General features: G+C 64.3%; 51 protein-coding genes. 24 read left to right on the top strand and 27 right to left on the bottom strand.

What is annotated here, in order from left to right:
• Positions 1-116: 116 nt before the first annotated feature.
• The 9 genes from dctP (at position 117) to K9L28_01925 (ending at position 6,655) form a co-directional block, all read left to right on the top strand.
• Positions 117-1,148, top strand: coding sequence for a TRAP transporter substrate-binding protein DctP (gene dctP, locus K9L28_01965; protein ID MCF7935101.1), 1,032 nt, complete (start codon positions 117-119; stop codon positions 1,146-1,148).
• 92 nt (positions 1,149-1,240) lie between these two features.
• Complete coding sequence (locus K9L28_01960; protein ID MCF7935100.1) at positions 1,241-2,326, top strand: NAD/NADP octopine/nopaline dehydrogenase family protein; 1,086 nt, start codon at positions 1,241-1,243, stop codon at positions 2,324-2,326.
• A 248-nt stretch (positions 2,327-2,574) separates the two neighbouring features.
• Complete coding sequence (locus K9L28_01955; GenBank protein MCF7935099.1) at positions 2,575-2,928, top strand: cation:proton antiporter subunit C; 354 nt, start codon at positions 2,575-2,577, stop codon at positions 2,926-2,928.
• 13 nt (positions 2,929-2,941) lie between these two features.
• Positions 2,942-4,375, top strand: a complete 1,434-nt coding sequence (locus K9L28_01950; GenBank protein MCF7935098.1) for a hypothetical protein — start codon at positions 2,942-2,944, stop codon at positions 4,373-4,375.
• Positions 4,372-4,761, top strand: a complete 390-nt coding sequence (locus K9L28_01945; GenBank protein MCF7935097.1) for a Na+/H+ antiporter subunit E — start codon at positions 4,372-4,374, stop codon at positions 4,759-4,761. The genes K9L28_01950 and K9L28_01945 overlap by 4 nt, the downstream gene beginning before the upstream one ends.
• Positions 4,758-5,012, top strand: coding sequence for a hypothetical protein (locus tag K9L28_01940; GenBank protein MCF7935096.1), 255 nt, complete (start codon positions 4,758-4,760; stop codon positions 5,010-5,012). Before K9L28_01945 ends, K9L28_01940 begins: the two co-directional genes overlap by 4 nt.
• Positions 5,009-5,296, top strand: a complete 288-nt coding sequence (locus K9L28_01935) for a monovalent cation/H(+) antiporter subunit G (protein MCF7935095.1) — start codon at positions 5,009-5,011, stop codon at positions 5,294-5,296. Before K9L28_01940 ends, K9L28_01935 begins: the two co-directional genes overlap by 4 nt.
• Positions 5,293-6,009, top strand: coding sequence for a DUF4040 domain-containing protein (locus tag K9L28_01930; GenBank protein MCF7935094.1), 717 nt, complete (start codon positions 5,293-5,295; stop codon positions 6,007-6,009). Before K9L28_01935 ends, K9L28_01930 begins: the two co-directional genes overlap by 4 nt.
• Positions 5,993-6,655 (top strand): hypothetical protein, encoded by a 663-nt coding sequence (locus K9L28_01925; GenBank protein MCF7935093.1) that lies wholly within the window; start codon positions 5,993-5,995, stop codon positions 6,653-6,655. The genes K9L28_01930 and K9L28_01925 overlap by 17 nt, the downstream gene beginning before the upstream one ends.
• Positions 6,656-6,665: 10 nt before the next feature.
• Here K9L28_01925 and K9L28_01920 read toward each other — a convergent pair whose 3' ends face one another.
• The 5 genes from K9L28_01920 to K9L28_01900 all read right to left on the bottom strand — a co-directional run bounded on the left by K9L28_01920 (position 6,666) and on the right by K9L28_01900 (position 11,099).
• The gene (locus tag K9L28_01920; protein MCF7935092.1) at positions 6,666-7,478 is read right to left on the bottom strand and encodes a ZIP family metal transporter; all 813 of its coding nucleotides are present in this window, start codon (positions 7,476-7,478) and stop codon (positions 6,666-6,668) included.
• A gap of 139 nt (positions 7,479-7,617) precedes the next feature.
• Positions 7,618-8,055 carry an arsenate reductase ArsC gene (locus tag K9L28_01915; protein MCF7935091.1) on the bottom strand — a complete coding sequence of 146 codons (438 nt, stop codon included), beginning with the start codon at positions 8,053-8,055 and terminating at the stop codon, positions 7,618-7,620.
• Between the two features lie 111 nt (positions 8,056-8,166).
• Positions 8,167-8,697: a hypothetical protein gene (locus K9L28_01910; GenBank protein ID MCF7935090.1), complete on the bottom strand. Its 531-nt coding sequence runs from the start codon at positions 8,695-8,697 to the stop codon at positions 8,167-8,169.
• Positions 8,698-8,716: 19 nt separating this feature from the next.
• A complete protein-coding gene (locus K9L28_01905; GenBank protein ID MCF7935089.1) occupies positions 8,717-10,060 on the bottom strand; it encodes a 4Fe-4S binding protein in 1,344 nt (447 codons plus the stop codon).
• A gap of 88 nt (positions 10,061-10,148) precedes the next feature.
• Positions 10,149-11,099, bottom strand: a complete 951-nt coding sequence (locus K9L28_01900; GenBank protein ID MCF7935088.1) for a radical SAM protein — start codon at positions 11,097-11,099, stop codon at positions 10,149-10,151.
• Positions 11,100-11,374: 275 nt separating this feature from the next.
• Between K9L28_01900 and K9L28_01895 the strand changes: the two genes are divergently transcribed.
• Genes K9L28_01895 through K9L28_01885 form a run of 3 tightly spaced genes read left to right on the top strand, consistent with a single transcriptional unit; the run spans position 11,375 to position 15,724 of the window.
• Complete coding sequence (locus tag K9L28_01895) at positions 11,375-13,216, top strand: PAS domain-containing protein (GenBank protein ID MCF7935087.1); 1,842 nt, start codon at positions 11,375-11,377, stop codon at positions 13,214-13,216.
• Positions 13,217-13,594 carry a response regulator gene (locus tag K9L28_01890; GenBank protein ID MCF7935086.1) on the top strand — a complete coding sequence of 126 codons (378 nt, stop codon included), beginning with the start codon at positions 13,217-13,219 and terminating at the stop codon, positions 13,592-13,594. It begins immediately after the preceding gene.
• Positions 13,595-13,600: 6 nt separating this feature from the next.
• Positions 13,601-15,724, top strand: coding sequence for a hypothetical protein (locus K9L28_01885; GenBank protein ID MCF7935085.1), 2,124 nt, complete (start codon positions 13,601-13,603; stop codon positions 15,722-15,724).
• Here the strand turns inward: K9L28_01885 and K9L28_01880 are convergent.
• Positions 15,694-16,236 carry an Lrp/AsnC family transcriptional regulator gene (locus K9L28_01880; protein ID MCF7935084.1) on the bottom strand — a complete coding sequence of 181 codons (543 nt, stop codon included), beginning with the start codon at positions 16,234-16,236 and terminating at the stop codon, positions 15,694-15,696. The genes K9L28_01885 and K9L28_01880 overlap by 31 nt on opposite strands.
• A gap of 260 nt (positions 16,237-16,496) precedes the next feature.
• Here K9L28_01880 and K9L28_01875 point away from each other — a divergent pair, with 260 nt between their 5' ends.
• Both K9L28_01875 and K9L28_01870 read left to right on the top strand, forming a co-directional pair.
• Positions 16,497-18,428, top strand: coding sequence for a S9 family peptidase (locus tag K9L28_01875; protein MCF7935083.1), 1,932 nt, complete (start codon positions 16,497-16,499; stop codon positions 18,426-18,428).
• Positions 18,425-19,021 (top strand): DUF4276 family protein, encoded by a 597-nt coding sequence (locus K9L28_01870; GenBank protein ID MCF7935082.1) that lies wholly within the window; start codon positions 18,425-18,427, stop codon positions 19,019-19,021. The genes K9L28_01875 and K9L28_01870 overlap by 4 nt, the downstream gene beginning before the upstream one ends.
• Here K9L28_01870 and K9L28_01865 read toward each other — a convergent pair.
• The 4 genes from K9L28_01865 to K9L28_01850 are packed head-to-tail and all read right to left on the bottom strand — an operon-like array spanning position 19,018 to position 21,890.
• The gene (locus K9L28_01865) at positions 19,018-19,323 is read right to left on the bottom strand and encodes an envelope stress response protein PspG (GenBank protein ID MCF7935081.1); all 306 of its coding nucleotides are present in this window, start codon (positions 19,321-19,323) and stop codon (positions 19,018-19,020) included. The two genes, K9L28_01870 and K9L28_01865, sit on opposite strands and share 4 nt — an antisense overlap.
• A gap of 37 nt (positions 19,324-19,360) precedes the next feature.
• On the bottom strand, positions 19,361-20,398 hold the full coding sequence (pgsW, locus tag K9L28_01860) for a poly-gamma-glutamate system protein (protein MCF7935080.1): 1,038 nt from the start codon (positions 20,396-20,398) through the stop codon (positions 19,361-19,363).
• Positions 20,389-20,823, bottom strand: a complete 435-nt coding sequence (locus tag K9L28_01855) for a poly-gamma-glutamate biosynthesis protein PgsC/CapC (GenBank protein ID MCF7935079.1) — start codon at positions 20,821-20,823, stop codon at positions 20,389-20,391. Before K9L28_01855 ends, pgsW begins: the two co-directional genes overlap by 10 nt.
• Positions 20,820-21,890, bottom strand: coding sequence for a hypothetical protein (locus K9L28_01850; protein MCF7935078.1), 1,071 nt, complete (start codon positions 21,888-21,890; stop codon positions 20,820-20,822). Before K9L28_01850 ends, K9L28_01855 begins: the two co-directional genes overlap by 4 nt.
• 250 nt (positions 21,891-22,140) lie before the next feature.
• Between K9L28_01850 and K9L28_01845 the strand changes: the two genes are divergently transcribed.
• From K9L28_01845 to K9L28_01810, 8 genes are all read left to right on the top strand, one after another.
• Entirely contained in the window at positions 22,141-22,482 is a 342-nt protein-coding gene (locus tag K9L28_01845; GenBank protein ID MCF7935077.1) for a hypothetical protein, read from the top strand.
• Between the two features lie 143 nt (positions 22,483-22,625).
• Positions 22,626-23,612: a hypothetical protein gene (locus tag K9L28_01840; GenBank protein ID MCF7935076.1), complete on the top strand. Its 987-nt coding sequence runs from the start codon at positions 22,626-22,628 to the stop codon at positions 23,610-23,612.
• Between the two features lie 333 nt (positions 23,613-23,945).
• A complete protein-coding gene (locus K9L28_01835) occupies positions 23,946-24,896 on the top strand; it encodes an ATP-binding cassette domain-containing protein (protein MCF7935075.1) in 951 nt (316 codons plus the stop codon).
• A gap of 45 nt (positions 24,897-24,941) precedes the next feature.
• Positions 24,942-26,051, top strand: a complete 1,110-nt coding sequence (locus K9L28_01830; protein MCF7935074.1) for a dipeptide epimerase — start codon at positions 24,942-24,944, stop codon at positions 26,049-26,051.
• Between the two features lie 157 nt (positions 26,052-26,208).
• A complete protein-coding gene (locus tag K9L28_01825; protein MCF7935073.1) occupies positions 26,209-27,768 on the top strand; it encodes an ABC transporter substrate-binding protein in 1,560 nt (519 codons plus the stop codon).
• A 141-nt stretch (positions 27,769-27,909) separates the two neighbouring features.
• Positions 27,910-28,920 (top strand): ABC transporter permease, encoded by a 1,011-nt coding sequence (locus K9L28_01820; protein ID MCF7935072.1) that lies wholly within the window; start codon positions 27,910-27,912, stop codon positions 28,918-28,920.
• A 9-nt stretch (positions 28,921-28,929) separates the two neighbouring features.
• Entirely contained in the window at positions 28,930-29,829 is a 900-nt protein-coding gene (locus tag K9L28_01815) for an ABC transporter permease (protein ID MCF7935071.1), read from the top strand.
• Positions 29,829-30,782: an ABC transporter ATP-binding protein gene (locus tag K9L28_01810; protein ID MCF7935070.1), complete on the top strand. Its 954-nt coding sequence runs from the start codon at positions 29,829-29,831 to the stop codon at positions 30,780-30,782. Before K9L28_01815 ends, K9L28_01810 begins: the two co-directional genes overlap by 1 nt.
• A gap of 112 nt (positions 30,783-30,894) precedes the next feature.
• Here the strand turns inward: K9L28_01810 and hydA are convergent, their stop codons facing one another.
• The 12 genes from hydA to K9L28_01750 all read right to left on the bottom strand — a co-directional run bounded on the left by hydA (position 30,895) and on the right by K9L28_01750 (position 46,628).
• Positions 30,895-32,247, bottom strand: coding sequence for a dihydropyrimidinase (hydA, locus tag K9L28_01805; GenBank protein MCF7935069.1), 1,353 nt, complete (start codon positions 32,245-32,247; stop codon positions 30,895-30,897).
• A gap of 18 nt (positions 32,248-32,265) precedes the next feature.
• The gene (locus tag K9L28_01800; protein MCF7935068.1) at positions 32,266-33,183 is read right to left on the bottom strand and encodes an ABC transporter permease; all 918 of its coding nucleotides are present in this window, start codon (positions 33,181-33,183) and stop codon (positions 32,266-32,268) included.
• A complete protein-coding gene (locus K9L28_01795) occupies positions 33,183-34,232 on the bottom strand; it encodes an ABC transporter permease (protein MCF7935067.1) in 1,050 nt (349 codons plus the stop codon). The genes K9L28_01800 and K9L28_01795 overlap by 1 nt, the downstream gene beginning before the upstream one ends.
• Before the next feature lie 64 nt (positions 34,233-34,296).
• Positions 34,297-35,859, bottom strand: coding sequence for an ABC transporter ATP-binding protein (locus tag K9L28_01790; GenBank protein MCF7935066.1), 1,563 nt, complete (start codon positions 35,857-35,859; stop codon positions 34,297-34,299).
• Between the two features lie 80 nt (positions 35,860-35,939).
• Positions 35,940-36,929, bottom strand: a complete 990-nt coding sequence (locus K9L28_01785) for a BMP family protein (protein MCF7935065.1) — start codon at positions 36,927-36,929, stop codon at positions 35,940-35,942.
• Positions 36,930-37,157: 228 nt separating this feature from the next.
• Positions 37,158-38,519, bottom strand: coding sequence for an FAD binding domain-containing protein (locus K9L28_01780; protein ID MCF7935064.1), 1,362 nt, complete (start codon positions 38,517-38,519; stop codon positions 37,158-37,160).
• Positions 38,509-40,785 (bottom strand): xanthine dehydrogenase family protein molybdopterin-binding subunit, encoded by a 2,277-nt coding sequence (locus tag K9L28_01775; GenBank protein MCF7935063.1) that lies wholly within the window; start codon positions 40,783-40,785, stop codon positions 38,509-38,511. Before K9L28_01775 ends, K9L28_01780 begins: the two co-directional genes overlap by 11 nt.
• The gene (locus K9L28_01770) at positions 40,782-41,693 is read right to left on the bottom strand and encodes a diguanylate cyclase (GenBank protein ID MCF7935062.1); all 912 of its coding nucleotides are present in this window, start codon (positions 41,691-41,693) and stop codon (positions 40,782-40,784) included. Before K9L28_01770 ends, K9L28_01775 begins: the two co-directional genes overlap by 4 nt.
• A 4-nt stretch (positions 41,694-41,697) precedes the next feature.
• The gene (locus tag K9L28_01765; protein ID MCF7935061.1) at positions 41,698-43,014 is read right to left on the bottom strand and encodes an amidohydrolase family protein; all 1,317 of its coding nucleotides are present in this window, start codon (positions 43,012-43,014) and stop codon (positions 41,698-41,700) included.
• Positions 43,011-45,356 carry a molybdopterin-dependent oxidoreductase gene (locus tag K9L28_01760; GenBank protein MCF7935060.1) on the bottom strand — a complete coding sequence of 782 codons (2,346 nt, stop codon included), beginning with the start codon at positions 45,354-45,356 and terminating at the stop codon, positions 43,011-43,013. The genes K9L28_01765 and K9L28_01760 overlap by 4 nt, the downstream gene beginning before the upstream one ends.
• Entirely contained in the window at positions 45,349-45,816 is a 468-nt protein-coding gene (locus K9L28_01755) for a (2Fe-2S)-binding protein (protein MCF7935059.1), read from the bottom strand. Before K9L28_01755 ends, K9L28_01760 begins: the two co-directional genes overlap by 8 nt.
• Complete coding sequence (locus K9L28_01750) at positions 45,816-46,628, bottom strand: FAD binding domain-containing protein (GenBank protein MCF7935058.1); 813 nt, start codon at positions 46,626-46,628, stop codon at positions 45,816-45,818. Before K9L28_01750 ends, K9L28_01755 begins: the two co-directional genes overlap by 1 nt.
• Before the next feature lie 194 nt (positions 46,629-46,822).
• Between K9L28_01750 and K9L28_01745 the strand changes: the two genes are divergently transcribed.
• Positions 46,823-47,485 (top strand): S1C family serine protease, encoded by a 663-nt coding sequence (locus K9L28_01745; GenBank protein ID MCF7935057.1) that lies wholly within the window; start codon positions 46,823-46,825, stop codon positions 47,483-47,485.
• A 65-nt stretch (positions 47,486-47,550) separates the two neighbouring features.
• On the opposite strand, the gene K9L28_01740 is transcribed toward K9L28_01745, so the two are convergent.
• The 5 genes from K9L28_01740 to K9L28_01720 form a co-directional block, all read right to left on the bottom strand.
• A complete protein-coding gene (locus K9L28_01740) occupies positions 47,551-48,936 on the bottom strand; it encodes an MATE family efflux transporter (protein ID MCF7935056.1) in 1,386 nt (461 codons plus the stop codon).
• Positions 48,937-49,019: 83 nt separating this feature from the next.
• A complete protein-coding gene (locus K9L28_01735; protein ID MCF7935055.1) occupies positions 49,020-50,192 on the bottom strand; it encodes an efflux RND transporter periplasmic adaptor subunit in 1,173 nt (390 codons plus the stop codon).
• Positions 50,167-51,465: a TolC family protein gene (locus K9L28_01730; protein MCF7935054.1), complete on the bottom strand. Its 1,299-nt coding sequence runs from the start codon at positions 51,463-51,465 to the stop codon at positions 50,167-50,169. Before K9L28_01730 ends, K9L28_01735 begins: the two co-directional genes overlap by 26 nt.
• 154 nt (positions 51,466-51,619) lie before the next feature.
• Entirely contained in the window at positions 51,620-54,739 is a 3,120-nt protein-coding gene (locus K9L28_01725) for an efflux RND transporter permease subunit (GenBank protein ID MCF7935053.1), read from the bottom strand.
• Positions 54,736-55,368: a TetR/AcrR family transcriptional regulator gene (locus K9L28_01720; GenBank protein ID MCF7935052.1), complete on the bottom strand. Its 633-nt coding sequence runs from the start codon at positions 55,366-55,368 to the stop codon at positions 54,736-54,738. The genes K9L28_01725 and K9L28_01720 overlap by 4 nt, the downstream gene beginning before the upstream one ends.
• Positions 55,369-55,739: 371 nt before the next feature.
• Between K9L28_01720 and K9L28_01715 the strand changes: the two genes are divergently transcribed.
• Positions 55,740-56,162: a hypothetical protein gene (locus K9L28_01715; protein MCF7935051.1), complete on the top strand. Its 423-nt coding sequence runs from the start codon at positions 55,740-55,742 to the stop codon at positions 56,160-56,162.
• The last annotated feature ends 55 nt before the right edge of the window (positions 56,163-56,217 follow it).

Here is a 56,217-nt window from a genome sequence, read left to right as displayed (position 1 = left end):
GGTGGGGTGTGACACGGCGGCGAGAGGGGAGTGCCATGATACGGCGGAATCCCTGTGTCCCTCAGGGCCTTTGTTTTGAGGGTTGGATGCTGCAAGAGAGAAGGAGGATGTTGTAAATGAAACGGAGTTTTCTCGTTCTGTTTGTTGTCGTGATGGCCTTTGTGCTGGCTGTCGGCGGTGTCGCTGAAGCCAGGGCGGAGCAGGTATGGAAGCTGTCCCACGTGCGTCCCCAGGGCGCGCCCATCGACAAGGACCTGCACTGGTTCGCCGACAAGGTGGCGGAGAACACCGACGGCCGGATCAAGATCGAGGTCTACCCGGCCAGCCAGCTCGGCGACTACACAGTGGTCCACGAGCGGATCAGCGTCGGCGCCGTGGAGATGGCCTGCCAGCCTCCCGGTGTGGCTGCCGACAAACGGGTTCAGATAGTGTACCTTCCCTACTTTGTCACCAACTGGGAGGAGGCCCGGGAGCATTTCTTCACGGGCAGCGAGCTGATGAAGGTGGCCGCCGACCTCTTTGCCAGGCAGAACATCCAGTACCTCTCCAGCTATCCCGTCTACTTCGGCGGTGTGGCGCTCAGCAAGGCGCCCGGCGACGCCCCCTACGACCCTGAAGTGAAAAAGAACACCAAGGTCCGCGTTCCGCCGATGAAGACCTTCCAGCTCACCGCCCAGGCGATGGGCTACCAGGCGACGCCGATTCCCTTCTCCGAGGCCTTCACCTCGCTCCAGACCGGTGTGGTCAACGGGATCGTCGGTTCCGGCGCCGAGGGCTACTACAACCAGTTCCGCGATGTCATCGACTACTACCTGCCGGCGAACACCCACTTCGAGCAGTGGTACCTCTACATGAACAAGCAGACCTTCGAGGGCCTTTCCGATGAAGACCGTCAGGGTGTCCTCGATGCGGCCGCCGCCTTCGAGGAGCGCCGCTGGGAGAACGCCCAGCCCCAGCAGGCGAAGAACGAGCAGAAGCTTGCCGACTACGGTGTCGAGATTGTCCGCCCCGAGGAGGGCCAGCTCGCCGAGATCGCCGACAAGGTCCGCACCCAGGTCTGGCCGGTGATCATGAAGGATATCGGTCTGGAGTGGGCCAACGGTGTCATGGAGCGGTGCGGCATGGAGGAATACGTCATCGAGAAGTAACCGCTGCAACGGCAAAGGCAGCATCGTCCGGGGGCGGAGGGATTCCGCCCCTTTTTTCAATAGCGAGCCCTTGAGAGGAAGGGGGAGGTTCCATGAAATTTGCCGTGTTGGGGAGTGGAAACGGCGCCAGGGCCTGGGCGGCTCAGATCGCCGCGACAGGCCGGCCGGTGTCCATGTGGGAACCGCTGGAGGCCACCGAGGACTACAGGAAGCTCCGTGAAGAGCGGAAGCTGTATATGGAAGGCGACATCACAGCCGGCGGGGAGCTCGCCGCGGTGACCATGGATATCGCCGAGGCTATGGAGAACGCCGCCTATCTGCTGGTGGTGGTGCCCTCCTTCGCCCACGAGCCGATCTTCCGGGCCATGATTCCCCACCTGAAGGACGGCCAGCATGTGCTGCTCGTTCCGGGGAACTACGGCGGCCTGCTGCTGAAGCAGATGATGAAACAGAGGAGCTCGACGGCCCGTATCTCCATCTCCGAGACCTCCACCATGCCCTACGCCTGCCGGATCCACACCCACGACAAGGTGATGGTCTTCAAACGCAAGCTCGCCATGAAGGTGGCCACATCACCATCTGCGGACAACCAGGCGATCCTCGACGAGCTGAACGCTATCTTCAAGGGGTACATCGAATACTCCGGAGCGGGCAACCTCCTGGAGATGGACCTGGAGAACATCAACTACACCCTCCACCCGCTGCCGGTGCTGCTCAGCTACGGAGCCATCGAACGGGAGAGCGACACCTTCCGGCACTATATGGACGGCATCACCCCTTCGGTCTCCGAGCTGATGATGCGGATGGACGAAGAGCGCCTGCAGATCGGGGAGCGTCTGGGGCTGACGCTGGAGCCCTGCCTCTCCTATCTGAAGACCTACTACGGGCAGAACGACGCCGCCACGATCTACGAGTATGTCCAGAGCCCGGAGTCGCCCTACAAGGATCTTGTCGGCCAGAGTATCTGGAGCCGCTATCTCACCGAGGATGTCCCGGGGCTCGTCGCTCCCTCCGTAGAGCTGGCGGAGAAGGCCGGGTACAGGCCTGATGTCAGCAGGATGGCCGTCTCCCTCGCCTCGATGCTGCACAAAAAGGACTACTTTACGGAAGGAACGACGCTGGAGAAGCTCGGGATCGCCGGTCTCGACGTAGAGGAGATCCTGCGGCTCGGCGACTGACCCGGCTGTCCCCCAGCCGGATCGGTCCGTCGTGCCGTCTCCCGTCAAAGGCCCCCGCCGCATGGGGGTCTTTTTTTCTACTTCGAGGATTCCGCCGGGTGGTGCGCCGCCCTTCCCGGGGAGAGGCGGCGCGCTTCTCCGGTACTGCGGTGCCGCCGGGAGGGTCTTTCGCAAAGGGCGCACCTTTGCGGGGGACCCCAAAAGAGGATACACTCAACAGGCAATCCGGCAAAGGGGGCGTGGAGAACATGACGGGTGTCTGTACCGCAGTCCGTATCGCTCTTCTGGCGGTGATCGCTATCGGCCTGGGTGGAATACTGATCAAACGGAATCTCCTGATGAAGGTGATCGCCATGGATATCATGAGTACCGGTATCATCAGCCTCTACGTGCTCTCAGCCTGGCACGGCGGCCGGGCGCCTATCCTGGCCGCCCCGGCCGCCCCGGGTACGATGGCCGATCCCGTGCCCCAGGCGGTGATCGTTACGGCCATCGTGATCGGCTTTTCCATCCTGGCGCTGCTCATTGTCTCGGTGATGCAGCTTTCCCGGCGCCACTACACCCTGGACAGCAGACGGGTCGAACGGCGATGGCGCCGTTAGGGAGGTGGCTGGCGTGAACAGCGGGTTTGCGTGTGTCGTCGCCTTTGTCTTCCTCCCCTTTGTTTTCGGCATTGTTCTTCTCGTTATCCGGGCTCGGTGGAGATGGCCTCTCCCCCTGCTTTTCGGCGGCAACGCGCTGCTCGCTCTCGCCGGGCTGCAGCGGCACATGGTGTGTTCCCTTTCCTTCTCGGGTTCCTTCGGCGTGGAGCTGCTCCTCGACAGGGTCGCCTTTCTTGCGGTGCTGATGAGCGCACTGGTGATGCTGACCGTGGTTCTCTCCCGCCGCATGTCCTCATTGTCCGACCTCGGCATACCGCTGGTTGCCTTCCTCCACGGTGCGGTCAATGCCGTTTTTATCAGCCACGATCTCTTCAATATCTTTGTCTCGGTGGAACTCGCCACGATCATCGCCTTTCTGCTGATCCGCCTGGGCAACAAAGAGCGGCAGACCTGGTCGGCCATCAAGTACCTGATTATCGGCAACGCGGGGATGATGCTCTCTCTGCTCGGCGTGCTCTACGCCTACGGCCACAGCAACAGCTTTTCCCTGGATTCCGTGGCCACGCTTCCCGTAGTGCCGATCGCTCTGCTGGTGGTGGGGCTCTCCGTCAAGGGCGGGGTGTGGGTGATGGGGCTCTGGTTGCCCGAGGTCCACGGCGAGGCGGAGAGCGCTGTTTCGGCGCTGCTCTCCGGCGTGATTGTCAAGGTGGGGGTCATCCCGCTGCTGCGTATCGCCATGCTTTCCCCCATTGCCGCCGGGATGCTTTCGGTGGTGGCTCCTCTGGGCGCGCTCTACGGTGTGCTCTACGCCGTTTTCGCCAAAGATATCAAGAGGATGCTGGCCTACCACACCATGTCCCAGGTGGGGTTCATCCTCGCCGTGCCCGCCGCAGGGGCGCTGTACGCACTGGCCCACGGGCTCTTCAAGTCCTGGCTCTTCCTTTCGGCCGGCGCACTGGAGGAACGGGACCTGGGGCGACTCAAGGAGTCGGGCATTCCGCTGGAGCGATGGCTGCCTCTGGCTCTGGGCGCCCTGGCGATCTCGGGACTGCCCGGGCTGGGAGCCTTTGGCGCGAAAGCGGCCATTCTCAACGGGCTGGAAGGGTGGCGGCTTGCGGTGATGACCCTGGCTGCGCTGGGCACGGCGCTCTCCTTCGCCAAGCTGCTGTTCATCCCTGTTCGTCTCCACAGGGCGGAATGGCGTCTCCCGTCGCCCCATCATCTCCTCGTCTTCGGCGCCCTGGTCTCGCTGGAGGCGGTTGTGGGGTACTGGAGCTGGGGTTCTCTGTTCAAATCCCTTCTCTTGATCGCCCTGGGGTGGTCGCTCTATCTCGTTCTCCTGAGGCGGAGCCGCCTTGCGCTTCCCCAGTGGCCGGAGGAGCTGGAGCACTGTCTCGGGCTGACGCTGCTGGTACTGGCGGGGACATTGGGGGTGATGCTGCCGTGACGCCCGTGGGAGCGGCTGGGATCCTGCTGTGGATCGCCCTCGCGGGGACGTCGGATCGGGCCTTCCTGCTCTGCGGCGTGGGATTCGGCTTTCTCCTGGACCGGCTCCTGGGATGCCGGCTTCCCTGGGGCGGGACGCTGGTCTTTCTGGCGCGCCTGTGTCCGGCGGTGGTGCGTGCGCTCGGCGAGTCCCTTGTCCTGGTCTGCTTCCGGAAACACCAGTGGTGGTTCCGCACGGAGCGGCTCTCCGACGATTCGCTGTGGGCCATTGTCTCCCGGGTCTACCTGGTGACGCTGACACCGAAAACGGTGGTGATCCGTGTGAACCGACTGCACCGCGAACTGCTGGTGCATGTCCTCTGGAGAGGGAGGAGGGGCAAACAATGACAACGGCTGTTCTGGGTGCGCTCTTTGCCCTGATGGTGCTGCTCGTCGGGTTTTTTGGAAGGGCCGGTGAAACCTGGCTGAAGGTGGTCGTCTTCGGCTCGCTTTCCATCAAGGGGTCGCTGTTGCTGCTCGTGTGGGGACAGCTCGCGGGGCGGCCTGGGGTGACGTTGCCCGCGCTGGCCATCCTGCTCTTTGGGGACCTGGGCGTCGCCGTGCTGGCGCTTTTCCTCGAACGGGGGCACACCGGATGATATCTGTTGCGAGCGCTGCGTTCCTCGCGCTGGGGACGTTCTGTATGATCTGGGGAACGGTGCGTTTCTGTCTGCCCGGCCCCCTGGTGGTCCGGATCCAGTACCTCGGCGTTTCCGATACCATTGGAGCGGTGCTGGTTGTCGGTGGGCTGATGCTTCGCTTCCCCGGCGAGCGGCTTGCGCTGGGCATCGCCCTGGGGGCGCTCCTCCTGTGGGGGCCGTTCATCACCTTTGTGCTGGCCCGGGGCCTTTCCGGCGGTCTGGACCGGGGGGACCGACGGTGACTGCCGATTTGGCCGTCCTCGGCGTCGCTCTGCTGCTTCCCCTCCTGGCTGTGCTGACCCTGCGGCAGCGGCATCTCCTCCACGCCATCATCGGCAGGGGGATGCTTGGGATTCTGGCGGCCCTTGTCTACGCCCTTATGGGAGCCCCCGATGTGGCCGTGACGGAGGCGTTGATGGGTGTGCTGCTGGTGACGCTGCTTTATGTGATTGTCTTCACCTCTTCGGGGGAGTTCCGGGTGGGGTATGTGGAGCTGCCGCCGCTGGTTTCCGAGGGCAAAAGGGCGCTTACGGGCTACGAGGTGGAGCTTCTCCGTGCTTTCGGTGATTCCTGCGGGGTGCGTCCGCGTTTCGTTGCCTTTACGGAACGGGGGCTGCTGCTCGATGCACTCCGGAGCGGCGTTGTGGAGGCCGCCGTCGGTCCCTTTGTGTCGCCTTTCGATGAAGGCGAAGATGTGGCCGCCTTCCCGGTTGTGGAGACCAAGGTGATGGTCATGCAGGATGGCCGGTGGTTCGACATCCTCAGCGCCCGGCGTGAGAAGGCCGGACTTGAGAAGGGTGCGGAACCGGGAACCGTGCAGACCGGTTCCTACGTGCTGCTGGTCTCCCGGAACGCCCGCGACCTCCGGGAGACCTTCGCTCGGTTCCTGGAGGGCGGGGGGAGGGAGACGGTGGTGGAACTGCGACAGAGGTATCTTGGTGGGCGTCGTGCGTAGGGGCTATCTTGTGGCGCTGGTCCTTATCTTTATTGTGGTCGCGCTGCATCCCTGTGGGGAGACGGGGAAAGACAATGCCGTTCTCGTCAGCACCGAGCGGGGTGTGCCCAACGGTGTTGCCGCTATCTATCTCCACAACCGGCTCTACGATACCGCCTTCGAGGTGGTCGTTTTTGCCGTTGCCGTGCTCGGCTCCCTCCATTTTCTTGGGGGCGGCAGGCCGCCGCAGAGCTATGTGGTGTCATCCGATCCGGTGGTCGGGGTGGTCTTCAAGGGGGCTGCCTATTTTGCGCTGCTCTTCGGCTGCATTCTGGCCCTGGGCGGACACCTGGAGCCCGGGGGAGGCTTTGCCGCCGGCGTGGCGGTGGGGACCTCTTTGGTGGCTCAGTCGCTCATAGGGATGCAAAACCGCCTTACCGTCCGATTGCAAACACCTGCAGCGGATTCCGCCGAACGTCTCTCCTGGGCGGCGATCCTTCTGATCGCTCTGGCGACCTGTGGGGGGATCGCCCCTCCGGCAGGCGCCTACGGCACGCTCCTCAGCGGCGGATGGATCCCCCTGCTCAATATCCTGATCGCCCTCAAGGTGGGCCTGGGGACATGGGGGTTGACCATGGCGTTCCTCGAGCACCGGTGGATCTTCTGATCCCTGCCGGTTATCCCAGGGCCACGTCCAGGGACATCATGACGGCGAAGCCGATCATGAAGCACATGGTCGCCATGTCGGTATTGCCGCCCCGTTCCGCTTCGGGGACCACCTCTTCGACGACCACGAAGATCATCGCCCCGGCGGCGAAGGCCAGAGCGTAGGGCAGCAGCGGCCTGATCAGCAGGACCGCGGCGGCGCCGATGACCCCGGCGAAAAGCTCTACGATCCCGGAAAGCTGGCCGTACCAGAGGCTTTTCATCCTGGAAAGCCCTTCTCTGCGCAGCGGCATGGAGACGGCGAATCCCTCGGGGAAGTTCTGGATGCCGATGCCCAGGGCCAGGGCGACGGCTCCCGCCATAGTCGCCGAGGGGAGTCCCGAGGCGACGGCGCCGAAGGCGACGCCGATGGCGAGCCCCTCGGGGATGTTGTGCAGGGTCACGGCGAGCACCAGCAGGACGCTCCGGTGCCAGGAGGTGCTTGGTCCCTCGGCCTCCGAGGCGGGCGAGGTGAGGTGGACGTGGGGCAGCACCACGTCGATGAGGCGCATGAAGGCGCCGCCCAGGAGAAAGCCCACCACCGGCGGCAGCCAGGTGATCATCCCCTGGTGCCCCGCCATCTCGATGGACGGGGCCAGGAGCGACCAGTAGCTTGCCGCGGTCATCACGCCGCCGGCGAAGGCGAGCATGCCGTCCATGACGCGCTGGCTGAACTCGCGCCCGAAGAGGGCGACGGCGGCCCCCAGGGCGGTGACCAGCCAGGTGAAGAGCGTGGCGTAGAAGGCCTGGAGTACAGGGTGCATCCCGGAAAACAGATCGGCCATCATAATCCCTCCTCGGATCGGTTTCTTGGCGTAGTCTGCCGATTAGGGCGAGTATACCAGAGAGGGATGCGCTGCGTAGGCTACCTGCGGCCGAGAAGGAGCACTGTCGGGGAATGCCGGAAGACACGCCCCGCTCGATTCAGTCGGCGGTGGCTTCCCCGATAAGGGCGTGGACCTTCTCCTTGATTTCGTCACGGATCCGTCGTGTTTCGGCGAGCCGTTCCTCCCAGCTTCCTTCCAGTTTGGCGGGGTCGGCGAGGGGCCAGTGGCGCCGTTCGGTGATCCCCGGAAAGACGGGGCAGCGTTCCGCCTGGGCCTCGCTGCACACCGTCACCACGTAGTCGTAGAGATTGCCGGCGGCGTAGAGGTCGAAGGCCCTGGTCATCTCGTTGCCGGCGATCTCTATTCCCAGTTCCCGCATTACTGCGATCGCCAGGGGGTTGATCGCTTCGCCGGCCTCGAGCCCCGCGCTTTCGGCGGCGAATTCCCGGCCGCCCAACTCCCGGAGAAAGGCCTCGGCCATCTGGCTCCGCGCGGTGTTGTGGCCGCAAACAAAGAGCACCTTGATCGGTTGCATCGCTATTCCTCCCTGTGGTGAGATCTGCCTATGCCGGGGCCACTGTACCATCGGGAGTCTCTGTAAACGTTACGGTTTTGTAACGATGCAGCATTGTCGCTGCGGGCCGGTTTACCGCGCCCGCACCATAAGCAGCGGAACCAACAGCAGCGCCGCCGGGAGAAGGGGAGTGCCGCCGAGGCGGCAGCCGCCGGGGATGAAGAGATCATCCACCCAGATCGATTTGCGCTCCACCAGGTAGACCCGGTCCGGATCCTCGATCCGGAGTCTGATCTGGTGCTCCCCCTCAAGGTAGGAGCGGAAGCGTGCTTTGATCTCCCGTTCCCCGCCGGGTTTGAGCACCTCCAGATAGGTGCGGTGCAACACCTGGGAGGATCCCCATTCCCTCCTGTCGTAGAGGGTGACGGTGAGCTCCCGGAGTGTGGAGAACCCTTCGTTGTGGAGCGTGACGGTGATGGTGGTCCGCTCGCCGCTGTAGAGGTGCCGGTCGCCGATGTGGAAGGAGACGTCCACATCGGCGAAGTCGGCTCTGCTTTCGTCAGTGCCCCCGCCGTGCCGGGCGGCGCCCGCCGGCGGAAGGATCGCCGCGAAACAGCAAAGCAGCAACACGCAACCGAGAGCGACGCCTGTCCTGCCTTTCATGGGGCGGTCCGGACCTCCCTTACTCAACGAGTTTCCCCACGGCATCCCTGATCTCCGACACATCGCGGTCGTATTCGGCGGCCAGCTCCTTGAGCGGCTGGTCGTGCGGGGCGTCCGCAGGCCATCCCGCTTCTGCGAAGATTGCTTCCGGGGCGAGGCCGAAGGCGCCGGCCACCTCCAGGGCGGTCATGGAGCCGCGGATCTGGTCGGGATTCGGGATCTCCGGCGGGGAACCGCCGCTACCCTGATCGGCGAAATAGGCTTCCAGGTGTTCCCTGGCTGCTTCGTCGTCCACGCCTTCCACCTCTTTCAGGGAGGTATCCCGGGGGATACCGGCGGGAAGCTGCATCACGGCGATCACCTTCTCTTCCGGCAGATGCACCGTCGAGGCGATCTGTTCCACCGACATCCAGCCGTAGACGCCCTCGGCGGGGTTGATTGTGGAGGTGTCGGAGAAGGAGATCGATGAGTAGGTCTGCCACATGCCGCTCACCTTCGCCGCACCGTAGGTGCCGAAAAAGAGGAGCAGTCCGACGAGACCCACGGAGAGGGCGCTGAACCGACGTGTGCCGGCGCCGAAGCGAAGCGTTTTCTCCACAGGACAGGCCTCTACGCAGCGGCCGCAGGCGATGCAGTCCGGGCTGGTTTCGATGTCCTTCTGTTCCGGATCGAGCCCCATGGGGCAGGCCGTGCCGCAGAGATGGCAGTGGACACAGGTGGAGCCGGTGCGGCGGACCTTGACGAGGCTGAACCGCTGGAGGATCCCCAGGGCCGCGCCGAGGGGACAGAGGTAGCGGCACCAGAAGCGTTCCACGAAGAGGCTTGCCCCGATGGCGGCGGTGAAGAGAATGACATAGGCCCAGGGCCGTTCGGCGACCTCCGCGAGGCCTGCGCTGAGGTGCATGTAGGCCACCCAGGGATCAAAATCGCGCCACACCAGTGTCCCCGCCTGCCAGGTCCAGAGGATGATGGCGGCCATGATGCCGTATTTCAGCGCCCTCCCGGCCCGGTCGATCTTCGGCGGCGGCACCCTCTTGCGGATGCCCAGGCGATCCCCCAGTCGGGCGGTCCACTCGCCGAGGACACCCAGTGGACAGATCCAGCCGCAGAAGACCCGGCCGACGAGCAGCGTCATGATGACGATGCCGAGCAGCAGGATCATGGCGCTGGGGGCGACCCGCCGCAGCCACTCACCGGTGGTCAGGATGGAGTAGAGGCTTTCCAGACCGCCGAAGGGACAGAGCGAATCCACTGTCGGCGCCCCCTCGCGGCCCCCGCCCAGGAGCTGGTGGCGGTAGCCCACCCAGGTCAGAAACGCGAGAAACCCGAAGAGAACACTGTGGCGGATTGCTGATGTGCGCATACCCATTCCCCCCAAATTGTAGAGACCTGTCGGATATATATGATGCTGCAAGATTATACCGCAGACACCGCAGGGTGTATCAGGCGTATTACCGATCCCGGAGATGCCGGAGGTTGCGGAGGTAGTAGTCCTTGCCGTTCCAGGTGGTGCGGACCAGCTCATCCCTGTCGAGCAGTTGCTGCAGCGCTGTGTCTGCGCCGGCATTGTTGCGGAGGAATGCCTCCATAGCCTCCTCGCGCATGGGGTGGACGGCGGTGATGGAGAGCAGGTCGGCGGCGGGGTCGCCGGTGCGCGCGAAGCGGTTGCCCTCGTAGCCGGTGAGCATCTCCACGTCGATATCCCTCTTTCGGAAGAGATCGTAGGCCGCCGCCAGGGCGGTGTCCGGAGCCGGGGTGATGCCTTCGACCGCAGGAGGGCGGGTGGGGACCGCCAGGTAGCTTCCGGCGAGGGGGAGGCCGGCGATCCGGTCGGCCAGCGCGGTGATGTGTGCCTCGTCGTCGTTGTAGCCGGCGATGAGCATGCTCTCGGTGTAGAGCTTCCCCTCGAAGTGCTTGGCCAGCAGACGAAGGCCGTCGACTACGCCGGCGAAGTCGAGCTCCGGATGGGGTCGGTCGACGCGCTTCCAGACCTCTTCGGTGGCGGCGTCGGCCTTGACGCAGATCCAGTCGAAGGATGCCAGGTCGTCCCGGACCGCTTCGCCTGACAGCATGGAGCCGTTGGTGATGATGGCGATGGGGGTGCCGAGTCGTTTCAGCAGCCTCGCGGTCTGCCCGAGATTGCTGTCCAGGGTGGGCTCCCCGTCGGGGACGAAGGCGAGGTAGTCCACCTCCTCCCGGGCGTCGGCGGCGCGTTCCAGAGCCGCTGCGGCGTCCTTGTAGATGTCTTCGGGCTGATAGAAGGCCTCGCGGTGGGCGATGAGCCGACCGATCTGTCCGAGCTGGCAATAGACGCAGGAGTAGGAGCAGACCTTGGCGGGGACATTGTTGATCCCCAGACTTCTCCCAAGCCGTCGTGAGGGAACGGGACCGAATGTGTGCACAGGAATCACCTCTGAGAGACACGATTGTATGTTCATCATACGCTTTAGAGGGGAATCGTCAATCGGCAGGGTCTTCCGGAAGAGATGTCCTGTCTGACCGAAGGCTGCAAGAAACCAATATAAACAAGAGGGGTCGCATTTTGGCCGGCATCCTTTTCGTTGTATACTATGTAAGCAGGTTTTGCGGTATGGCAGAATGCTGTGGAGGTTCCGTGTCCCGGATCGCGGGCAGGGCCGATATTGATGGGCTCCCTGTTGCCCGGAGGAGGGAGAGAATGCAGGAAGAATCGATTTCCCCGTATGCTGTGGCGGTGGACGAGCTGCGGCTGCTGCTGGTCGAGGACGCCGAGGAGGATGCCGAGCTGGTGGTGCTCACCCTGGAGTCGGCGGGAATCCAGGTGGAGTACCACCGTGTGGAGACCGAGGCGGAGCTTCGGGAGGCGCTTGGTCCGCAGGCGGACTGGGACGCCGTTTTGATCGACTACAACCTTCCGGGCTTCAGCGGCCTGCGGGCGCTGGAGGTGCTTCGGCCGTGGAGGGAGACGTTCCCGCTCATCCTGGTTTCCGGGGCCATCGGCGAGGAGCAGGCCGTGGAGGCCATGCGTGCCGGCGCCGGCGATTTTGTAATGAAAGAGCATCTGGACCGACTGCCCCTGGTGGTGCGCCGGGAGGTGCGCGAGGCCCGGGAGCGGGCCAGGAGAGAGGAAGCGGAGCGGGCCCTGCGGAGCATGGAAGAGAAGCTGCAGGGGGTGCTGGAGTACAGCTCCGCGCTCATCTATGCGGCGGACAGGGAGGGGCGGTACATCCTGGCGAGCCGTTCCTTCGCCGAACACCACGGCGTTGGAAGGGATGAGGTGATCGGCAAAACCGCCTATGATCTTGTCCCCCCCGACGTGGCCGATCAGCTGGTGGCCCGGCGGCGCCATGTCCTCCAGACCGGCGATGTGGTGACCGTGGACACCAGGGTGCCCAGGGACGACGGCGAGCGGTGCTATCTCACGACCCTCTTTCCGCTCCGGGAGTCCGGGGGTGACATCGCGGCGGTGGGGGGGATCGCCGTGGAGACCACGGAACGGATGGAGCTGGAGCGCCGCCTCGCCGGTCGGCAGGCCCAGCTGCAGGCCGTTTTCGACTCCATCCCCGATACGGTCTTTTTCAAGGATACCGACGGTGTCTATACCCATGCCAATGCGGCGATGGAGGACTTCTTCGGCAAGCCCCTCGGGGAGATCATCGGAAAGAACGACGAGGAGCTTTTTCGGGCGGAGGAGGCTCGGGAGATCCGCGAGATCGACCGGCATGTTCTGCAGGGGATGCCCGACCGCGGCGAATTCGTCCGTTATGTCAACGGGACCAAACGGGTGGTGGACACCATCAAGGTGCCGGTGCGGGACGAAGAGGGGACCATCATGGGGCTCTGCGGTTCCTCCCGGGATGTCAGCGAACAGGTGCGGAGCAGGGAGGAGCTCCGCAATGCCCTGGACGAGCGGGATGTGCTGCTGAAGGAGCTCTACCACCGGACGAAGAACAACATGCAGGTCATCGCATCCATGATCTCCATGCGTCGGGGACGCACGGAGAACAGCGAGATGTCTTCGGTACTCCACGAGCTGGAGGGCAAGATCTATTCCATGGCCCTGGTGCACCAGAAGCTCTACCAGTCGGGGAACCTCTCCAGGCTGGATCTCAAGGGCTACACCGAGGAACTGGCCCGTCTCGTGCTCGGTTCCTTCGACGAGCGCCTGGGCCGGACGCTGCTCCACTTTGACTGCGAACATCTGGAGGTGACCATCGATACGGCCATCCCCTATGGACTGGTGATCAACGAGCTGCTCTCCAACGCTCTGGAGCATGCCTTCCCGGATGGAAGAAGGGGAGACATCTCCATTGCGCTCCGGAAGGACGGCCCGGGGACCATCGAGCTGACCCTTGCCGATGACGGGGTGGGGATGCCCGAAGGGTGGCGTTCCGGGAAGGGGAAGACCCTGGGACTGGAGACGGTGACCGGTGTGGTGGAACAGCAGATGGAGGGAAGCCTCGGCTGCACATGCCCCGATGAGGGGGGAACCATCTGGACTGTGCGGTTTTCCGACAGTCTCTACAAGGAGCGGGTATAAATGGCGCAATCGATCCAGACGTTTGTTATCGCCGATGACGAGGCGATCCTGGTGATGGACCTCAGGATGAAGCTTCAGCAGCGCGGTTACGAGGTGGTTGCCTCGGTTCACCGCGGCGACCGGGTTGTCGAAACGGTGCGCGAGCACAGTCCCGACTGCCTTCTTCTCGACGTGCGCCTCCAGGGGGAACAGACCGGTACGGAGGTGGCCAGGGAACTCCGGGGGTTTACCGACATCCCTATCGTCTTTATTACGGGCTACTCCAGTGCCGATATCGAGGAGGAGGTGCGGGCCATCGCCAACACGGCCCTTCTGCACAAGCCCTTCTCCCCCCCTGAACTGGACAGGGCCATCGAAACCCTGACGGGCGAGGGGTAACGGCCGATGTCTTCCGCCCGGCAGGCCGCCCGGGAAGGAAGCAGGGGCTACCGCTTCCTTATCGCGCTGCTGTTCGGCGCAGCCGGCTTCGCCGCCAACTTCCTCGATCTGGAGCTCTTCCACTCGCCGCAATTCAAGGTGAGCATCCTCATCGGTCTGCTCTTCCCCCTGCTTGTGGCCCTGGCCTGGGGATGGCGGATGGCCCTGCTGGCCGCCCTGGCCGGCGGCTGTCAGACCATGTGGATCCTCTGGAGCGGCGACGGCTGGGGGGTGCTCTACGCCGTCCCCGTCTTCACGCTGTGGGTGGTCTGGCACGGCTACTGGGCTGACAGAAGGCGTGTGTGGCCCCGCCGCTGGTACTACTCCTCCTTTGCCGTGGAGATCCCCTTCCGCCTGTGCAGCACCCTGGGCTTTTACCTCCTCTTCCCCCTGCTTGTTTCCATGAATCCTCCCCCCTGGAACCCTGCCATTGCCTGGAATGAGGTCCCTGTCCAGTGGGTGCACACGGTGGTGGCCAAGCATGTGGTCACCGCCTATCTCCTCCTGCTGATGGCCCATGTCCTGCTTGCGCTGAAACCTCTGCGGCGGATCTTCCGGCTGGAGCGCCGGGTGGGCGAGAAGGAGATCGGCGTGCTCTACAGCGCCGCCATCCTCATCGGCGTGCTGCTCTGGGGGCTGGATGCCCTGGTGGACCATCTCTTTTTCGCTGTCCCGGGGCAGACCTTCTGGGAGGTGGCGGTGCTCCAGGTGAGCCACCGGGAGCTCTTCATGCGGAACCTCTATTTCATCGTTCCGCTGATCGCCGCTGCAGTCCTGGATGGCAATATCCGCCATCGTCTCTTTCTGGAAGCGAGGGTGCATCATCTCAACAGGGTGCTGGCGGCGATCCGGAACGTGAATCAGCTCAGCACCAAGGAGCATGACGTATCGCGGTTGATCCGCCGTTCCGTCCGGCTGCTCACGGAAAACGGCGGCTATCTGCGGGCTGTGCTGGTTTTGGGTGGCCATGACGGCGGGGTGCAGGCGGTCGCCGGCTCGGATGTCTCCGATGAAACAGGTTCCTCCGTTGACGAGGGCATGGGTGCATGGCTGCTGTCCTGTCTGGAGGGAGCCCCTGCGGCCTCTCGGGATGGGGTGGTGCCCCTGGAGCGGATGAGCTGTCGCGACTCCGCCCATGACGGCGACGGTCTCCATTGCTGTGACATCGCCGCACCCCTGGAGCACCGGGACAGGCGTTTCGGGGTCCTCGGTCTCTCGCTGCCGCCCCAGCTGAAAAACGACAGCGAGGAACACAACCTGGTGGCCGAACTGGCCGGCGACCTCGCCTTCGCCCTCTACAGCCGGGAGCAGGAGCGGCAGCGGCAGGCCGCCGAGACGGAGCTGGCGAGCTACCGGGAACGGCTGGAGCAGCTGGTGGAGGAGCGGACCGCGGCGCTCGAGACGACCAACGGCGAGCTGGAGGCCTTTGTCTACGCTGTCTCCCACGACCTGCGGGCGCCCCTGCGCAGCATCGGCGGGTTCGGTTCCTTTCTGGAAAGGGAGTACGGTTCCCGCCTGGACCAGCGGGGGGAGCACTTCCTGCGCCGCATTCGGGAGGGCGTGGAACGTATGGAGCATCTGATCTCCAGTCTGCTCATGCTGTCTCGATTGAGCCGCAGCGAGATGGAGCGGCAGCAGGTGGATCTCTCGTCGCTTATCGAGGGGGTTGCGGAGACACTGCGTAGCGCGGAACCCGAGCGGGAGGTGGGGATTGCGGTCCAGCCTGGGATGACGGCCTTCGGAGACCACGGGTTGCTCAGGGTCCTCTACGAGAACCTCCTCGGGAACGCCTGGAAGTTCACCCGAGGTGTCCGTGCGCCCCATGTGGAGTGTGGCGTCGAGCGACAGGAAGGACGGAGTGTGTACTACGTCCGCGACAACGGGGCGGGATTCGACGGGGAACAGGCCCACAAACTCTTCCAGCCCTTCCAGCGCCTCCACAGCCCACGTCAGTTCCCCGGCGACGGGATCGGACTCGCCACAGTGCAGCGCATCGTCACGCGCCACGGGGGCAGGGTGTGGGCAGAGGGAGAAGCCGGTGAAGGGGCGGCCTTTTTCTTCTACCTCGGCGAGCCGTCGCCCTCGGAGTGATCCTGATCCTCGTCATCTATCCGATATCCCGCAGGCGGTTCCTCCTCCCAGGGCCGGCGCGGTTTTGTGGGGAATCCGCTGCCGAAGGTGCCGTCCAGTGCGACAAAGGTGGAGGTGGCGCCGAGCTCCCGCAGTGTGATCAGATGCTCCTTCAGCGCCTGTGAGGAATCGGCGATGAGAAAGAGCAGATAGTCCTTCCCGCCGGCCAGGCCGTACCAGTGGATGATCTCCGGGGTGGTCTCGAAACACGCCAGGAGTTCGTTGTGGTCGATGCTCCTGCGAACCCCCTGCAGCAGGACAAAGGCCTGGATCGGATACCCCAGCCTCTCATAGTCCACAATGACCGTGTACCGTTTGATGATCCCGGTGATCTCCAGGTTCTGCAGACGGGCCCGGGCAGTTGGAGCGGAGAGATTGACCGTTTCCGCCAGTCGCCGGAGCGTAATGCGGCTGTCCTTCCGCAGTTCCGAAAGGATCTGTATGTCCACCTCGTCGGCTTCGTACCTTTTCATCAATGCTCCTCCCTCCCGGTGACGGAGGACCCGGGATAGTGGTGGTGGTATGCGCGCTATGCGGGAATAGGATACCATTACTCTCCACTGTGTTGTACACACTAAAATATTGCATGCGCTGTATACCGGGAGAGAGGACAGAAACGATCCGCTCCACGTGCCTGGGGGGCGGACCCCGTCCGTCTCCCGGATACCACGGCCGCACCCTGCAGCCGTGGTATCATGTGCGGAAGCGAACCTATGGAATGAGGAGGAAGAGTATGCATATTCTACTGCGAGGTCTTTTGTTGATGATCGTCTTTGGGGCATTTCTCCTTGCCGTGATGCCTCTCCGGCCGGCGGAGGCGGCGGAGGCCGAAAGGGCCGTCCCCCCCAGGATCCCCATGGAGGATTTCTTCCGCAATCCGGAGAAGGCCTCGTTCCGGATCTCCCCCGACGGGAAGCACTACGCCTTTCTCATGCCCTGGCATGATCGGCTGAACATCTTCGTCCGGCCGATCGGGTCCGAGGCGGAGCCGGTGCGGATCACCGATTCCGAAGCCCGGGATATCCGCGCCTTCGGCTGGGGAAACAGCGAGAAGGTCATCTACCTCCAGGATACAGGCGGCGACGAGAACTACCGGGTCTATTCCGTGGGCCTCGACGGCGACGGGTACCAGTGTCTCACGCCCTTCGAGGATGTCCGCGCCGGGCTTGTGGATATCCTCGAGGACGATCCCGACCATGTCCTGATCGACATGAACAGACGGGACCGGAGGGTCTTCGATGTCTACCGGCTGAACATCGACAATGGCGAGCTGGAGATGATCGCCGAGAATCCCGGCAGCATCACCGGCTGGGGCACAGACCACGAAGGGCGGCTCCGTCTGGCTGTCAAAACGGAAGGACTGGAGACCACACTGCTCTACCGGCCTTCCGAGGGGGCCGACTGGGAGGAGCTGATGACCCACTCCTTCACCGACAAGGTGATCCCGGCGGGCTTTACGGCGGACAACGACAAGCTCTACATGCTCTCCAATCTGGATCGGGACACCCTGGCGCTCTACCGTTACGATCCGGCGGAACGGGAGTTCGAGGAGATGCTCTACGCCCATCCGGAGGTCGATCTGGGGGGGATCATCTGGTCTGACGCCCGAAACACCCTGCTCGGCGTCACCTACTACACCGACAGGCTGCACCGCCACTTCTTCGACGAGCAGGCCGGGGATTTCTTCGCCATGCTCAGGAAGCGGTTCCCGGGCTACGCGGTGGGGATCTCCAGTTCCAGCCGGGATGAGCGGAAGATGATCATCTCCGTCACCAGCGACCGGATGCCCGGCAAGCTCTACTTTTTTGACAGAGACAAGCCCGGCGAGTTCTCGCTGGTGGCCGATCTCTACGCCTGGCTCGACGAAGACCATCTGGCGGAGAAGCGCCCCATCACCTACACCGCCCGGGACGGTCTGGAGATCCACGGCTACCTGACGCTGCCGGCGGGCCGGGAGGAGAAGGATCTCCCGGTGCTTGTCCATCCCCACGGCGGTCCCGAAGCGCGGGATCACTGGGGCTACGATCCGCTGGTGCAGTTTCTGGCCAACCGGGGGATGGCGGTGCTCCAGATGAATTTCCGGGTCTCCACCGGCTACGGGAAGGACTTCTGGAAGGCCGGCTTCAAACAGTGGGGGCGGAAGCAGCAGGACGACATCACCGACGGGGTGCGGTGGCTCATCGATCGGGGGATCGCCGATCCCGAACGGATCGCCATCTTCGGCGCCTCCTACGGCGGCTACGCCACCCTCATGGGACTGATCAAAACACCCGGGCTCTACGCCTGCGGGATCGACTACGTAGGGGTTACCGATCTCTTCACGCTCTTCGAATCCATCCCGCCCTACTGGGAACCCATGAAGGAGCGTATGTACGTGACCATCGGCCACCCGGAGGAGGATGCCGACCTCTTCCGGAAGGTGTCGCCGGTCTTCCACGCCGGGGAGATCGAGGATCCTCTGCTGATCGCCCAGGGTGCCAACGACCCGAGGGTGGTCAAGAAGGAGTCGGACATGATGGTCGAGGCGCTCCGGGAGAAGGGGATCGAGGTGGAGTACATGGTGAAGGAAAACGAGGGCCACGGCTTCTCCAACCAGGAGAACCGCTTTGATCTCTACAGGGCCGTGGAGCGCTTCCTGAAAGAACATCTCCAGCTGGAGCGATGAGCGGCGCCGCCTCCGCCGCCGGCGGACGGGATCTCCTTGTTCTCTGTGAGGGACCGGCCGATGCGGCCCTGCTGGAGCGGATCAGACCGTTCCTCGCCGGGCAGGGATGGAGGCTTCGTGTCCGTGCGGAAGGGGGCGTCAACCGGCTTCTGCAGCGTGCCCCCCGCCGTGCCGCGCGTTTTGGCGAGCGACGGGAGGGGGTGGTGGCGATCTTGGTCGATGCCGGCGATCTCGAGGGGTCGCGGCAGCGCAGCGACCTGGGGAGGCTGCGCCGTTCGGGCATCGAGGTCGTGCCGGTAGTCCGGACCCTGGAGGCCTGGCTGCTGGCCGACAGCGAGGCGGTGACCAGGGCCAGCGGGCTTTCCTTCAGAGGGATGTCGCCTACCGACGGGATCGAGGATCCCAAGGCCGTCTTTCTGCATCATTTCCACAGGGCGGTGCGGGAGCGGAGACGTTCCTTTCTGACGAAGGAACGGGATTTCATCAAATCCGTGCTCTTGCACTGGGATATCAACAGGGCCAGGGAGCACAACCGCTCCCTGGCCCTGTTCTGCCGCCGTATGGGGGAGATGGGCGGAAAGGAGGGGAGCTAGGGGCCTCCCGGGGATTCGTCGCTGCCGTCGCCGCGTTTGTCGTCGGAATGATCGGTTTCCCGCCACTCCGCTTCGACGACCTCCTGCTCTATCTGGTGCCGGCGTGCTTCCGTATCCTCGCTCCGGCTGCGCCCGTCGTGCCGCTGTTGCGGCTGCCTGAACCGTCCGACGATCCAGAGCACCACACCGAAGACCAGGAGGAAGGGGAGGAGGATGATCCCCAGCAGGAAGAATCCGGAAAACAGCAGAATGCCGATGATCAGTGCGGCGAGGCAACCCAGGCCGCCTGTGTAGAAATACATAGTGGGGCTCCTTTCAGGCTCATGGTTGTCGGGGGCATTATACCTTTTCCCAGCGTCTGTGTCGCAGGAGGATCGTGAAAAAGAGGGCGATGCCGGGCAGAAAGAGCATCATGGACCTCCTGTCGATATGGAAGGGCGCCGGTGGGGCGTTGCAGGGGATGCCGCGTTTCCGCGCCAATCCCTCCAGATTCAGGAGATGGAGAACCGGGACTCCCTCACCGAGTGCCTTGCCGATCACGCCGTTTCCCGCATTGTCCTGCATTTCGGGACGGAGGAGTCCCCCGGGCAGCTGGAGAACCGCCTCGTCGCTCCCCATATTGGCGTGGGAGCCCCCGATGGAGACCACCAGATCCGGCCGGAATGTGGCGAGGCGCTCCATCTTCCAGCGGATCACCGACTGGAGATCGTCTCCGACGATCAGGGGGATGTCGGTGAGCCGGGCCGTTTCCCGCATCAGCGCCATCCCTTCCGGGGGGACCCCGCCTCCGTGTTCCCCACCCCCTCCCGGTGTCAGCCATTGGGCTTTTGTGTGGAGCAGTCCCTGTCGCCGGAGCGTCTCCGCCAGAGTCGGCCAGGGGCACTCCGGCACATTGGCGCCCCAGGTGGAGGCCCCCAGCGACAGGATGAGCAGGATCTCCAGGTTTCGGGATTCCGCGGCCGCCAGGAGGTTGAGCAGCAATCCCGGGAAGGAGGAGGAGCTGAGAATGGCGATTCGGTCGCCCTCGGCGAGCTGGAGGCGGTCGAACCACTCCAGGGAGCTGACGGCCCAGGAAGGGTGGCAGGCGGTGCGCTTGGCCGGCAGGCTGCCCAGGGTGGTTGTCAGGGGGCTCCATTCGTAGCCGATCAGGCCCAGTTTCCATGGGTCGGCCTCCTCCGAAGCCCCGCAGCCTTGCTCCCGGCGCCACTGATGGAGGAATCGCTCCGCCCTGCGCACCCGTTCCCAGAGCCGCTGCTCTTCGTTGTCGAGGAAACCGATACTCCCCCCGTACCAGAGGAGTGGCAGCAGGATGCCCAGCAGCAGAAGCCATCCTGTTGACCTGGCTTTTTTGTTCGGCAGTGGGTGCTTTACGGCCACAGGAGCCACCCCCCGACTGCGGTGATCATGGCGGTTGCTCCCGCCGTGGCCGAGGCGGCGGCGATGGTGTGCACCGGTCCCTGACGTTCCAGATCGGCGGCGATCAACCCGGGGATGACCCAGCCGAGCCAGAGCGAATCGGCCGCCCAGTGCAGCGAGAGGCCGAGACGAAGCAGCAGCGCCAGCAGGAGGGCCAGAGCCATCCGTTGGCGGCCGAAGACACCCAGGACCCGGACCGCCCCGCGGAGGAGCAACGCCACGGCCGCGGCCACCCCCAGCGAGAGCAGCAGTGTCGAGGGAGCGTTGAGAGAGAGGGCCAGGAACCCCGGTGTGATGATCCCGCCGCACCCCCATCCCGTTCGGGCGTAGTAGAACATCCCCAGAGCGATGCCGATCCCGATGGTCGCCGCTTCGTAGGGGCTCATAGGTTGCGCCTCCCTTCCGCGGAGAGAGCCCCGGGATACCGGTCCAGAAGCCAGTGCAGGGGGGCGCCGGCGATGTTGCCGCAGCCGAAGACGCGGGGAAGGCCGCGGATGCAGCGGTCCAGCTCCCCGGCGTCGCGGCAGCGGACGAAGGTCCCCACCTTGCCGGAACGGAAAGGGCGGTCGCCGGTGACCAGCACCCTCTGCCAGGGCCTCCCCGCGAGCCAGGGTTTGAACTGCCGCCACCGCTGCGGGCGGTCGGTGCGGTGGTTGTAGAGCACCGTGGTCTCCCCGGGCGGCCACCCCAGGGATGTAAAGAGCAGCTCCGTGCTCTCCGGATCGTTGGCCGTGAAGGCGCCGGCGAGCTCCGTGGTCTTGCTGCGGAAGATCTGGAAGTCGCCGAAATCGGGAGGGAGCCCCCCTATTGCGGCGGTTGCGGCCGAAGAACGGAAACCCAGAACACTGCAGGCGGTCTCGGCGAGGGCGCGGTTTTTCGAGCGGTGGTCTTCCGTTGCGGCGGAGGCGGGCAGAAGCCGGCAGGATTTCCCGGTCTCCAGCAGTCGACGCACCTCCCTGCGGTCTGCATCGTCGCCCTGGAGCACCACCGTGGCGCCCTCCGGTATGCCTGCCGCGACAGCATGGAGCGCCCCACGGATGGAGGGTCCCCACTGTTCGGGGTGGTCGGCCCGGAGTGATGTCATCACGACGATGTGCGGGGCGAGCCAGCGTGACGCCAACGGCTGGAGCTCCGGACTGACCGCGCTGTTTTCCAGCACGATCCCCTCCGTCCGGGCAGGGAGGCTGCGGAGCCACCAGCGCATCTCGGCGACATGGGCCGGCCCGTGACGCAGGATGAGCGACATGGAACCGTCAGGTGCGATCTCCCTGGGCAGAACCCCGGTGATCCGTGCAAAGCCGGACACCTCCGCCGAGAGGCCGGCGTGGATGAGACGGGTCACGCTGCTCTTCCCCCTGCTTCCCGTCACCAGAACCCTGCAGGGGACATCGGCGATTTTTCGAGCGGTGGGTGTCCGGCATGACTGAAGCCAGGTGCCGAGTCCGTCAGACATGGATGCCCTCCAGTTGTACAGCATTCTCCCTATTGTACTCTACCCCCTTTTCTTGAAGCGAGGTGTTGAGAACCAATCTCCGTAACGGTATCCTACATACCTGGGAGCCTATCTCTCCCTACCAAAGGGAGAGGATGGCCGCCAAGTCCGAAGGATCTGTTCAAGGAGGGGTTCCATGAGATGTTTCCGTGTTGTTGCTGGTTCCGAGGATGGCCGGTGTATCGCCGACTGTCATCTTGGAGACACGCCGTTGTTCTTGCTGTATGATATCTTCAGCGATGCTCCGCCGAAGCCCTGTGGACAGCGGGAGAATACGGTCCGGGAGATGGATCACGGAGCGGGGAATAAGATGCAGGCGGTTCTCTCGCTGGTGGAGGACGCCGATCTGCTCCTGGCGCGGCAGGTGAGTCCCAACTTCCGGCGTATGGCTGCCGTGTCGACCTACCAGCCGGTGGTGGTCCGGACGGAGTCTATCGATGACGCCCTGGAGGTGCTCCGGGCTTCCTTTGATCGTCTTGAAGAGCTCCTTTCGCAGCGTTCCAGGGGGGAGCCCTGTGGGGAGGTTCCCGTGTTCGGCGAGGAGCCGGGGTAGGATATCGGCTGTACCGGTACCATGCAGTGACGGGACCTCGCGAGAGAGCGGGGTCTCTTTTTTTCGGCACTTCCGGGAGGGTTTGCAGCCCGGGAAGGGGGAACACGACGGTTTGTCCACTGTCGGGGAGGTGGAATGTGGAGATGTCCGGGGAGAATGAGAGAGCACGGCCCAGCAATATCGTCTACGGCAGTGTCGTCCTGCGGGGCCGCAAGGACAGGAACAATTTCATCTATCTCTTTGCCTACATCAGCGAAGGGAAACAGGTTCTGTATTTGCGGCAGGTTGTCCTTGCAGGCTTCGAGGAGCATCCCGCCGGGATTGCCGATCCCTCCGGGGCCTTCGTCGGTCCCGAGTCCTTTGTGGCGGCCCTTGAAACACTCCTGGCGGAGCAGGGCGCATCCGCCGCGGAGAGCGGCGGGGATCGGGGTGAAGGCGGGGAAGGCGAAGGAAAAGAACAGGACAGCAAGGCGAGCTATATCGAAGAGACCATGGAACCCATCTGGCGGAACAGGGTGACGCCCTGGCGGGTGGACCGCCTCGTCCTGGCCGACGAACAGGAGGCGCAACGGACACTGGAAAAGGAGATCGGCGGCATTGTCCGGAGCCAGTTTCCGGAGCTCCACGCCACCGTCCAGTTCCGACTGGAACGGCTGGATTTCCGCCGGTTCGAAGCGATCATCGCGCAGAACAGGGAGGAACCCGCCGGCCCCCCTGTTTCCGGGGAGCAGGAAGGAAAGCAGGGGGAGGAGTGCCATCTCGTGATGGACCCGTTGAACGGCAGGATGCTCAACACGCTCCGGAAGGGCGACGGCATTGTCGTCACCCTTCCGGAAACCAGCCCGCTCTTCCAGACCTTGGCCGGAAAGGATCCCGATTTCGACGGGAAGCTCACGGCCACGGTGGTCTCCGTTGAGAGCGGGGAAGAGGGGTATCATCTTGCACTGCAGCTTCCGGGGGAACGAGACGCCTATGCGGAGGCGGAGACGAATCTCAAGGTTCGCCCGGACACCACTTCGGCTCCGGAGGAGAGCCTGATCGCCAGGATTGAGCAGCACTTCTGGCTTGTTGCCCTGGTCGCCCTCCTGCCTCTGGTGGTGCTGGTGATCTGGTTTCTGCGTCCCTTCTGAGAAAACCTTCCGAAACGTGCTGCCCCGTCTGGGTGTCCCGGCATTGCGTAAACGTCTGTTATGTTTTGGTTTACAAAACCGGCATCCCCTTGGCGCAGTGTGGCTGTATCCTTCATTCCGGAAAAGAGGTAGGTGTGGTGTAAGGGAGGAGAGGATTTGATCACTTGACGATGAACCGCAAAGTAGGTACAGTTGATTTAAACTCTTTGTTGAGAGGGAGCGCCAACTCCTGTGCCGGCAGTGCGGCATACCGCTGGAAGGTGGGTGGAGGCCCCCGGACAGCGGTTCCGCCGACGAGGCCTGAAAAAGCGAATGATAAGGGTGGATTGACTCGTGGGTACGTTGCTGGAACTCGAAAGGCTGTCGAAACACTTTCCGCTTGATGCACACAGAACCGTCAAGGCCGTTGACGCGGTCACCATGAATGTCAACCGGGGCGACATCTTCGGCATCGCCGGGGAATCGGGTTCGGGCAAGACCACCCTGGGTCGGGTGATCCTGAAGCTGCTCGATGCGTCATCCGGCACGATATCCTATGACGGACAGGACATCACCGGCCTCGATCTCGGACACGAAAAACGGCTGCGGCGCAAGCTGCAGATCGTCTTCCAGGATCCCTACGCGTCGCTCCATCCGAGAAAGAAGATCAAGGATATCGTCGGTCAGGGGCTCCGCACCCACGGCCTGGTCGCCAACGAGCAGGAGATGATCGAACGGGTCGGGGATTTTCTCTCCCTGGTGGGGATGAACGAACAGCACCTCTATCGCTATCCCCACGAGCTTTCCGGAGGGCAGCGGCAGCGAGTGGCCATCGCCAGGGCCCTGATCCTGGATCCGGAACTGGTGGTGCTCGACGAGCCCACGTCATCGCTGGACGTCTCGGTGCAGGCAGAGGTGCTGAAACTGCTGAAGCGTCTCCGGGACGAGCTGGATCTCACCTATCTCTTCATCACCCACGACCTCTCTGTGGTCAGACTCTTCACCGAAAAGCTCGCCATCCTCTACCTCGGCCGGATCATGGAGATCGGCAGGACCGAAGCGATCTTCCGGCACCCCCTCCACCCCTATACCGAAGCGCTCATGTCGGTGACGCCGAAGCTGGATCCCGACAAACGTGGCGGCAAGATCATTCTCCAGGGCGAGATCCCCAGCCCCATCGATCCCCCGAAGGGGTGCCCCTTCCATACCCGTTGTTTCAAAAAAATCGGTTCTATCTGTGAAACGGAACGTCCCGAGCTGAAAGACCTGGGCGACGGCCACTGCGTGGCCTGTCACCTCCACTGAGCGGCTTGTTTATAGTGTGCTTGCCTATGTCGGGAGAGGATGCAGATGAAGCAGAATCGGATCACCGGGATCGAACTGTACAAGGCTGATTTCGGGCTTTTGGAACCCTTCCGGACCTCACTGGCCGAGATCAGCTGTGCCCACAACATCATTGCCCGTATCTACGCCGAAGACGGCCTGTACGGGACGGGCGAGGCGCGCCCCAATCCCCCGGTGACGGGGGAGACCCAGTGCGGCGCGGTGGCTGTGGGCGAGGAGATCGCCCCGCGACTGCTGGGCCGTGCCGCCTGGGATATCGAGGGCGCGGTCCGCACCCTCGATAGGGCGCTTCACGGGAACAGCGCACTCAAAAGCGCCTTCGATATCGCTCTCTACGACTTGCTGGGGAAGATCGCCGGCATGCCGCTCTATGCCCTGCTCGGTGGGCCGAAGCGTACCGTGGTGACCGACAACACCGTGAGCCTCGCCCCCCCGGAGGAGATGGCGGCGAAGGCGCTGGAATACAAAAAAGAAGGCTTTGACGCTATCAAAGTGAAGCTCGGACGCACCCTGGACGAGGACCTCTACCGGGTTGAACAGGTGCGGGAGGCTGTCGGTCCTGATGTGGCGATCCGTCTGGATGCCAACCAGGGGTGGGACTTCAAGACGGCCGTCCGTATTTTGCAGGCCATGGAGCCGCTGAGGATCCAGTACTGCGAGCAGCCGCTGGCCCATTGGGATTTCGAAGGGCTGCGGCGGCTCCGGGAGCGGACATCCATACCGGTCATGGCCGACGAGGCGGTCTTCGGCCATCATGACGCCTTCAAGCTGGCATCCCGGGGCTGCTGCGACTACCTCAATATCAAACTGGCCAAAACGGGCGGTATCCACCATGCCCTGCAGGTGAACGCCATCGCCGAGGCCTGCGGCATGACCTGCATGGTGGGCTGTATGACCGAATCCCGGCTTCCTCTGACGGCGGCGGCCCATCTGATGTCGGCCAGGCCCAACATCCGCTTTGCCGATCTCGACGGCCACCGCAACATGAATGTCGATCCGGTGACAGACGGGGCGGTCTACGAGGGCGGCACGATCACGCTGCCGGACACGCCCGGCCACGGTGCCGATTACGAACGCGAGTTTCTGGCGCAGTGTCCCTGCGTCAGTGTCGAGTGATTCCATCGCTACCCGTGTCGGGTACGCAGGTGCCGTGCAAAAGCAACCTATCGGCGGAAATGCGTACCGGCCGGGAGTGGTGGGGTTGCCATGGGGCGGCGGAGCGGTTCCGCGCGTCCGGAACACATCCAACACATACCTAAGGGAGGTTGGTAGGATGCAGCGTTGGAAACGGTTATTGGTGCTGAGTCTGTTCAGTGTGATGGTGGTCATGGCGGCCGCCGGTGTCGCTTCCGCGGAGAAGACGCTGGTGATCGGGATGAACACCGGAACCATCGTGACGCTCGATCCGGCGGCATGCTACGAGGTTGAAGGGCACTGGATGCTCAACAACATCTATGACAGTCTGGTGAAGTTCAAACCCGGTTCCGCCAGCGAGATCGAACCCTGCCTGGCGACGGACTGGAATGTGGACGGGAAGACCCTGAAGTTCCAGCTCCGTGAAGGGGTCAAGTTCTCCAACGGCCATCCCCTGGAGGCGGAGGATGTTGTCTATTCCCTGAAGCGGGTCGTCGCCATGGGTGCCAGTCCCTCCTGGATCCTCACCCAGTTCGGTGTTGGAGAGGACGACATCAGCGCCGAAGGCAACACGATCAAGGTGGAGATGGACGAGCCCTACTCGCCGCAGCTGGTCATGTCCTGCATGACCTACGTCTCCGGCGTTGTGGAGATGTCCGCCTGGCAGGAACACGAAGAAGACGGCGACTTTGGCAGTGCCTATCTGGACAGGACCTCCGCCGGAAGCGGTCCCTACGTGCTGGACAGCTGGTCGAGGAACGAGCGGATCGTCCTGAAGGCGAACCCCCACTACTGGGGCGAGCAGCCCAAGATCGACCGCATCGTGATGGTGGATATCCCCGAATCCTCAAGCCAGCTGCTGCAGCTGAAACGCGGCAAGATCGACATCGCCTGGAACCTCGAGTACGATCAGATCCCCGAGGTTGAGCAGGCCGAAGGCCTCCGCACGACCGTCACGCCCATGTTCAAACAGATCTATCTCGCCATGAACGCCACCAAGGAGCCTTTGGACAACGTGAAGGTGCGGCAGGCCGTCAAGTCCGCCATCGACACCGCAGGCATGGTACAGGCGATCGGCGGCGGCGTGAGTGAGCTGCACTCCTTTATCCCCAAGGGGATGTTCGCTCACTACGCCGGTGATCCCTTCCCCCACAATCCCGAGCGGGCCAGGGAACTCCTTGCGGAGGCCGGCTATCCCGACGGGATCGAGATCGACCTGACGGTACCGGAATTCCTCGCCACCGCCGGCACCGTGGCCAAGGCGAACCTCGACGCCGTAGGGATCAAGACCAACCTGCAGACCATGGCCTACACCACACTGCTCGGCAAGTATCGGAAGCAGGGTCTTGAAGTGGTCATCGCCCGCTGGGGTGCCGACTACGGCGACCCCGACGCCATGGCCAAGCCCTTCGCCCACTGCCGGACCACCGGTGACGATGCGAAGATCAAACAGCTTGCCTGGCGGAACGGCTACGCCAATCCCGAACTGACGCAGATGGTCGAGGACGCGCAGTTTATCCAGGATACCGAGAAGCGCGCGGCCCTCTACGAAGAGATCCAGAAGAAGTGGCTGGACGAGGGCGTCTTTGAGATCCTCTATCAGTTCTCGGGGCAGATCGGTCTCAGCGATGCCGTGAAGAACTTCCATCTCAATCCGTTGACCGAGACGCCGCTGCAGATCGTGGAGCTCGACAAGTAGACACGGCCTGCACGGGAGTGAAGAGCCCGGTGGCGGAGGTGATCCGCCACCGGGAATACAGTGGGGCTGGGGTGATGTCCGGTTGTGCTTTCCCCGGGTAAGCCGCATTCCGAGAATCCTGATACGTGCGAGGAATGACGAATGAGTTTTGGTCGGTTTGTACTGAAAAGATTGGCACTCTTTTTTGTTGTTATCTTCGGGGTGGTGACGGTCACCTTCATCATCTCCCACATCGTTCCGGCGGATCCGGTGGGGGCCATCCTCGGCGAGAACGCCCCGCAGGAGCTGGTGGAGAAGACAGAGCGTATGCTGGGGTTGCATCTCCCCCTGCACCAGCAGTACTTTCAGACGCTCAAGGGGGTGGCGACCCTCGATCTGGGGGTGGCGCTGCGCACGAACAATCCGGTTACCACGGACCTGAAGAAATATTTCCCCGCCACCTTTGAGCTGGTCGCCTTCGCCATGATCATTGCCATACTCCTCGGGATCACCCTGGGGATCATCGCAGCGGTGAAACGGAACAGGTGGCCCGACACGTTGAGCCGAATCTTCTCCCTGGTGGGGATCTCCATGCCCGCGTTCTGGCTGGGGCTTCTGATCATTCTGGTCTTTTTCTATCATCTCCAGCTGCTCCCGGCGGGGGGGAGGCTGGATATCACCATGGCGCCCCCACCTACCGTCACCGGTATGTACACCATCGACAGCCTGATTGCCGGACAGTTCGGGAAATTCTGGAACGCCCTCTATCATCTTCTGGGGCCTGCGCTGGTGCTGGGATGGATCCAGACGGCCTACATCGGGCGGGTGACCCGTTCCTCCATGCTGGAGATCCTCAACGAGGAGTATGTCCGCACGGCCCGCGTCAAGGGGCTGCCGGAACGGACGGTGATCCTCCGCCATGCCTTCAAGAACGCCTCGATCACGGTGATCACCATGATCGGAATCTCCGTGGGGTTCATGCTGGAGGGCTCGGTGCTGACGGAGACGGTCTTTGGCTATCCCGGCCTGGGCCGGTACTCGGTGAACGCCTTCCTCGCCCTGGACCTCAACGCCGTTGTCGGTTCGGTAACGCTGATCGCCGTCTGCTACGCCACAAGTAATCTCATCGTGGATCTGCTGTACGGCTTCCTGGACCCGAGAGTGAGATATTAGGGGATGCCCATGAGTACGATTCGAGAAGGATTCTCAAACTGGAAACAGCGGCATGCGTCGGAATTCTCGCAGATACGGGAGATCCTCTTCGCCGTCAGGAAGAGCAAGCTGACCATTGCGGGACTCGCCATCGTTCTGGGGCTGGTTGTGGTGGCCCTGATCGCCCCCTTCATCGCTCCCTACGACCCCGTCGAGATGAGTCTCGGCAACAGGTTGCAGGCCCCGTCGGGAGCCCACTGGATGGGTACCGACGAACTGGGGCGCGACATCCTCACCCGGGTGCTCTACGGAACGAGCCTTGCGCTGAAGATCATGATCATCGTCCTGCTCATCGATCTGCCGCTGGGTGTCCTGCTGGGGATTGTGGCGGGCTACTTCGGCGGCTGGCTCGACGAGGTGATCATGCGGCTCGCCGATACCTTCATGGCCTTCCCGCGCCTGGTGCTGGCCATGGCCATCGGGGCGGCCCTCGGCCCCAGTCTGGTCAACACGATGATCGCCATCGCGGTGACCCTCTGGCCCACCTACGCCCGTCTCGCCCGCGGCGAAACGCTGAGCATCAAGGAGCGCACCTTCATCGAGGCCGAACGTTCCGTGGGGACGCCCAAGTGGAAGATCCTCTTCTCCTACATCCTGCCGCTCTGTTCGTCCACGACCATCGTCCGGGCGACGCTGGACATGGGCAACGTCATCCGCATCGCCGCCGGGATGAGTTTCATCGGTCTGGGAGCCCAGGCGCCGACGCCGGAGTGGGGCCTCATGGTGAGTACCGGGCGGGATTTCCTCGTGAACCAGTGGTGGGTGCCCACCTTCCCGGGGCTTGCCATCCTCGTGACTGTCTTCGGTTTCAACCTTCTGGGGGACGGAATCCGTGACATCTCTGACCCGCATCTGAGAAGGGGAGACTAATGGCCGATACGCTGATTGATATCCAGGACCTCTACGTCAACTTCCATACCTACCGCGGGATCGTGCGTGCCATCAACGGGGTCAACCTCCAGATCAAGGAGGGGGAGTTTTTCGGACTTGTCGGGGAGACGGGGTGCGGCAAGAGCGTCACCGCCTCGGCGATCCTCGATTTGGTCCGCAATCCCGGGCGGATCGAGGGAGGAAGGATCTTCTACAAGGGCGAAGATCTGCTCTCCATGGACAAAAAGAGGGTGCGCGACACCATCCGGGGTCGGGAGATCACCATGATCATGCAGCATCCCATCGCGGCCCTCAATCCGGTGATGCGCATCCGGGAGCAGATCGCCGAGGTGCTTTCCCACAGCATGGGCAGGAATGAGGCGCGGAAGGCAGCTGTTGACAGGCTGGCCGAGGTGAACATCCCCGAGCCGGAGAAGGTGGCCCGCTACTACCCCCATCAGCTCTCCGGCGGCATGGCACAGCGTGTGATGATCGCGCTCATGCTCTCCTCGGAGCCGCCTCTGCTGATCGCCGACGAGCCGACCACGGCCCTGGATGTCTCCGTGCAGGCCCAGGTGCTGATCCTTTTGCGGGAGCTGGTGCAGAGGAAGCATTCCAGCGTGCTCCTGATCACCCACGATATGTCGGTGATCGCCGAGACCTGCGATCGGGTCGGCGTCATGTACGCCGGCGATATCGCCGAGGTGGGGACGGTGCGCGAGGTGGTCTTCAACCCCCAGCATCCCTACACCCAGGGGCTGATGCAGGCCATCCCGTCGGATGAACGCACCGAGCTGGAGGGGATCCCCGGGACGGTGCCCGATCTGGTCACGCCGCCGCCGGGCTGCCGTTTCCATCCCCGCTGCCCCCACGTCATGGAACGCTGCAAACAGGAGAAGCCGGCGGCCCGCGAGGTCACCGAGGGTCATCTCGTGGCCTGCCATCTCTACTAGGTCGGTACGTGTACGGCACAGTGAGAAAAGACGCGCCCGGCTCCGTGCATGGGGCCGGGCGCTTGGTATCCCAATGGCACTGTCGGCGCAGTGTCCGTTGAGGGTGCTGCCGTTACCGTCGGTGCAGAAACCTCCCCCTGCCCCGTTCGGCGATGCAGCTGCCGTCGCTGTAGATGACCTCCCCGCGTGAGATGGTGGTCTCCACGGCGCCTTGTACCCGATGTCCTTCGTAGGGGGAGAAGTCGGTGTGCATGTGGAGGCTGTCGGCGGTCACCGTCCAGGCGGCCCGGGGGTCGAAGATGACCAGATCGGCGTCGGAACCGGGCTGGATGGCGCCCTTGCGCGGGGAGAGACCGAAGATCCGCGCCGTATTGGCGGAAAGCAGCGCCGTCATCTGTTCCAAGGTGATGCGGCCTGTGGTGACCCCCTCGGAATAGACCAGGGGGAGCAGTGTCTCCACCCCCGGCAGCCCGTAGGGGAGCTTGCGGAAGTCCCCTTTCCACTCTTTCTGGGCGTTGGTGAAAGGACAGTGGTCGGTGACCACCGTCTGGAGGATCCCCTCACGGAGGGATTCCCAGAGATCCTCCTGGTCCACCGGTGTCCGCAGGGCCGGGCTCGCGGCGTAGCGGTGCCCCCTGGGCCGGCGGTAGCATTCCTCGGTGAGCAGGAGGTACTGCGGGCAGGTCTCGCCGGTGACCGGCGCACCCCGTTCCCGGGCCGCCATGACCTGTTCGGCGCCGAGACCGGAGCTGACGTGGACGATATGGGTACGGGCCCCGGTGAGTTCCGCCAGAAAGGCCACCTGGCCGATCGCCGAGGCCTCGCAGAAATCCGGTCTGGTGTCCGCCAGCGCTTCCATCCGGCCTTTCCCCTCTTCGGAGAGCGCCCCTTCCAGCGACGCGATGATGGCGTCGTCCTCGGCGTGGACCACTGCCAGGGCGTCCAGGTCGGCGATCTCCTTCATGGCGTGGTAGAGCACCCCGTTGTCGGAGCGGCGTCCCGACGCGCCGTAGGCGGTGAAGAATTTGAAGCTGGTCACGCCCTCCCGGACAGCCGCGCGGATCTGTGCCTCCTCGCCGGCACGCCACCCGATCATCTCGGCGTGGAAGGCGTAGTCCACCACGGCAGGCTCCGCCTCCCTCCTGCGGTTGGCGATATCCTCGGCCAGAGGACGCTCCGGCGCCCCGCCGGTGAAATCGATGATCGTCGTCACGCCGCCGCAGGCCGCCGCCTTTGTGCCGGTGTGGAAGTCGTCGCTGGAGGTGGTTGCGGGCAGATGGAGCGACATGTGGGTGTGGGAGTCGACCACCCCCGGCAGCAGATACCTCCCTTCCGCATTGATGGTGGTCTCCCCCTGAAGGTCCATCCCCAGGGCGGCGATCCGCCCATCGCTGCAGGCCACGTCAGCCTGGAAGGACCCCTGGGGGGTGACCACCGTTCCCTCTTGTATGACCAGATCGTACATCGAGACACCTCCTCGCTGCTATTTTCGTTCCTTGATGTAGGGTGTCCCCAGCTTGGTGGGGACATTGAAGTGCTTTCGGGCCATGGTGGCGACGATGGTGAGGATATAGGGGATGGCGATGAGGAACTCGTTGGGGATGAGCTTGACGCCCGAGGTCTGCAGGACGATGGCCGTCGCGTCGGCCAGGCCGAAGACCAGGGCCCCCAGCAGCGCCCCCAGGGGGTTCCAGTTGCCCAGGAAGCATATGGCGAAGGCGATCCAGCCCCGTCCCCCGATGATGTCGTTGGTGTACATGCCCAGGAATCCCAGGGAGTAGAAGGCGCCGGCCAGTCCGTCCAGCGCCCCGGCGAAGAGGGTTGTGAGGAACCGCACCTTCTCCACACTGATGCCTGCGGCGTCCACCGCCTCGGGGTTCTCGCCGGTGGAGCGGATGATGAGTCCCACCCGGCTCCTGAAGAGCACCCAGTACCCCGCCGGAAGGAGAAGGAAGGTCAGATAGGTGAGGATGTTCTGGTCGAAGAGCGCCTTGCCGATGACGGGGATCTCCGACAGCAGCGGGATGGCCAGGCTGGGCAGGGGATCCACGGTGAGCGGCAGCAGCGGCACCCCGAAGAGCACCCGGTAGAGGTAGAGCGCCACCCCCGCGGCGAAGATGTTGAAGGCTGTCCCCGTGACGATCTGGTGCTGTTTGAGTTTGATGGTCAGCGTGGCGTAGACCAGCGCGGAGAGCGTCCCCACCGCCATGGCCAGGGCGAAGCCGGCCAGCAGGCTGCCCGACAGGTAGGCGCCGACAAAACCGCCCCAGGCGCCCATCAGGAAGATGCCCTCGATGGCGATGATCATCACTCCGGTGCGCTGGGCGTAGACCTCGGCCAGCGCACCGATCATCAGCGGCGTGCTCATCTGCAGTGCCCGGGCCAGCAAACCGGTGAGCATCATTGGCTGTCACCCTCCTTCCGCGACTGGATATCCCGTTTTTTCCGCCGTACCGCCAGCTTGTCCTGCAGCGCGTAGGAGAGCAGCACGAAGACCATCACGAAACCCTCCATGATCCCGATGATACTGGCTGGAATGGCCGATGTCTGCACCACCAGGGTGCCGCCCACCTTGAGGGCGCCGAAGAGCAGCGCCGAGAGGACGATGCCCAGCGGATGGGCGTTGCCGAGGATGGCGATACCGATGCCTTCGGCCCCCAGCATGGGGTTGAATCCCTGCACCAGCATGTGCTGGATGCCGTTGACCTCCATGAACCCGGCCAGTCCGGCGAAGCCGCCGCTGAGAAAAAAGACGACGATGAAGATGCGCTTCTCGTCCACCCCGGCGTAGCGGGCGGCGTCCCGGTTCATCCCCACGGCGCGGATCCTGAATCCCAGGCTCGTCCGCCAGAGGACGATATAGGCCAGCACCGCCGCAGCCAGGGCGATCACAAAGCCCCAGTGCAGCCTGGTGTGGGGGATCATTGTGGGGATCCAGCCGCTCTCGGCGATCACGTCGGTCTGCGGGTATTCCCCTTTGCTCTCCTTGAGAGGTCCCCGGAGGAGGAAATTCATCACCGCGATGGCCACGTAGGTGGACATCATGCTGACGAGAAACTCGTTGGCCTGGAAGCGGGCCTTGGCGAAGCCCACGAAGGCGCCCCAGGCGCCGCCGGCCAGGATGCTCGCCCCCAGACAGAGGGGGAGCAGGAGGAAGGCGGGAAGGTTCCCGAAGGCCAGGGCGCAGGATGCGGCGCCCACGCAGCCGAGGTAGAACTGCCCCTGGCCGCCGATGTTGAAGAGGGTGGAGCGGAAGGCGAAGCCGAAGGCGAGGCCGGTGAGGATCAGCGGGGCGGCCTTGGCGAAGATGTCGGCCACGTTGTAGAGATCCCGGAAGGCGTAGCCGAAGAGTGTTCCGTAGACAGCCAGCGGATTTTTCCCCAGCAGCATCATCATGAGACCGCTGGCGGCCAGACCGCAGGCCACGGAGAAGAGCGGCCAGAGGAGCATGGAGATCGAGCGGTCCCGTGCCTTCACACGCTTCTGCAGGGGGGAGGCGTTCTCCCCTGGGGTGTTATCCTGTGGTGCCATTGCGTTTCCCCCCAATCCCCGCCATGAGCAGTCCCAGTGTCTGGACGTCGGCGTCGTCCCTGTCGAAGGTGCCCGCGATCCGTCCCTCGTAGATCACGCCGATCCGGTCGGAGAGCGCCATGATCTCCGTCAGCTCCGTGGAGATCAGCAGGATGGCCTTTCCCTTCCGGCGCTCCTCCAGCAGGACCGAGTGGACGTAGTCGGCCGCTCCCAGATCCAGACCGCGGGTTGGCTGCACCGCCACCAGGAGGGTGGTGCCGATCCTGATCTCCCTGGCCACCACCACCTTCTGCTGGTTGCCCCCGGAGAGGGTGTGGGTTTTGGAACCCAGCGCCGGTGCTTTGATGGAGAAGGCCTCGGCCTCTTCCCCCGCGCGTTCGTAGATCTCCGGCCAGCGGAGAACCCCCCCTCGGGCGTAGGGCGGATCCGAAGGGCTTTTGAGGATCAGGTTCTCCGCCAGCGACATCTCCGGCACCAGGCCTTCCCGAAGACGGTCGGCGGGGATATAGCCCACACCTTCCCGGATCATCTCCCGCGGTGACTGGTTTTCGACGCGTCGCCCATGAAGGGTGATGGAGCCCTCTTCCGCACTGCGGAGGCCGCAGACCGCTTCGGCCAGCTCCTCCTGGCCGTTGCCGCTGACGCCGCAGATGCCGAAGATCTCCCCGGTGCGGACCTGGAGGTCCAGCTGATGGACCACCCGGTTGCCCCGGTCGCCGCGGAGGGAAAGACCGTCGATCTCGAGGACCGCCGCGCCGGGGCGCTGGTTGTCGTCACGCTGGGGAGGATGCAGATCGCGGCCCACCATCATCCTGGCCAGACTGTGCTCGTCAGCCTCGGCTTTGGCTACGGTTCCCGCCACCCGACCGTTGCGCATGACGGTGATCCGGTCGGCGATGGACATGACCTCGCCGAGCTTGTGGGTGATGAAGATCACCGAGCGGCCCGATTCGGTGAACTCCCGGATGAAGCCGAAGAGGCTCTCTGTCTCCTGGGGGGTGAGTACCGCCGTGGGCTCGTCCATGATGAGGACCTGCGCCTCGCGGTAGAGCGCCTTGAGGATCTCCACCCGCTGCTGGTGTCCTACGGGGAGCTGGCGGACCAGCGCCCAGGGGTCCACCTCCAGGCCGTAGCGCTGTCCCAGCTCGCGGATCTGTTCCGCTGCTTCCCGCGGTTTGGGGGGTCGCTGCCCCGGCGGTCCCCCGCCGAGGAGGATGTTTTCCACTACGGAGTGGACGGGGATCAGTGTAAAGTGCTGGTGGATCATCCCGATGCCCCGTCTCATGGCGTCCTGGGGGGAGCGGATGGCGATGGGATTCCCGTCGATGCGGATCTCCCCTTCGTCGGGTTGGTACATCCCGTAGAGGATCTTCATCAGTGTGGTCTTGCCGGCGCCGTTTTCCCCGAGCAGCGCGAGGACCTCTCCTTTGCCCACATCAAGGTCCACCCGGTCGTTGGCCAGCGTGCCGGGAAAGAGTTTGGTAATCCCGTGCATTGCAAGGGCGGTATCGATGGCGTGATGCCTCCTTTTCCCAAGGCTTCCCATATAGTACACGAAATCCGGGAATGGAGAAAAAAACAACACCCTTCCATCAGGAAGGGTGTTGCGAGTGGTTCTGCTGTCGGCTAGTCCAGGGATTCCGGGAACTGGGAGAGGAACCGGGCCAGTGTGCCGCCGGCGATGGCCTTCTCGGCCTGACTGACCGTGTCCCTGACCTTCTGGGGTACCGCGTCGGTGTAGGCCACCTTGACCACACCCTGGGCGATCCCTACCTCGTTGACCTCCGGTTTCAGGGAGCCGTCCATGAACTTGCCCACCGCCCACTTGTACATCTCCTCGAAGTCGAAGTAGACGCTGGCGACGACGGTCTCCGGCGCGATGCCGTTCTGGTTGCTGGCGAAACCGACAAACTTCACGCCCTCCTCCTTGGCGGCCTGGATGGCTCCGAGCCCTACCTGGTTGGCGTAGAAGAAGAGCACGTCGGCCCCCTTGTCGATCATGGAGCCGGCCATCTGTTTGCCCAGGGAGACATCGCTCCAGGAGTTGGCGTAGGCCCGCAGGGCCTCCACCTGGGGCGAGCCGATCCGGGCGGCCTGCTCGTAGGTGTTGAGCAGCCGGATCATCAGCTTGTTCGGGAAGCCCCCGACCAGACCGATCTTGCCACTCTCGGTGGTGTAGCCGGCGATGAGCCCGCCGAGATAGCTGCCCTCGTACTCCTTGGGCAGGATGGGGCGGACGTTGGGTGCCTCGGTGACCATCCCGTTGACCACACAGTAAACCGTGTCGGGGTAGTTGGGCGCCACCCGGTTGGCCGCTTCGTCGAACTGGGTCCCGGCGGCCATCACCAGGTCGTAGCCCCTTTCGCCGTAGTTCCGGAAGGTGGACTCGAAGTCGCTGGCCTGGACGTTTTCCACGTACTCCATATTGGTGCCCAGGCTCTCGTTGCAGGCCACCAGGCCGTTGTAGTTGGTGGCGTTCCAGCTCTGGTCGTTGATCGGTCCAGGGAGGAGCAGGACGATCTTGTAGTCACCCGGAGCCTTGGATTCCGCCATGGCCGGCGCCGCGGCGAAGGCGGCGAGGCAGACAACGAGCGCCAGTACCGCAATACCTTTCATCTGTTTCACGTGCATGCACCCTTTCTGTACCTGTCGATATCGGTTGGAGCCCTCCAGCAGCTGTCTCTGCAGTTGCGTTGTTGCTTCCTTCCGGAGGTACCACCCCCATTCCGCAACCAGGCAGACTCCTGCAGCGGCATCGGCTGCAGTGCCCTCTGCCATGTCATGACTGTGCCTTGCATTGTAGCACAACCGTAATGCATTGTTTCCATGCATGCCTTCCCGGTGCTATGGCTGGAACTCCCTCAGGAATTGCTCCACCAGGCCCCTTGTGGCGTGCTTTCTGAAATGCGGGGTCTTCCGCGGTTCCACCGCGGCCGCCGCGAGTTCGCCGGCCCGGCGGATGGTTTCGCTGTCCGGATGCTTCCCCTCAAGAAAGGCCATGACCTCCTCCAGCATCATCGGCACCGGCGTCATGGAGCCGCAGGCGATCCGCACATCCCCAAGCCTGCCTTCGAACAGTCCGGCGCTGCATCCCAGGGCGACCCGGGCCAGTGAGAGCCCCTGCCGGGTGGCGCGCTTGGAGAAACGCTGCACACGTCCTCTTCCGGGCAGGGGGATGGAGATCTCGGTGAGCAGCTCCTGCCCGTGGCAGGCGGTCTCCCGGTAGCCGGTGATGTGTTCCGCCACCGGGATGGTGCGCGTTCCGCCCGAGCAGGCCAGCGTCACCGAGGCGTCCAGCGCCATGAGCAGCGGCGGGAGGTCCGCCGCCGGGGAGGCGGTCATCAGGTTGCCGCCGATGGTGGCCCGGTGCTGGATGGTCGGCGCACCGGATCGGCGGGCCGCTTCGACAAGGCAGGGGAAGTGGGCCTGGACATTGGGGTTTCGCTGCAGCTCTGCATTGGTGGCCCCTGCGCCGATGTGGAGTCGGTCCCGCTGCACCCTGATCCGGTGCAGCTCCGGCAGCCTGGAGATGTCCACGGCGCTTTCCGGAAGCGTGCCCCTTTTGCGCATATCGGGCATCACGTCGGTGCCGCCGGCCAGAACCGCCCGCGCTCCGGGGTGCTCGGCCAGATGTTCCAGCGCCTCGTCGAGCGTCCGGGGGACGGTGAAGCGTCCTTCTTCCCCGGGGTCGAAGCGCGGGGACTGTGGTGTGTCGTTCTGCATCCCCTCCCGGGGCGGGAATGTCGGCACATCCTCTGCGGCGGCCCGCTCGACGGCCCGGAAGATGGCTTCGTAGCCGGTGCAGCGGCAGAGGTTGCCCGAGAGTGCGAAGCGGATGGCTGCTCTGTCCGGTGTGGGGTTGTCCTGCAGGAGGGCCAGTGCGGCCAGGATCATGCCGGGGGTGCAGAAGCCGCACTGGACGGCCCCTTCCTCCACAAAGAGCCGCTGCAGCGGGTGGGGCGCTTTGGGGGAGCCGATCCCCTCGATGGTGCGGATGTCCCGTCCCTCCAGCTGGATCGCCGGGACCATGCAGGAGGTGACGGGGGCACCGTCCAGAAGCACCGTACAGGCGCCGCACTCCCCCTCGCCGCAGCCCTCCTTGGTGCCGGTGAGCCCCAGATCCTCCCGGAGGATATCCAGCAGTCGCCGCATCGGATGGGTGCTGCACTCGGTCGTTCTGCCGTTGACGGTACATCTAAGGCGCATGGCGGTCCCCCTCCTTTGCCTGCAGGAGCAGGGCGATCTCCTCGGCGGTCAGTGGCGCCGAGGTGCCGAAGATCCCCAGCGCCTGCCCCGCGGCGGCCACGATGGCCGGCGCGCCGCCGTCCATGGGGAGTTCGCCCAGCCCCTTGGGTTCCGTCTCTTCCCCGGTCTCCAGGAAAAGGACGGAGAAATCCGGCGCTTCCAGGGCCGTGGGGATCTGGTATGTGGTCAGGTGGCCGTCGCGGTAGCGGCCCCCTTCGATGTCCAGGTGCTCCAGGTAGCCGTAGCCGTAGGCCTGCAGCGCGCCCCCCTCTACCTGTCCTCTGGCCAGAATGGGGTTGACGATCTCCCCGGCGTCCACGGCCAGTGTGGCCCTGGTGGGGCGGATCTCCAGGGTGTCCCTGTGGGTCTCCACCTCCACCACGTGGGCCGCCCAGGAGTAGTTCCGGTAGGCCTCGCCACGGAAGGATTCCTCGTCCCATCGGTTGGTTTGCGAGGGATCCCGGCCGCCGAAGCCCTCCAGCGGTCCCCGCTCGTAGAGGTGGCGTCGCACCGCTTCGGCGAAGCTGCAGAGAATGTCCTTGGGGCCGTGGATGCGCCCGTCTTCCAGGGTGATCTGTTGCGGTTCCAGACCGTACCAGCTGCCAAGCGCTTCGCGCAGATGGGCGAGCAGATCCTGACAGGCCCGTTCCACCATGGTGCCCACAAAGGCGGTGGTCCGGGAGGCCACGGTGGGGCCGCTGTCCGGCGCCTCATCGGTGTCCGGCGCGGGGTGGCGGACGGCGGTGCAGGGGAGGCCCAGTGTGTCGGCGGCCCGCTGGACCAGGACCGTCGAGGCTCCCTGACCGATCTCGCAGCCGGCTACCCTGAGCTCCACCTGTCCCGCCCCGGTGGCTCTCACCCGGGCGTGGCCGTCGATGGCCACCTCGCCGGAGCCGGTGAAGCCGCCGCCGTGGAGGGAGAGCGAAATCCCGATACCCTGCCGCCGATTCCCCGTTTCCCTGGCGTATTCCTCCCGTTTCCGGAGGTAGTCGCTCTCTTCCATGGCAGCGCGCAGGACCGCCCCGGCGTTGGCGCCGTCTTCCAGCTGCTGTCCGTAGTGGAAACGGTCGCCATTTTTGAAGCAGTTTTTGAGCCGGAGTTCCGCCGGATCCATCTGCAGCTCGCCGGCGATACGGTCCATGTGGCGCTCCATGGCGAAGATCCCCTGGGGGGCCCCGAAACCCCGGAAGCCGCCGTTGGGCGGTGTGTTGGTGGCCGCAACCCGACCCAGCACCCGGGCGTTCGGGACGGGATAGGCGCCGGGGCCGTGCAGCACCGTCCGCTGGAGGACCACCACGCTGAGGGTGGTGTAGGCGCCGCCGTCGAGAACGGCGTCCATCTCCAGAGCCGTGAGCGTCCCGTCGTTCCGGACGCCGGTGCGCACCCTGATCTGCGAGGGGTGGCGTTTGGGCGTGCAGAGGATGTCCTCCTCGCGGTCCAGCAGGAGGCGGACCGGCCGCTCCGCCTTGAGGGCAAGCAGTGCCGCCTGGAGGGCCAGCACCGAGGGATAGTCCTCCTTGCCCCCGAAACCGCCCCCCGTGGGCGCCTGCCGGACGGTGACCGCATCCTCTGGAAGGGCCAGACCCCGGACCAGGGCGTTTTTCACGTAGTAGGGGCACTGCATGGAGCCCACAACCTCCACACCGCGGGGCTTCGGTGCGGCCACTACCCCCTGGGGCTCCAGATAGAGCTGTTCCTGGTAGCCGGTGCGGTAGGTCTCTTCGATGATCCGGTCCGCCTGGGCGAAGCCCTCCTCCAGGTCGCCCCGGCGGATGTCGTAGGCGGCGATGATGTTATCCTCACCGTAGACGGGTCCCCTGCCGGCCAGGGCGTCGTCGAGGGAGAGCACCGGTTCCTCCTCGTCGATCTCCAGGGTGACGGCCTCCCGCGCCTGTTGCAGCAGCGCTTTGGAAGGAGCCGCCAGCAGGACCACCGGCTGGGTGGCGAAGCGCACCTCCTCCTCGGCGAGGATCGGGAGGTCGTTGCGGACCATGGCCACCTGGTTTGGCCCCGGCAGGTCCGCGGAGGTGAGGACCACCACCCGGGACCAGTCGAATCCCGGGGCAAACCGGATGGTCCGAATCCGGCCCCTGGCGACGGGGGAGCGCACCACCCCGCCGTACCAGGCATTCGTTGGTGTCATATCCGCCAGGTAGCGTGTCACCCCTGTGGCCTTCTCCATCCCGTCGACGCGGGGGATGGACTGTCCGGTGACCCCTTTGCTCATCGTGGAGCGTCCCCTTTCCCCGGCCCGAGGGGATAGCGCCCCCGAATCTCCGCCGGCGAGCCGAATCCGTGGCCGTCGAGCCACTGATCCACCTCCCCGGCGATCCGTCCGTAGGCGGCGGGGCCGGTACGGAGCGCCGCCGTACAGACCTGGACGAGATGTGCGCCGGCCATGATGTACTTCACGGCGTCAATGCCGGTGGCGATCCCGCCGGCGCCGATCACCGGCTTGTCCTGGGCGCCGGCGAGACGGTAGACGAGCTCCAGGTTGATGGGCAGCACAGCGGGACCGGAGAGCCACCCCTGGCCGTGGTCCGAGCCCAGAAGCGGGACGGGATGCTCCACGTCGAAGTCCAGTGCCGGGCCCAGGGAGTTGGCGGCCACGAAGGCATCCACGTATGCCGAGGCCTCCCGGGCCAGGGCTTCCGGTTCCTGCAGCGCCGGCGAGAGCTTCATCCAGATGGGGCAGGCCACGGCCCCACGAAGGGCCCTGGCTACCTCCAGCAGCGGGGTGTGGTCGGTGCCCGAGTAGTGGGTGGAGAACTCGATGGCGTGGGGTTGCACCTCCCGCTCCAGCAATCCGCCGAGTTCCGCCACCTCGTCGGGGCTGTAGCCGATGGAGAGCACCAGCGGCACGCCCAGCTCCCGTGCTGTTTTGTAGTCCTCCAGGCAGCTCCGGACATCCCGTTCCGACCAGGTCTCGCTGTTCAGCAGCCCGTCGCCGCTCTTGGCGATGCAGGGCTTGGGGTAGGAGGCGGGCACCGTGGAGACCGTCTTGGTCACGATGCCGCCGGCGCCTCCCTGCACCGCCGCCCGGAGCTGGGCGCCGTCGTTGACGTTGGGACCCGCCGCGGGGAGGACGGGGCCGGGGAAATCGATGCCGTTCAGTTGTACCGTGCAGTCCGCCATGGGATCACTCCTTTCCGAAATGTATCCAGTTGTCCGGGGCTGTCTGTGCGTAGAACCGATGGTGCAGCGCCGCCGCGATGGGGCCGATACGGTCTGCCTCCTCCGGCCAGTTCAGGCTGGTGAACATCCCCTGACGCCAGACCACCTCGCCGCCGCAGAGGGTGAGCCAGGCGTCGCCCCCCTTGGCGCCGAAGACCAGATGGGCCGCCAGACTGTCCCGGCTGATGGGCGTCAGCGGGATGTAGTCCAGCACCGCCACATCGGCGTCGCTCCCGGGGGCGAAGGTCCCCGTCTCCGGGAACCAGCGCTGCAGTCGCTCGATCCGCTGGGGGAAGAAGGCCGACTGCAGTCGTTCCAGCGGAAGTGCGGGGTGGGCCATCAGGAAGAGCGATTTCAGCGAGGCCGTCATGTCCTGGCTCATCCCGTCGGTGCCCAGGACGAATCGGGGCTGCCCCTCCCCGTCGAAGTGCCCCACGCCGTTGTTGGCGTTGGATTCCGGGTTGGTGACCACCACCGGGTCGAGATCGGCCAGGATCTCCCGGTCCCGGGGGGAGAGGTGGATGCAGTGGACCAGGATGGCGTCGCGGGAGAGCAGGCCGTGACGGTGCAGCCGGTCCACCGGCCCGGCGTAGCCCTCCGTCTGGCAGCGTGCCAGATCGGCGGCGCCCTCGCCGCAGTGGATGTGGACGGGGAGGTCGCCCGCCGCGGAAACGGCCTGCAGGGTATCCTCGGAGAGGGTCAGGCTGGCGTGGAGCCCCATGGTGCCCTTGAAGAAGGGATCGTCTCTGTGCCGCCGGGCGAACTCGACGTTCTCCTCGATCTGCCGGGCCACCTGGTCCGTGCCGGCCCGGTCTGTGATCTCGTAGCAGAGACAGCCCCGGATGCCCACCCTGCGCAGTTCCCCGGCGATGGTCTCCAGGCTCCCCTCGGGGGTCTGCATGGAGGCGTGGTGGTCGAAGACGGTGGTGACCCCGTGCCTGGCCGCCTCGGCGGCCCCGGTCAGGGCGCTGGCCGCGATGCTCTCCCGGTCCAGTGCCATATCGAGCCGCCACCAGAGACCCCGCAGAATGGACGGGAGATCCTTGGGCGGTTCGGCCGGAATCAGTCCCGGGGCCAGGGCGGAGTAGAAATGGCTGTGGAAGTTCACCAGCCCCGGGAGGATCAGCCGCCCTCCGGTGTCGATGTACTCATCGGCTTTGCTCCGGATCTCCTCGGGGGATCCGGTCTCGGCGACCTTGCCGTCTTCGACGAGCAGGGCGCCCGGGGAGAGGAAGACCTCCGCCCCGTCGGCCACCGGCCCGCCGCCGATCCCCAGGCTCATCGCCGTCCCTCCTGTTCCCGCAGGGCCCTCCAGACCCGTTCTGGGGTGAAGGGCTGGTGGTGCATCCGCACCCCCAGGGCGTCGTAGATGGCGTTGGCGATGGCCGGCCCTGGACCGTTGATGCAGACCTCCCCGATTGATTTGGCCCCGTAGGGACCGGTGGGTTCGCGGGACTCCACAAGGATCGTGGTGAGCGCCGGGATGTCCGGCGCCCCGGGGATCTTGTAGCCGCCGAAAGAGGGGTTGGTCATCCTGCTCTTGCTGTCCCGGAGATACTCCTCGGTAAGGGCGAAGCCGATGCCGTTCACCACGCCGCCTTCCACCTGCCCGCGGGCCAGCTGCGGGTTGATGGCGATCCCGCAGTCCACGGCGCTGACAAAGGCCGTCACCCGCACCTCGCCGGTTTCCGGGTCTGCCTCCACCTCGGCGAACTGGGCGATGAAAGGCGGCGGCGAACTGGTGGGGCAGTGGGAGGCGAAGGCCTGGAGCTGTTCCTGGTGGTGATTGTAGAGCCGCCGGCCCACCAGTTCGCCGTAGGAAAGGTGGATCGAGGGGTCGGAGCTGTGGCGGATGACGCCATTTTCCACGGTGAGTTCGTCGCTGCTCACGGCCAGTTCCTCTGCGGCGGCGCGGAGCAGGTTGCGCCGCATGTTGCGGGCGCACTTCTCCACCGCCTTGCCGGAGACATAGGTTCCAGATGAAGCGTAGGCCCCGGTGTCGAAGGGAGTGGTGTCGGTGTCTGAGGTGTGGGGGATGATCATGGAGGGGTCGGTGTCCAGGGCCTCGGCGGCGATCTGGCAGCAGATGGTGTCCGATCCCGTGCCGATCTCCGTGGCCCCGGCCATGAGGTTGAAGGAGCCGTCCTCGTTGGCCTTCATGGCGGCGCTCCCCATGTCCACCAGAGGGATGCCCGAGCCCTGCATGGCCACGGCGGCGCCGACACCGCGGATCCGTCCCGTCGCCGTTTTCTGCCGCTGGTCTCGCTTGTCGTGCCAGCCGATGGCCGCGGCCCCCCTGTCGAGGCACTCCGACAGCGTACAGGAGGCGATGGTCTGGGCGACCCCCTCCGTTCCCTCTCCGATGGCGGCGAAGACCGGCGATGTCTCGCCTTCCCTGATGTGCCGCCTCTTGACGAAGGAAACGAAGTCCTCTTTGCATTCCCTGGCGATCATGTCAAGCACCTGGTTGAAGGCGAAGTAGGCCTGGGTGGCGCCGTACCCGCGGTAGGCGCCCCCGGGGGTGGTGTTGGTGTAGACCGCATGCCCCCGGAGACGGATATTGTCGATCTTGTTGAACAGCGGGAGCACCTTGGAGCCCACATTGCTGAGCACCGTCAGTGCGTGGGTGCCGTAGGCACCGGTGTCCATCAGGCAGTCCATGGCCAGCGCCGCGATCTCCCCGTCGCTGCCGAAGCCCGCCTGGATGCGGGTGCGCATGGGGTGGCGCGTCCGTGCCATGGTGAAGACCTCCCTCCTGGTGAGCTGCAGCCGCACCGGACGGCCCGTATCCAGGGCGATGCGGGCGGCCACGGGCTCCAGGAAGACCTCCTGCTTGCCGCCGTAGCTGCCGCCTACCTTCGGCTTGATCACCCGCACCGTCCGCAGGGGGATGGAGAGCACCCGGGCGGTGATCCGGCGGACGTGGAAGGGCACCTGGGTGGAGCTGGTGATCACCAGCCGCCCCTGGTCGTCGAAGGAGACGGCCACGTTGTGGGGTTCCAGCGCGCAGTGGCTGGCCTGCTGGGTGGTGAAGGAGACGTCGATCCGCCGCTCCGCGCCCTTGTAGGCCGACTCGAAGCGGCCGTGGTCGAAGGTGGTGGCGGCGGCCATGTTCCGTTCCGGCGCGTAGGGGACATCGATAACGGTGTGGGCCTCCTCGCCGTGCAGGACCGGCGTGCCGGGCTCCATGGCCTGTTCGGGGTCTGTATTGGCGGGGAGTGGCGTATAGGAGACCTCCAGTCGGCGGGCGCCCTCCCGGGCGGCCTCCCTGGAGGTGGCCGCCACGGCCGCCACCAGCTCGCCGGCGTAGCGGACCTTCCGGTTGAAAAGCCGGGTGTCGTAGGGGGAAGGCTCCGGCGATCCCTGGCCGGCGGTGGTGAAGAGCACCGGCGGCATCCTCTCGTAGGCGTTGTGGCAGTGGAGCACGGTGACCACCCCTTCCACGGCCAGGCAGGCCTCGGCGTCCACCGATTCCACCTCGGCACAGGCGTGGGGCGAGGCGACCAGGGCGACGTGGAGCGGATGCTCCAGCGGGATGTCCGGCGTGAAGTGTGCCCGTCCGGTGGCCAGCGCGAGGCCGTCGACCCGGGCCGGTGAAGTGGAAACGCTTCTGGTCTCAGTCATCGGTGTTCATCCTCTCTGCGGCCAGCTGGACCGCTTCAAGAATATGCTTGTATCCCGTGCAGCGGCAGAGATTGCCGTCCAGCGCGCTTTTGATCTCCTCCTCCGTCGGTGCGGGATTCTCCCGGAGGAGACACCAGGCGGCCAGCACCATTCCTGGAGTGCAGAACCCGCACTGCACCGCGCCGGCGTCCACAAAGGCCTGCTGGATCGGGTGCGGCGAGGCCGGTGTCCCCAGTCCTCCGGCGGTGAGGATCTCCCGGCCCCGGGCGCTCGCCGCCAGGACCTGGCAGGAATTGACCAGCCTGCCGTCGAGCACCACGGCGCAGGCGCCACAGACCCCTTCGCGGCAGCCCTCGTGGACGTCGGTGAACCCCTCGCCGCGGAGCACGTCGAGCAGTGTGGCCCCGGGTGGAAAGAGGATGCTGTGTTCTTGTCCGTTGATCGTGAATCTGCCTTCCATCATGCCACCTCCAGAAGCTGTCGGATGCCCCGGAAGAGCCAGATTTTCGCGGCTTCGGCGAGATACTCCCCGGAGGCCTGCGGTTTGTCGGGGAACGCAAGCTCTGTGTCGGCGAGAAGGTCGTCGGGGGGTTCCGCCCCGAGCGGATGTCCCTGGAGACGCCCCGCAACCTCGGCGAGCACCGTCACCCGTCCACGGGTTCCCCCTACGGCGATCCGGGCCTCCCTGACGTGCTCTTCCCCGGTCTGCAGGAGGATGGCCATGGTGGCGCGGGGATAGTCGAAGGCGGTCCGCACCAGGCGGTGGTACCAGCCCTTCCAGCGCTCCGGCGGGAGGGTGACGTCCGTGACCAGGAAGGGTTGAGGGGGTTGCCGGGACCTGTCGAGAAAATTCGGAAAGGGGGTTTCCCTTTCGCCTTCCGCCGACAGGGTGTGGACCGTGGCGTCCAGGGCGGCCAGCGGTGCGGCCAGATCGGACCAGGGTGGGATGTACCCCAGACTGCCGCCGATGGTGATGCGGTTCCGCAGCGGTGTGGAGGCGGCTCTGGAGAGCGACTGGACCAGGATATGTCCCGGCTGGAGCGCATCAAGACCTTGGGCGGTCTCGGCGAAGGTGCAGGTGGCGCCGATATCGATGCTTCCGTCCGCCCGGATCGCGATCCTGTCCAGGTCCAGACCGGCGAGATCAACAAGATGGCTGTATCGCTCTATCCCGGCGGCGAGCAGCCCTGTTCCGCCCCCGTGAAGCGCGCTCCTCTCGGTTCGCAACAGATTCAGCGCATCCTCCATCGAAGTGGGAGTGTGCCATTCCATTGTCGTGCCCCCTTTGCGGCCTTGGTGCCGGATAAAGTCTGTTCTTATGGTACCATAGTGGTGTTACGGGGTGTTGCGCTGTCGTAAGAAACATGGCTGACTTTTTGCGTTGGATTGTTCTCTTTCCCCATAGGATAGCCTATTCCGAAGGGAAAGGGTACCCACAGTGTGATGCGGAAGGAGGCGTACAGGAAATGGGCGGAACGGTCTGGTCCCATGCGATCGAGCAGCTCTATCCCTTTGCCTGCAAGATCCGGATATCCAGAGGAACGGGGACGGGGTGCATCCTCAGCTACGACAAGGAACGGCAGCTCTGCTGTATCGCCACCGCCAATCATGTCATCTCGCATGCGGAGGGGTGGAACGAGCCGATCCGGATCATCCATGCCGAAAGTGGTGTGGAACAGCTGATTTCTCCTGAAGGGCGGACGGTTTACCGCCACCCTGAAAGTGATTTGGCGGTGATCTTTTTCTCTCATGACCGGCATCCCCAATCGGTGGAGATGCCCTCGCTCACCGTGGAGGACGAGCCGCTCCACGTGGGCAACGAGGTGGGATGGGCGGGGTTCCCCTCCATCCTGCCGGACCACTTCTCCTTTTTCAGCGGTCGCGTGAGCACGGCCCTCCCGCAGTCCGAATCCTATCTCATGAACGGCGAGGCCATGAGCGGGGTCAGCGGCGGACCCGCCTTCATCGTCACAACCCAGGGAAACCTCCATGTGGTGGGGATCGTCACGGCCTACATCCCCGAGCGGGCGCCCGGCGAGTACCTGCCCGGGGTGTGCACCGTTGCAGGGATCACCTCGTTTTACAAAGAGGCGAGTAGGGACTTTGGGTTGTCGTCGGGAGGCGATTGAGTGACAGAGAGGGATTCCCTTTTCTCCGGCGGAGTCGAGGGAATCCCTCTCTGGTGATACGGTGGTTACTGCGTGGATTTGTTGTAGCAGGGGGCCAGGGGGCCTTCGCACTCCTCGTTGAGCCTCCGGATCTCCGGCAGAATAAGCAAGAGCGCCAGCAGGAAAGAGAGCAGATCGGCGATGGGGAAGGCGCACCAGACGCCGGTAACGCCGAGGAAACGGGGGAGAATGAGCACCAGCGGGACCAGCAGGAGCACCTGCCGGGAGAGATTGATGATCAGGGCGGGCCGTGTTTTCCCCAGAGCCTGGAAGACAATGCCCGAGATCAGGACAGACCCTACCAGCGTGAACCCGGATATCATCAGCCGCAGCGCCGCCGGTCCCTCCTGCAGCAGCTGTGGATTGCCCGTAAAGAGCTGGATCACCTGGGAGGGGGCGATCAGCATCGTCATGGAAATGAAAAACCCCACTGCCGTGGCGAGCATTCCCGCCTTCTTGATGGCGTCCCGGACGCGCAGGTAGTTCCGGGCTCCGTAGTTGTAGCCCACGATCGGCTGGAGTCCCTGGGCGATGCCGATCATCGGCATGACGCCGAGGGCGATGATGCGGTTGTTGATGCCGAAGAGGGCGATGGACATGTCGCCGCCGTAGCCGGCCAGGGTCTGGTTGATCAGGCCGAAGACGAAGCTCGTTGACCCCATCCTGATCAAGGTGGGTGCCCCGATCGAGAGGGCTTCGCGGAGGATGGGGAGGCGGAGCCGCATGTCCTTGAGGGTGGCCTTGATGATACTCCGGCCGGACCGGAGGAACCAGATGATCCAGGCCGCGACGAAGATGCGGGAGAGCACCGTGGCCACAGCCGCGCCTTTGATGCCCATGCCGAAGCCGAAGATGAAGATCGGGTCGAAGACGATATTGAAGGCGGTCCCTACGAGCATGGTTCCCATAGCGATCGCGGCGGCCCCTTCGGAGCGGATGACGTTGTTCATGGCCATGCTGAAGATGATCAGCGGCGAACCGAGGAGGATGATCCCCATATACTCCGCCGCAAAGGGGAGGATGCGCTCCGTGGCGCCGAAGGCCCGGAGAATGGGGTGGAGCGCGACAGTCCCTCCAATGGCGAGCAGTGCGCCGATCAGGACCGAGGCGATGACGCAGGTCCCCAAAGTTTGCGCCGCATGGCGGTAGCGTTTTGCGCCGAGACTCCGGGAGATGATCGAGGCGCTCCCGATTCCCAGCATGCCCCCCAGGCTGCCCATCAAGATCTGCAGCGGGAAGGCGATGGAGAGCCCGCCGATGCCGATGGCCCCCTCGCTGTGGCCGATGAAGATGGTATCCACCAGATTGTAGAGACTCATGGAGAACATCCCGACCACCGCGGGGAGGGAGAGTCTCCAGAGAAGGCCGAGAATCGGCTGGTTCGCCAGCATATATTCTCTTTGTGTGCTCATTCGTTATGGTGCTCCTTTATGTCATAGCGGCAGGGCGTGGCGCACCGACCGCTCTTTGTGTTTTTTGTTCCCGGGTCCTATGGTTACGAACGGCGCTCGCTGATGCTCACCCGGTCGCCCTCCTGCAGCGTTTCCATGTCGCTCAGGATCACCAGATCCCCCGCCGACAGCCCCTGTTCGACCACCACATGCCGTCCGTCCGACGGTCCCGTCACGACCTCGACCCTTCGGGCCACCCCGTCCCTCGCTACAAAGACGTGGCACTGGCCGTTCGATTCGAGGCAGGCGTCCTGCGGGACCACCAGCGCGTTCCGCGCCTCCGTTACGATGAGCTTTGCCCGGCCGAACATCCCCGGTTTGAGTTCGCCGTCTCTGTTGTCCACCAGTAGTTTCACCTCAATCGTCCGGGTGTCGGCATCCACCTGGGAGGCCACCTGGATGACCTCGGCCCGGTAGGTCCTTCCAGGCACGCTGTCTGTGGTGACGGAGGCCTTCATCCCCTTTCGGACATTCCGGGCCTTGGCGGCCTCGGGGTTGAGGACGGCCTTGAGGCGCTGGATCACCCCCACATGGGCCACCGGTGTGGACGGGGAGATCATCTCGCCCGGGGTGTGGTCGTAGTCGTCAAGGAGCGTGCCGTCGATGGGGCTGTTGAGGGTGTACTCGGTGAGCAGAACCCTCTGTTCCTTCAGGACCGAGCGCTGCCGCTGCACCGAGGCTCTGGCGAGGCGCACCTGGGCCTTGGCCTGGGTGTAGGCCGTCTCCTTGGCGTCCAGCTGCTGGGTGGTGGCGTAGCCCTTGTCGACGAGCGTCTTGTACCGGTTGTATTCCACCTCGGCGTTGTCCAGACTGGCCTTGGCGCTCTCCAGCTCCGCCAGGGCCACGGCGATCTGGGCCTTCGTCGAGCCAACCTGGGCGTCGATATCCCGGTGGTCCAGTTCCGCCAGGGGTTCGCCTTCTTCCACCTCGTCGCCTTCCTCGGCGGGATAGGCCACGAGCCGGGCGGTGACCTTCGGATAGACCACCACATCCCGGTAGGCCTTGAGCGTGCAGTTGACGGTGAACCCTGTGGTGAATCGCTTCTGCGGCTCCAGCTCCAGCACCGTTACCGTGGTTGTCTGCCCTTCTGTTTCGTTGCTGTCCTCTGCGGCGTATGCCGTCTCCGGGGTGGCGTCGCTGCACGACAGGAGGAGAGCGGCGAGCACGATCCATCCCAGAGCGCCGCGGCGTCTATGGCTGTGTTCCGTCTTGTTCATTGTCCTTCTCCTTTCCGGTGACCCTGTTTTCTGCGAAGGCGACCATCCGCCCTTCGGCCTTGCGGAGTTGCGCCAGGGCGAGGTTGTGCTCCGTCACGGCGGCGGAGTATGCTGTCCGGGCCTCCGTCAGCTCCGCTCGGGCGTCCAGCACATCCAGCTGGGTGCCCACACCCTCCCGGTAGCCCACATCGGCGAGACGCAGGGATTCCCGGGCCAGCTCCAGGTTCTTTTCGGCTTCCGCCACGGCGTTCCTGGCGGTCTCGATGTTGAGCAGGGCGGTCCGTACCTCCGCTTCGATGGTGTCCAGCTTCTGCTCCACCGCCTGGCGCGCCTGTTCGAGTTTCGCCGTTTCGTTGGTGACCCTGCCTTCGGTGACGCCGCTGTCGTAGACGGGGATCTCCACGTTGAGCGAGAGGTACCAGCTGTCCTTGTCGGCCCCTTCACGCAGGGACGGGTCGTCGTACTGAAAGGTGCCCGCCACGGTGACCTGGGGTTTCAGGTTGCTTTTCGCCACGCTGATCTGGTCCTCCTGGATCTGCGCTTTCATGCGGAGCTGCTCCAGGTCGGGCCGGTTGTCCAGGGCGTACTCCAGGGAGCGTTTGAGGTTGCACTCCACCGGCTTGAGCGAGAGCATCCCGTCGATTTCCGTGTCGGGGTGTCCCTGCAGGCGGAGGAGCTTCAGCAGATCGATCCGCCTCTGTTCCCGGCCGTTCCGAGCGGCGATGAGGTTCTGCCGGCTGCCCACCAGCAGCTTTTCCGCACGTGTTACCTCCAGGGTGGTGGCCATGCCCAGCTCACGCCTGGCCTTGACCTCCTCGAGGTAGTCCTCCGCGTAGGCCAGGGCGTCCCGGGCGGTGGCCACATTGGCTTTCTGGAGCAGGATGTCGTAGAAGCCTGCGTAGACGGCGTAGATGATCTCTTCGCGGGTCGCCTCCACGGTGCTGTCGGCCAGCTTGTCGGCCTTGTAGGCCTGACGGAGGTAGGCCCGCAGTTTGCCACCCTGGTAGAGGGGGAAGGAGACGGTGGCGCCGGCGTTGTAGACGTCCTCGTCGGGGGTGGCCGCGGTCTCCTTCTGCCGGGTATAGCCCCCCTTCAGGGTCAACGAGGGATAGAGGGCGCCTTCGGCGACCTTGAGGCCTCCTCTGGCCTTCACCTGCTCCTGCTTTGCCGACTGGATGTCCAGATTCTTGAGCAGGGCGATCTTGACGGCCCTCTGGAGGGTGAGCTCCTCTGCGGCCTGTGCGCCCGTGGGCTGGAGCATCGTCAGTGTCATACAGAGTACTGCCAGGAGTATGCCCAGAGGACAAAAAGAGAGCCGATGATTGCTTGGCACCACTCTGCCGGGATATGGCGTTCCCGTCCTGCCTCCAGACAGGGACGGGTTCTGTTGGCCTGTGACTGGTTGTGTGTTCTGCCGGAAATCCATCCTATTCCCCCCCTGAGCGTTCTCTGCCCGGTATCTCGTTCCGCTGCTGCGCTGTTTCCGGTTGTTCGTTCTTTCCTTTTTTTCTGAAGACCTTCGCCGGCAGACGCTTGGCCAGCTCCACCGTATCATCCACAATGAGGTAGGCGGTGGGGATGACAAAGAGCGTCAGAAGCGTGGAGGTGATCAGCCCGCCGATGACCGCTACGGCCATGGGCTGCCGGAACTCCGAGCCTTCGCTCAGTCCCAGGGCGATGGGCAGCATGCCGAAGCTGGTGGAAAGCGCTGTCATCAGAATGGGGCGGAGGCGGAGCGGAGCGGCGTCCAGAACGGCCCCGAGTTTGCCCATGCCCCGTTCCCGTCGCTGGTTGATGAAGTCCACCAGCAAAATGGCGTTGTTCACCACGATGCCGATCAGCAGGATGATGCCCATCATCCCCATGATGTCCAGGTCCAGGCGGGTGACCATCAGCGCCCCGAAGGCTCCTGCCGTCATCAGCGGCAGGGCGAACATGACGGTCAGCGGATGCAGGAAGGACTCGAACTGCACGGCCATCACCATGTAGACCAGGATAATGGCGATCACGATGGCTTCGATGAGATAGCCGAAGCTCTCTCTCATAATCTTTGACATGCCGGTGGAGACGACCCGTACGCTCCCGTCGGCGGGTTCGTACTTCCGGAAGGTCTGCTGGACCAGGGCGACGCCCGCTCCCGTGGCGACCCCCTGGGCCGTATTCGCCGACAGGGTGATGGACCGCTGTCTGTTGTAGCGGGGGATCATGTTCGGTCCCGTGTCCATCTCGGCATCCACCAGACCGGCTGTGCTGACCAGTTGGCCCTTCCCATTGCGGATGGTTATGTTCCGCAGGCTCTCGGGGCTGTCCCGGAAGGCCCCCGCCGCCTGCAAACGGATGTCGTAGCGGTTCCCCCGGTCCTTGAAGACCCCCACATCCACGCCGCCGAAGTAGGCCTGTACCTCCTGGGCCAGTGCCCGGATGTTCACGTTCATGTCGCTGGCCAGACCCCGGTTGATGTCGATGTCCAGCCGCGGTTTGTCCAGCCGGACGTCGGTGTTGATGTCCACCAGCTTCCCTGTTTTGGCGAGGTCCTCTTTCATCTTGTCGGTGATGGCGGCCAGCTGGTAGGTGTCGTTGCCCAGCAGTGTCAGGTCTACATCGGCGCCGCCGAAGTCGCCCAGGGTGAAGTCCACATTGCGGTAGACCGCCAGGGAGCCGCGGAGCTGCTGCATGATCTCTTCGTAGCCGGGCCGCTTGTCCTTGGCGATCAGATAGGTGTTGATCTGTCCCTTGTAGATCTCCGATCCCATGCCGGAACCGAGGGTGGTGAAGGTGTAGTCCACGTAGGGGTTCTCCCGCACGACCGCGGAGAGCTCCCTGGCCATCCGGAGACATTCCTCGGTGGAGCTGTCGTTGGGCAGCTCGATCTCCACGAAGAAGTCGCCCCGGTCCTCGGTGGGGGTGAAGCCTGTCCCCAGGTGGCCCGCCAGGTAGATCCCCGTGGCGAAGACGGCGATGGCCACCCCCATGGTGACGATCCGGTGTCTGGTGGCCACCGTCAGGAGCCACCGATAGCCGGCGGTGAGCCTCCCCAGCAGCTTTTCGGCGATGCGCGCCAGGGCGCCGGGATTGTCGCGCCGGAGCAGCCGGGAGGAGAGGAAGGGGGTGAGTGTCAGCGAGACGGCCAGGGAGATGAGAATCGTGGTGACCACCGTAACGCCGAAGGCGTAGAAGATCCGCCCGATGATCCCCCCCATGGTGGCGATGGGCCCGAAGACGGCCACCGTGGTGGCCACGCCCGCCAGGACGGCGAAGGCCACCTCGCTGGTCCCCATGGAGGCCGCCGAAAGAGGTGACTCCCCCAGCTCCATATGACGGTGGATGTTTTCGAGCACCACCGTGGTGCTGTCGATGACCATCCCCACCGAGAGGGAGAGACCCAGCATGCTGAGGTTGTTGATGGTGATCCCGTTGGCGTGGAGGATCAGCAGGCTGCCCAGGAGCGCCACCGGAATGGCGACGATGGTGACGAAGGTGGCCCGTATGGTCTGCAGGAAGATCAGCATGACCAGCGAGCAGAGCGCCACCCCCAGAAAGAGGTCGTTGCGGACACCGCCCATGGACTGTTTGACAAAGGTTGCGGTGTTGGAGATCACCTGCAGCGAGACCCCTTCGGGGGCCTGGTTCCTGATACGGTCCACCTCTTCCAGTATGCCCTCCGCAAGGGCCACCTCGTTGGCGCCGCGCTGTTTTTTCACCTGCAGGAGGATGGTCTCCCTTCCGTTGTAGGTGGCGATGGAGTCCTTGTCCTCGTAGCCGTCTTCCACCCTGGCGACGTCCTCCAGACGGATGACGCTGCCCTGGCGGGCGACGATGGGGAGCTCCCGCAGCGTCTCCGCCGAGTCGTATTCCGCTTCGAGGCGGATGTCGTATTCGTGCCGCTCCGTCTCGATGCTCCCCGCCGGAAGCTCGACATGCTTGTTCCTGATGGCGTCCTTGACGTCGTCCACAATGAGTCCCCGGGCCTCCAGTTTTGTCGGGTCGATCCAGATGCGGATCTCCCGCTCCCGGAAGCCCGGCGTGTCCACGTTCCCCACATGCCGTACGGTCTGGAGGCTCGGTTTGGCCACGTTGTCCACGAAGTCCGACTTCCTTTGGTAGGAGCCGTCGCCGGTGACGGCCAGCGTAACGATCGCCGAGTCCATGGGGTTCACCTTCTGGATGATGGGTGCCTCCGCGTCGTCGGGAAGGTTGGCTTGCGCCAGATTCACCTTGTCCCGCACGTCCGCGGCGGCTGCGTCGATGTCCTCGCCGAGCTGGAACTCCACCGCAATGACCGAACGGCCCTCGTAGCTGTAGGAGGTGAGGTTCTCGATCCCCGAGATGGTGTTGACCTCCTCTTCGATCACGTCGGTGACGTCGTTGTCGATGACCGTCGGCGTGGCCCCCCGGAGGACGGTGGTGATGGCCACGGCGGGGAAGTCGATGTCGGGCATGCGGGCCATGTTCATCTTCGTCAGCGTAAAGGCGCCGAAGAGGATGAGGGCGATCATGGCGATGAGTACGGTGACCGGTCGCTGGAGTGCCTTGTCGGTAATCTTCACTGTCCGTCAGTCCCTCTTTCTGTATACAGACCTTTCTGCAGGATGGAAAACACGGTGTCTGCTATGGAACCGGAGGTTACGTCCCCATTGCCGACGTTCCAGATCTTCGCCGTTCCGATGAGGAGCGAGAAACAGAGCATCTCCAGGGTATCCACGGAGATCTCCCGGAATTCGCCGCTCTCCACTCCTCCTTCCAGAATCTGTCTGTAGCGCCTGCGGATCCGGTCCACGGGGAATTCCGAGCTCTGGGCGCGTTGCTGCAGCTCCCTGTCCTGGTGGATCGCGTGCATGATGGATACGATGACCCCGGCGTGCCGTTCGCGCTGGACCATCTCGTACCGCAGGGCCTTTTCCAGCGCCTCCCGCCAGCTCGAGGCCGAGGCGATCAGCTGGTCCAGTGTTGCGGTGACCTCCTCGATTCCTTTGTCTAAAATGAACCAGAGAAGCTCCCGTTTGTCCTTGAAGTAGTTGTAGATCGTCCCCTTGGAGACGCCCGCCCGTTCCGCCAGCCTCCCCATGGAAAAGGATTCCCAGCCGCTCTCTTTCATGAGCGACCAGGCAGCGTCGTAGATGGTCCCCTTCATGAGCTCTTCCAGGAGTTCCTTCTTTTTGTCCGCTAACTCCGGCATTCTTCCACCCATTCTTTTCTGGATACAGGTTTCGGTGCTTCGGGCCGAATAACCTGTCATTTTATTCTGTTGACCGGTCGGTCAATTCTCGGGAAGCAATGGTACTGCCAAATATTCGGCAGGTCAACAATCTGGGGAAGACTGTTGAGAGATCGTTACAGGTGGCTGACCGTCGTGGGCTTGCGGATTATCCTGCCGGGGGAGACAGAACAGAGCCGGTTCGGCAGCGAAGGTACCGGGACTGTGGAGGGATACCCAAGAGAGGATTGTCGGCCGGCGCAGTATTCGGAGGAGATCGTGCTGCTTTTGTGCTATACTGACACAAAGTGATCGTCGTGGCGTTGCCGGCGGCTACAGGAGGGGGGAGCGTTATGAAGGGAATGGTTGTGCGGTACCTGAAATCACCGCGGGTGATCGCCGGTCTGCTTGTGCTCTCTTTCGGGCTTTTCCTGGCCCTGTTCTACGATCCGGCGGCCTTCGAACAGATCAGAGAGGACTACGATCCCGTGGCTCTGGAGGAACGGGGGGAGATTGTCCTGCGCTCCACCGAGGAGCGGGTGCAGATCATGATAGAAAACGACCGGCGGGAACAGGAGAAATCCTACTATTTCATCGGCATTGCTGTCTGTCTCGGTATGGGGCCGTTGATGGTCGCCAGCGGCGTGTGGCGGACCAGAAGAAAGCAGAATCGGGTGCTGCAGCAGTGGGAGGATGCCGCCGACACGGTTCGCCTGACCAAGCTGGAGCAGTTCTTCGACAATTTCGACGATGACGACCTCGATATCGACGACTAGCCGGACGGATGTTGGGGAGAGAAAAGGCCGAACGGGCGGAGGACATCCGCCCGTT

It is taken from the genome of Synergistales bacterium, from assembly GCA_021736445.1.
Lineage (GTDB): Bacteria > Synergistota > Synergistia > Synergistales > Aminiphilaceae > JAIPGA01.
This window is presented reverse-complemented; position numbering and strand designations above follow the sequence as displayed.

Bases quoted from the DNA above. Each gene is read 5' to 3' on its own strand.
- K9L28_01840 (MCF7935076.1), top strand. From the start codon at position 22,626: ATGTCCGGGGAGAATGAGAGAGCACGGCCCAGCAATATCGTCTACGGC.
- K9L28_01905 (MCF7935089.1), bottom strand. From the start codon at position 10,060: ATGCGCACATCAGCAATCCGCCACAGTGTTCTCTTCGGGTTTCTCGCG.
- K9L28_01735 (MCF7935055.1), bottom strand. From the start codon at position 50,192: ATGAACAAGACGGAACACAGCCATAGACGCCGCGGCGCTCTGGGATGG.
- K9L28_01740 (MCF7935056.1), bottom strand. From the start codon at position 48,936: ATGAGCACACAAAGAGAATATATGCTGGCGAACCAGCCGATTCTCGGC.
- K9L28_01745 (MCF7935057.1), top strand. From the start codon at position 46,823: ATGGGCGGAACGGTCTGGTCCCATGCGATCGAGCAGCTCTATCCCTTT.
- K9L28_01830 (MCF7935074.1), top strand. From the start codon at position 24,942: ATGAAGCAGAATCGGATCACCGGGATCGAACTGTACAAGGCTGATTTC.
- K9L28_01955 (MCF7935099.1), top strand. From the start codon at position 2,575: ATGACGGGTGTCTGTACCGCAGTCCGTATCGCTCTTCTGGCGGTGATC.
- K9L28_01885 (MCF7935085.1), top strand. From the start codon at position 13,601: ATGTCTTCCGCCCGGCAGGCCGCCCGGGAAGGAAGCAGGGGCTACCGC.
- K9L28_01755 (MCF7935059.1), bottom strand. From the start codon at position 45,816: ATGGAAGGCAGATTCACGATCAACGGACAAGAACACAGCATCCTCTTT.
- K9L28_01795 (MCF7935067.1), bottom strand. From the start codon at position 34,232: ATGCTCCTCTGGCCGCTCTTCTCCGTGGCCTGCGGTCTGGCCGCCAGC.
- K9L28_01780 (MCF7935064.1), bottom strand. From the start codon at position 38,519: ATGCGCCTTAGATGTACCGTCAACGGCAGAACGACCGAGTGCAGCACC.
- K9L28_01820 (MCF7935072.1), top strand. From the start codon at position 27,910: ATGAGTTTTGGTCGGTTTGTACTGAAAAGATTGGCACTCTTTTTTGTT.
- K9L28_01765 (MCF7935061.1), bottom strand. From the start codon at position 43,014: ATGAGCCTGGGGATCGGCGGCGGGCCGGTGGCCGACGGGGCGGAGGTC.
- K9L28_01715 (MCF7935051.1), top strand. From the start codon at position 55,740: ATGAAGGGAATGGTTGTGCGGTACCTGAAATCACCGCGGGTGATCGCC.
- K9L28_01790 (MCF7935066.1), bottom strand. From the start codon at position 35,859: ATGGGAAGCCTTGGGAAAAGGAGGCATCACGCCATCGATACCGCCCTT.
- K9L28_01875 (MCF7935083.1), top strand. From the start codon at position 16,497: ATGCATATTCTACTGCGAGGTCTTTTGTTGATGATCGTCTTTGGGGCA.
- K9L28_01760 (MCF7935060.1), bottom strand. From the start codon at position 45,356: ATGACTGAGACCAGAAGCGTTTCCACTTCACCGGCCCGGGTCGACGGC.
- K9L28_01890 (MCF7935086.1), top strand. From the start codon at position 13,217: ATGGCGCAATCGATCCAGACGTTTGTTATCGCCGATGACGAGGCGATC.
- K9L28_01915 (MCF7935091.1), bottom strand. From the start codon at position 8,055: ATGCAACCGATCAAGGTGCTCTTTGTTTGCGGCCACAACACCGCGCGG.
- K9L28_01825 (MCF7935073.1), top strand. From the start codon at position 26,209: ATGCAGCGTTGGAAACGGTTATTGGTGCTGAGTCTGTTCAGTGTGATG.
- K9L28_01810 (MCF7935070.1), top strand. From the start codon at position 29,829: ATGGCCGATACGCTGATTGATATCCAGGACCTCTACGTCAACTTCCAT.
- K9L28_01815 (MCF7935071.1), top strand. From the start codon at position 28,930: ATGAGTACGATTCGAGAAGGATTCTCAAACTGGAAACAGCGGCATGCG.
- K9L28_01730 (MCF7935054.1), bottom strand. From the start codon at position 51,465: ATGACACTGACGATGCTCCAGCCCACGGGCGCACAGGCCGCAGAGGAG.
- K9L28_01910 (MCF7935090.1), bottom strand. From the start codon at position 8,697: ATGAAAGGCAGGACAGGCGTCGCTCTCGGTTGCGTGTTGCTGCTTTGC.
- K9L28_01940 (MCF7935096.1), top strand. From the start codon at position 4,758: ATGACAACGGCTGTTCTGGGTGCGCTCTTTGCCCTGATGGTGCTGCTC.
- hydA (MCF7935069.1), bottom strand. From the start codon at position 32,247: ATGTACGATCTGGTCATACAAGAGGGAACGGTGGTCACCCCCCAGGGG.
- K9L28_01960 (MCF7935100.1), top strand. From the start codon at position 1,241: ATGAAATTTGCCGTGTTGGGGAGTGGAAACGGCGCCAGGGCCTGGGCG.
- K9L28_01770 (MCF7935062.1), bottom strand. From the start codon at position 41,693: ATGGCGGACTGCACGGTACAACTGAACGGCATCGATTTCCCCGGCCCC.
- K9L28_01785 (MCF7935065.1), bottom strand. From the start codon at position 36,929: ATGAAAGGTATTGCGGTACTGGCGCTCGTTGTCTGCCTCGCCGCCTTC.
- K9L28_01750 (MCF7935058.1), bottom strand. From the start codon at position 46,628: ATGGAATGGCACACTCCCACTTCGATGGAGGATGCGCTGAATCTGTTG.
- dctP (MCF7935101.1), top strand. From the start codon at position 117: ATGAAACGGAGTTTTCTCGTTCTGTTTGTTGTCGTGATGGCCTTTGTG.
- K9L28_01800 (MCF7935068.1), bottom strand. From the start codon at position 33,183: ATGCTCACCGGTTTGCTGGCCCGGGCACTGCAGATGAGCACGCCGCTG.
- K9L28_01880 (MCF7935084.1), bottom strand. From the start codon at position 16,236: ATGAAAAGGTACGAAGCCGACGAGGTGGACATACAGATCCTTTCGGAA.
- K9L28_01895 (MCF7935087.1), top strand. From the start codon at position 11,375: ATGCAGGAAGAATCGATTTCCCCGTATGCTGTGGCGGTGGACGAGCTG.
- K9L28_01935 (MCF7935095.1), top strand. From the start codon at position 5,009: ATGATATCTGTTGCGAGCGCTGCGTTCCTCGCGCTGGGGACGTTCTGT.
- K9L28_01720 (MCF7935052.1), bottom strand. From the start codon at position 55,368: ATGCCGGAGTTAGCGGACAAAAAGAAGGAACTCCTGGAAGAGCTCATG.
- K9L28_01855 (MCF7935079.1), bottom strand. From the start codon at position 20,823: ATGAGCCCCTACGAAGCGGCGACCATCGGGATCGGCATCGCTCTGGGG.
- K9L28_01775 (MCF7935063.1), bottom strand. From the start codon at position 40,785: ATGAGCAAAGGGGTCACCGGACAGTCCATCCCCCGCGTCGACGGGATG.
- K9L28_01865 (MCF7935081.1), bottom strand. From the start codon at position 19,323: ATGTATTTCTACACAGGCGGCCTGGGTTGCCTCGCCGCACTGATCATC.
- K9L28_01870 (MCF7935082.1), top strand. From the start codon at position 18,425: ATGAGCGGCGCCGCCTCCGCCGCCGGCGGACGGGATCTCCTTGTTCTC.
- K9L28_01920 (MCF7935092.1), bottom strand. From the start codon at position 7,478: ATGGCCGATCTGTTTTCCGGGATGCACCCTGTACTCCAGGCCTTCTAC.
- K9L28_01850 (MCF7935078.1), bottom strand. From the start codon at position 21,890: ATGTCTGACGGACTCGGCACCTGGCTTCAGTCATGCCGGACACCCACC.